Raw genomic sequence first — 55,377 nt, forward strand, 5'->3', positions numbered from 1 at the left:
TCATCAAGCTGTTTTGCCGGCCGGCCAGCGGGCAGGTGGTCGGCGGTGTCGTGGTGGCGCCGAAGGCCAGCGAGCTGATCCTGCCGATCACGATGGCGGTGGAGAATAATCTCACCGTCGACCAGTTGGCGATGACCTTCACCATCTATCCCTCGCTGTCCGGTTCGATCACCGAGGCGGCGCGGCAGTTGATGCTGCACGGGCTGGAGTAGCGGCTCCGGCGGCTCTTCGGGGGGGCTCCGGGCGGGTGGTACGGATAGCTTCGCGGGGCGGTGGTGGCGCGGCCGGCGGCGTACCGTTGTCGGCGCGCGAGCCGTATCCCGTCGGGTCCCCCGTTCCCGGTGGTCGAAGCGGTTCGCCACCGGGCCGCCGGCGGGTCCCGCGCCGGCGGCCCTCCTAATCGGCGAGCCCGCCACCGGTGATCAAGGCACCGAGCAGAAGCTACGAACTTCTTCGTGGCCGAGGTCAACCGCAGCACCTGACCGGCCAGATTCCGGCCCGGGTCTCTGTCGATCCGGGCCGGTGGTCGCGCTTACGTGCCGTAGGGCTCCATCGCGACCGAGACCTACGTGCCGTGGGTGATGTCGCTGGCTGCCCGGACGATCAGGCGGCGCGCGTCCTCGCCGACCGCCGCCTGCTCCCACAGCCGATCAACCACCCTGGCGTGCGCGTCGGCGTCATCGCCGCGATAGGTGATCTCACCGAGGAAGGTGTCGACGATCGCCAGGTCGTCATACAGCTGGACGGCATGCTGGGGTGCGGTGGTTAGCGGCACACCCATCGGGACGATGCCGAACCGGATGTTGGGCAACCCGACGATCGTTTGAAGCCGGTCGAGCTGTCCGCGCATGACGTCCGGCGGGCAGAGCAACCACCGAAGCACGGGCTCGGCCAGCAGGAACTCGAACTGCTTCGTGGTGTCGTACAGATATGCCTGGCGCTGCATCCTGGCGGCCACGGCCTCATCGACGTCGGCGACGGTGAGATCGTGCAGGTCGACCATCTCGCTGAGCACGCGACGGGCGTACTCGGCGGTCTGGAGCAGCCCTGGCATGTAGACGGTCTCGAAGTGCCTGACCAGCCGGGCGTTCCGGACGAGTTCGTTGTAGCTGGCCTGCACGGCGACCTGACCGCGCCGCATCCGACGCTTCCAGTCGTGGCGGGCGGTTTGCGCTTCGCCGAGCAGGCGGATGAGGTCATCCGCTTCGGCCTCGGCGTTGCAGGCCGAAGCCCAGGCAGCGAGGTCCACCGCCGTCGGCATCTGCTTGCCGTTCTCGATGCGGGACACCTTCGACGGCTGCCACCCGGCACGCTCCGCCAGATCCTTGCCGGACAGGCCCGCCCGCGTACGCAGGGAACGCAGGCGGGCCGCCAGTCCGTCAGGCTGGGCCAGCCACTCTTCGATCGGGTTCACCTGGCTCCTCAAGCAGCGGCGCTAGGGGCTGGGTCCGGGGTGCTGTGCCGAACCGCCAGATCCCACCATGCCTGCGCCTGCGCCACGATCAGAGGATCGGCAACCAACTCGTTGCGGGTCCGATGGCCGTCACCGTCGAACATCATCATGATCAGCAGTTCGGAGTCCAGAAGCCACCAGTCGACGTCCCCGGCGGCTGGAAGCAGGCCGATGGCGTGCGCCTGAGTCCGAGTCATGTACCGGATCGTCTCACCGGCCGCTGTGTTCCACTGGCCGGCCCACCGCTCCCACCGCTGGTAGTCGGTGGGCAGGTCCTCATGGACACGCACCCGCTCGACGTGCTTGCCGGCCACAGTCAGCTCGGCGATCTGCTCGAACCACGAGCGCAGCCCTGGCACCTCGGTTGGAGGTTCGGGCTGCCCGGCGACGAACTTTGCCACCGTCGCCTCCTCCTCCGGCTCAAGGTAGACCGGCTGTAGCTCCAACCTGCGGGCGGTACGTGTGAAGGTCCGCAGGTGCTCGGCGAACTCGACATCAGTGAGCAGGGTGGGCATGCTCAGTCCAGCTTCCGGAGCCGATCGAGGACGGCCGCAGGCACGAACACGCCATCCTCGTTTTCGGCGAGGTTGCGGAGCTGGGCGCGGGTGGCGTCATCGAGTTTGATCCCCTGAACTACGTAGCCGCCGTCGGTGCGGTACAGCGCCGGGCATCCGCCACCCCCTGACCCGGGGTCCTTCCACATGAACTCCAACTCGCGCATCGTGATCCTCCTCGCGGTCACTCTCGTGCAGGGCGACACCGATGCTTCCACCTCGCGCACGTGCCCGCAATTGCCACATCGGGACCGGGACAATGTGCCAATGATTGCACGGCGCCGTCATCTGAATCCAACAATTGCGCGCAATTGCTTGACAGTCAACCTAGGCAAGGCGGAGCATCGGTCCAGGGCACGGCGTGACAACCCCGCGGCAACCGGCACCCGAGTCACGTCCGCCCGGCCGGCCCGGCCTTCCTGTGTCCCAACCCGAGCATCCCGGGATGGCGCCGGCTCAGGTTGAGAGTGGCGCTCCGCGACTGGTTTCCGGGGCGCCACGACCCGACGGGAAGGGTGCGACGTGGACAAGGTCATGGCCCGGTTGCGGGCCGACCTCCAGATCGAACGCCAGCACCGGGGCGGTGGCCGGTGCACCGAGTGCGCGCCCCGGGGCGGATGCATGCGGCTGCTCGGCGCGGTTCGCCGCCGCGTCGACCGGGCGGAGAGCACCGGCGGAATCAGGCACGGCCTCGGGAGGCTGGTGTGATCCGGATGGTGCGGCGCTGGCTGACCATGGAGTGGCCGGTGCCGGTCGAGTGCGCGTTCGCGCGCCTCGTGCTCGGCGCGCACGCGCTGCGGGAGTGTGGCCGGTGCGGGCCGGATGGCTGCCCGCTCTGGTCGTGGGCGGCCGAGGTCCACCGCCGGGAGCACGCGGTACGGGTGCTGCTCGGCGGGACGCTGCCGGCGGCCGTGACGGCCCGGGACGTACGCGCGGCCCTGGACCGGATCCGGTGAGCGTGCCCGAGTCGGCGCCGGGCCTGGCCATCGACTGGGCGTGGGCGACCATCACCAACCACGCCGAGGGACGCGAGTGCGGCGGCTGCCGGGGCACCTGGTGCCCGACCGCCGAGTGGGCGCTGTGGGTCGTCATCACCGACCGGGTCGTGCCGGCCGCCCGCCGCCGGCTCGTCACGGTGGTGGCGCGGCAGGTGATGACGGCGCACTGGCCGCGCGGGGTCGACGGCTGCCGGCCGTGCGGCCTGCCGGACTGCGGGCGGATGGCGCTGGCGGCGACGTGGTTGGAGTGGTCCGGGACGACTACCTGCCGCCGTCGGTCCAGGCGCGGCGGCCGACGGCGGTCCCGACGGATGAGGACCTGCGCCGGATCACCGGCATGGACTGAGATCACTTTAGGCGACAAGGTTCGCGAACATACTTCCCCTCTCTGAACGGAGTGCCGAGTGCGTAATCCATCGGGTTATCAGGCTGCGTCGAGGGCCGCAAGACGAACGGCGACAGCCGGTGTCATGGCTGCGGTAATGGTGGCCGTCCTCCTACAGATCGTGTCGCCGGCTCAGGCGACGAACTTCGGTGCGACCACCTGCGGAGGCGATCCGCGAAACTGTGTCAGCTTGGGCAACAACGCGTACCACGTCGTCAGGTGGGAGGGTGACCAGGACATTGCCGGAATCGGTCCGTCGCTGTGGTGGTCGGTGAACAATGTCTACAACCCGACAGGCATGGTGGTCTACGAGGACAACGCCGATCCTCTACCGGACGTCAGAGTATGGGATGAGCCATACGGGCCAAACGAAATCCTCGGATGGGTGGAGTGCCCGACGGACAACACCGGAACAGGCGGCAGCGGAGCTGCTCGCTGGTGCCGGGGTCAGATCCTGCGCCTCAACTCCACATACGCGGCCGACTTTGACACCGAGGCCGAGCGTCGGCGGATCACCTGCCACGAGCTGGGACACACGGTCGGCCTACGACACTCGGCGTCGACCGCGACCTGCATGTACACCTACCCGACTGCGGCGACCACGACCGGGCTGGACGCGCACGACCTTGGCCACATCAACAGTCAATACTGAGAGGGCACACGAAAGATGAACCAGTCACGGATTATCCGGCTCGCGATAGGAGCCGTGTGCGCTGCGCTGCTCACAATTACCACTGCGGCATGCGCAAGGCAGTCGGGTCCGCAAAGCACGCCGGCCGGAGCCGTAGCGACGACGACGCCTGTCACGGCCAGCCTGGATGTACACCGCCCTGACGCCGTCGCCGCCCTCAAGACTTTCGCGCTCGGGGAGGCAGCGCTCCCGGCGTCGTACTACAAAAGCGTTTCCGAGGGCGTCCAAGCGTCGGGGGCCGTCGTGGTGGCCGAGGTTGCTGACGTGAAGATAACTCGCATATTCCGGGGTGAGCATCCGGAGGACGTCTTTCAGATGATCGGCGTGGTACTCAACGTCCACGACGTCGTACATGGTCGGCTGCCGGCGGAATTTGCCGATCAACTAATCATTGAGTTCATGGGACGCGCCACCGACGAGCGAGTCGACTCGCTGAAGTCGCGGTTGTCGGGGTCACAGGGGCTGTGGGCCATTCGGCGTAAGGGTGACCCTCGGCCGGGGGGCGCGCCGATCCCGGTCACGCCCGAGGAACGGCAGTACTTCCTCACCATCTCCCCGCAGGGCCTGTTCGTCCAGGGCGCAACCGCCGTCGAGACGCCGCTCGCGGAATCCGTCAGCGGTGACATGGCTGCGGAAGGTCGCCGGTACGCACGGTTGAGCGAGCTGGTCGGCGCCGTGCGCAACCTGGCGTAGACGGGGCTGCCCCACCACACCCACGGCACGATCAGGCGGCCGTCCACAGGCGCCCCAGATATCCACAGCTCGGCAGCCACCGTGGTACCCGGTCGCGGCAACGGTCGGGCAGGCTGCTGGTGTCGTCGTAGCCACCCTCCGGCCGCCGGCCACAGCCCGATGCAGGTGGGGCAGGCCGGATCGGAAGGCACCGACCAGCAAGAAGCGGGCCCCGACCTCGGGAATGAGGTCGGGCCCGCAACGTACGGAACGGAGGTCAGGCGTCGGTGTCCTGCCGGTTCGGGACCACGTACACCCCGAGCGCGCCGGGCACGGCCAGGGCCAGGGTGACCGCCTCGGTGGAGGTGATCACGTCGTCGCCGCTTCGCCGCCGGGTCGAACAGCAGCAGCGGGTAGAGCAGGAGCGAAACAGGCCGGAGGAACCGGCAGCAGTGTATGCGGAGAACGAACCCGGCCCTGCCCGGCCGCCGGTCCGTTCTCCGGCCAGGCATGGCAGATTTGCGCGTGCCGCCGGCTACCTGGCGCTGCTCCTGGCCATCTTCCTGTTCGCCGAGCTGAGCATGACAGCGGCGATGTTCACTGGTACCGACTTCGACGATGCCGAGCGGACCGGTCAGGCGACCGTGCGCTCCTGTGAGCGGTACGGGCCGGTCGGCCACGGGTTCGGTTACTGGGCCGAGTGCCGTGCCGAAGTCGTCTGGAGCGACGGGGACCGTGAGGTGCTAACCCCCGGCAAGCGGGGCTTCTTCAGCGTGGACGAGGTGGGTACCACGGTCACCATCGGTGATCTCGGCTACAGCCGGGGTGGGCGGTCGCTCGCCCGGGAGGAGCGCCCACCCCGCCCGCTCGCCACGGTGGTGGCCGCCGCCTTCGCGATGATCGCCGTGTTGCTCGCCCTGGCGATGCTGTGGGTGCTCTGGGACAGCCTGCGGACGGGCGTACGCAGGCTCGTGCGAGTCAGGCCGACAGATCCCGGGGGCCCGCACCGGCCAGCCCCCGTCAGCCGTGACAGAGATCGACGAGTTTGACAGCCGGCGGACTCGCCGAGGCAACTGAAAGGCTTGCTGACCTGGAGTCCGATCGGGAATTGGCGATCATGCGTCGTCGCCGTGTTACGCGGGCGCAACGAGATCGGCGTAACGTCAGGTCATGGCGGACTTGTTCGAGGACTACCGCCTCGGGCCCGGCTGGGACGAGATGTTCGACGCGCCCGGGATGCCTCGGGACGCGTACGAGGCGCTGCATGCCACCCTGCAACCGCTGTCCAGCGTCGAGCTGCGGGTCCGGGCCGACGTGCTCGCCCGGGCCTTCCTCGACCAGGGGATCACCTTTGCGCTCAAGGGCGTCGAGCGGCCGTTCCCGCTGGACATCGTGCCCCGGATCATCGCCGCCGGCGAGTGGCGGGTGGTCGAGGCCGGAGTCGCCCAGCGGGTACGGGCCCTGGAGGCGTTCCTTGCCGACATCTACGGCGCCGGCCAGGTGCTGGCCGACGGGGTGGTGCCGCGCCGGGTGGTGGTGACCAGCGCGCACTTCCACCGGGAGGCGGCCGGGATCGTCCCGCACAACGGGGTACGCATCCACGTCGCCGGAGTCGACCTGGTCCGCGACGAGCGGGGCGACTTCCGGGTGCTGGAGGACAACGTCCGGGTCCCGTCCGGGGTCAGCTACGTGATGGAGAACCGCCGGGCGATGGCGCACGTACTGCCCGAGGTCTTCGCCGCGACCCGGATCCAGCCGGTCGAGTCGTACCCGGGGCAGTTGTTGCGGGCGCTGCGCGCGGCGGCGCCGGTCGGGATCACCGACCCCACGGTGGTGGTGTTGACCCCCGGCGTGCACAACTCGGCCTACTTCGAGCACGCCCTGCTGGCCCGCGAGATGGGCGTCGAGCTGGTCGAGGGTCGAGACCTGGTCTGCGTGGGTAACGAGGTCGCCATGCGGACCACCGCGGGCGAGCAGCGGGTCGACGTCATCTACCGGCGGATCGACGACGAGTTCCTCGACCCGGTGCACTTCCGGGCCGACTCGGTGCTCGGGGTGGCCGGGCTGCTCAACGCGGCCCGGGCCGGCCGGGTCACCATCGCCAACGCGGTCGGCAACGGGGTCGCGGACGACAAGCTGCTCTACTCGTACGTCCCGGAGCTGATCCGCTACTACCTGGCCGAGCAGCCGATCCTGTCCAACGTGGAGACGTACCGGCTGGAGGACCCGGAGGTGCGCGAGCACGTCCTCGGCCGGCTCGACGAACTCGTGCTCAAGCCGGTTGACGGCTCCGGCGGCTCCGGCATCGTGATTGGCTCGCAGGCGACCGACGAGGAACTGGCCGAGCTGCGGCACCGGATCGCCGTCGACCCGCGCGGCTGGATCGCCCAGCGCGAGGTGGCGCTCTCCATGGTGCCGACCCTGGTCGGCAACCGGCTGCGGGCCCGGCACGTCGACCTGCGGCCGTTCGCGGTGAACGATGGGCAGCGGGTCACGGTGCTGCCGGGCGGGCTGACCCGGGTGGCGCTGCCGGAGGGCGCTCTGGTGGTCAACTCCAGCCAAGGCGGCGGCTCCAAGGACACCTGGATACTCGCCGAGCCGGCCTCCGGGCTGAGCCCGGTGGACCTCACCTCGGGAATCGAGACCTCGGGAATCGAGCCGGCCGACCCGGACGGGTCGCCGCCGGCATCGGTGCCGGCGCCGCGCAGCCCGGACCCGGGCCCGGACGCCGGCCTGGTCGGCGTGCAGCAGCAGCAACAGCAGCAGTCCGCCCGGGACGGCAGCGGGTCGGAGCGGTCGCGGTGCTGAGCCGGATCGCCGAGTCGCTCTACTGGATCGGCCGGTACGTCGAGCGGGCCGAGGACACCGCCCGGATCCTCGACGTGCACCTGCACCGGATGCTCGCCGACCCCTGGGTGGACGAGGCGACCGCCTGCCGCTCCCTGCTCACCGTGATGGGGGTCGGGCCGCTGGAGCAGCCGGCCACCGCCAACCGGGTGGTCGGGGTGCTCGGCCTCGACGAGGAGAACCCCAGTTCCGTGGTCGGTGCCCTGGCGGCGGCCCGGGAGAACGCCCGAGGCGCCCGGGAGACCATCTCGGCCGACATGTGGGAGTGCCTCAACTCGACCTGGCACGGCCTGCCGGCCGTCCGGCGCCGGGCCGAGCAGCAGGGCGTACACGCGTTCTTCCGGTGGGTCCGGGAACGCTGCGCGGTGATGGCCGGGCTGACCGACGCCACCATGAGCCGGGACGAGGGCTGGCTCTTCCTGGTACTCGGCCGCAGCGTCGAACGGGTCGACATGACCGCCCGGCTGCTCTCCACCCACGTACGCGCCGGCGGCAGCATCCCGTCCTGGCTGACCCTGCTGCGCTCCTGCGGCGCCTGGGAGACGTTCCTGCGCACCTACCGCGGCTCGCTCGACGACCGGTACGCCGCCGAGTTCCTGCTGCTCGACCGGCTCTTCCCGCGCTCGGTCTTCGCCGCGCTCTCCCGGGCCGAGGCGTGCCTGCGCGAGCTGGAACCGACCGGCGGCCCGGGCCGGCCCGGCCGGACCGGGGTCTCCACCGACGCGCAGCGGATCATCGGCCGGGCCCGGACCGGCCTGGAGTTCCGGGCCGCCGACGAGCTGATCGGCGACCTCGCCGCGGTGCTGGCCGGGCTGGAACGCACCTGCTCACAGGTGAACGACGCGGTCTCCCGTCGCTACTTCCGGCAGACGTCGGCGGTGGCCTGGCTGCCGGAGGCGGTGGCGTGACCGGGACCGGGTGCGACGGCGGAGTAGTGCGGCGGGCGAGGAAGGGGACGCGATGACGGTGGGCAGTTGGCGGTTGAAGATCCGGCACCAGACCGGCTTCAGCTACGCCGGTGCGGTGGCCTCCTCCTACAACGAGGCGCGGATGTCGCCGCGCAACGAGGCCCGCCAGGCGGTGCTGGAGGCGCGGGTGGAGGTGTGGCCGTCGGCCCGGACCTACCGGTACGAGGACTACTGGGGGACCGTGGTGACCGCCTTCGACGTGCACAGCGCGCACGAATCGTTGCAGGTCACCGCCATCTCCACCGTGGAGACACAGGGTCCGGGCGACCAGTTGGCGGCGACCGACGGGGTGGGCTGGGCCGACCTGCGCGGGGCGGAGAGCACGGACCGCTGGTACGAGCTGCTGCTGCCCACCCCGCGTACCGCGCTGGACGAGGAGCTGACCGGGCTGGCCGAGTCCGTCCGGGCCGCCCAGCCGACCCCGCACGCCGCCGCGATGGCGCTCTGCGAGCAGGTCAGGGACGAGGTCGCATACACCTCCGGCGCCACCGGCGTGCAGACCGACGCCGTACAGGCCTGGCGGCAGCGCAAGGGGGTCTGCCAGGACATCAGCCACCTGGTGGTGGGGCTGCTGCGCACCATCGGCATCCCGGCCCGGTACGTCTCCGGCTACCTGCACCCGGCACCCGACGCCGCGATCGGGGACGGCGTGGTGGGGCAGAGCCACGCCTGGGTGGAGTGGTGGGTCGGCCGGTGGACGGCCTTCGACCCGACCAACGGGGTACCGGTCGGCGAGCGGCACGTGGTGGTCGGCCGGGGCCGGGAGTACGGCGACGTACCGCCGCTCAAGGGCGTCTACGCCGGCCCGGCCAACACCGGGCAGGGCGTCGAGGTGACCGTCACCCGACTGCGCTGAGCCGGGGCCGGCCTGCGGTAGGTGCCGCTGCCCTGCGGTAGGCGGCCCGGGCGCTGCGGCAAGTGCCGCTGTGCTGCGCTTGGTCCCGCCGTCCGGCGCTGGTGGCCGGGCGGAAATGGGCTGCGGCGAGGCGGCCGGCCGGAGTACCGTGGCCGCCATGCGCAGCGCGATGAGCGAGACGACGACGCCGGGACACCCCGGCGTGCCGCGCTGACGCAGACCAACTCGTCGACTGGCCCCGGGGCGATCCGCTCCGGGGCTTCGTCGTGTGCACCAGATCGGCGCGGTCCCAGGGCGGAGCAGCCGCCGGGCCGTACCAGATCTGGGAGCTGACATGCACGACCACCGCAGGCTCGGCCGCGAGCTGGAGCTGTTCCACGCCGATCCGCTCTCCGGGGCCGGGCTGCCGGTCTGGCTGCCGGCCGGCGCCGCCGCCCGGCACAGCGTCGAGGAGTACGTCCGCGAGCTGGAACGCCGGGCCGGCTACCAGCACGTCTACTCGCCCCCGCTCGGCAAGCGGGAGCTGTTCGAGCTGTCCGGGCATCTCGGCTACTTCGCCGGCGACATGTTCCCGGTGCTGCGGCTCTCCGACGACGACGAGTTCGTACTCCGTCCGGCCCTCTGCCCGCACCACGCCCTGGTCTACCGGGCCAGGGGCCGGTCCTACCGGGAGCTGCCGCTGCGCATCGCCGAGCTGGGCGGGATGTACCGGCCGGAGCGGTCCGGAGTGCTCGGCGGGCTCAGCCGGGTGCGGGCGATCTCGCTCAACGACGCGCACAACTTCTGCCCGCCGGAGCAGGTCGGCGCCGAGGTCGCCGAGGTGCTGGAGCTGATCCGGGTGGCGCACGCCGCGCTCGGGGTACGCCCGGCGGGGTTCCGGCTGTCGCTGCGCGGACCGGGCGAGAAGTACGTCGGCGACGACGAGGAGTGGCGGCACGCCGAGGACCTGCTCCGGGCGGCACTGTCCGGACTGCCGTACGTCGAGGCGCCCGGGGAGGCGGCGTTCTACGGACCGAAGATCGACATCCAGGTGCGGGACGCGGCCGGCCGGGAGTCGACCCTCTCCACCATCCAGCTCGACTTCGACAAGCCGGCCCGGTTCGACCTCTGCTACGCCGACGCCCGGGGAGGGCGGGCGCGACCGGTGATGGTGCACCGGAGCCTGGTCGGCAGCATGGAGCGGCTCTTCGCGTACCTGATCGAGGTGCACGCCGGAGCCTTCCCGGCCTGGTACGCCCCGGTCCAGGTGCGGGTGCTGCCGGTCGGGCCGGATCAGGTGGCGGCGGCGGAGGCGTTCCGCCGGCACTGCGTACTGGCCGGGCTGCGGGCGGAGCTGGTCGTCGACGGGTCGCTCGGTGCCCGGATCCGGGACGCTGCCCAGCGCCGGGTCCCGTACGCGGCGGTGCTCGGCGCCCGGGAGGTGGCGGCCGGGCAGGTGGCGCTGCGACTGCGGGACGGCCGGGGTGTTGACCCGATGGCGGCGCCGGACGCGTTGGGCCTGATCGCCGGGGTGGTTGCCGGCCGGTCGGCGGAACTCCTACCCTGAGCCGGGCCGGCTGGTGCGGCCAGCATATCTTGTCGATGCCAAGATATGCTGGCCGCCATGAGCGAGGACAGCGCCGCCGGGCGCCCGTACCATCACGGAGACCTGCGGAGGGCGTTGCTCTCCGCTGCCGCGACCGCGATCGAGGAGTCCGGTCCGGCCGGGCTCAGCCTGCGCGACCTGGCCCGCCGGGCCGGCGTCTCGCACGCCGCCCCGGCGCACCACTTCGGCGACAAGGCCGGGCTGCTCACCGCGTTCGCCACCGAGGGCTTCGAGATGCTGGCCGACACGCTGGCCCAGATCCGCCAGGAGTCCGGCGGCAGCCTGCGGGAACTCGGTGTCGGCTATGTCACGTTCGCGGTGCACCACCGGGCCCACTTCGAGGTGATGTTCCGGCCGGACCTCTTCCACCGCGACGACGCCGCACTCACCGCCGCCCAGCAGCGGGCCCGGGCGGCACTCCGGGCCGGTGTGTCCGGTCTGCCGGCGGCACCGGTCGGCCCGGAGGCGGCGCAGACCGAGCTGGCCGCCTGGTCGATCGTGCACGGCTTCGCCACCCTGTGGCTCGGCGGGGCGCTCCGGGGCGACCAGGTCGGCGACGATCCGGAGGCCGCCGCCAGGCTGGTGATCAGCCGGCTCTTCACGACACCCGGTTGAGCCGTCCCCGCCGCTCAGCAGTTGCGGGCGTTCCGCACAGCTCACCTGTTGGCGGTGTTCCCGGCAACTCACCTGTTGGCGGTGTTCCCGGCAGCTCACCAGTTGGTGGGCAGCGGCATCCCCTCGGTGTAGCCGGCGGCGCTCTGCACCCCGACCACCGCGTTGGCGTGGAACTCGGCGAGATCGGCGGCGCCGGCGTACGTGCACGCGCTGCGTACCCCGGCGACGATCTCGTCGATCAGGTCCTCCACCCCCGGCCGGTTCGGATCGAGGTACATCCGCGCGCTGGAGATCCCCTCCTCGAAGACCGCCTTCCGGGCCTGGTCGTACGGGCTGTCCTCGGCGGTACGCGCACTGACCGCCCGCGCCGAGGCCATGCCGAAGCTCTCCTTGTAGCGCCGGCCGTCGGCGTCGGTGTAGAGATCGCCGGGCGACTCGTAGGTGCCGGCGAACCAGGTGCCGATCATCACGTTCGACGCCCCGGCGGCCAGGGCCAGGGCGACGTCGCGCGGATGGCGTACCCCGCCGTCGGCCCAGACGTGCCGGCCCAGTTCGCGGGCGGCGGCCGCGCAGTCGAGTACCGCGGAGAACTGTGGCCGGCCCACCCCGGTCATCATCCGGGTGGTGCACATCGCCCCCGGCCCCACGCCGACCTTGACGATGTCCGCACCCGCCTCGACCAGATCCCGTACCCCTTCCGGGGTGACCACGTTGCCGGCGGCCACCGGTACCGGCGGGTCCAGGCTGCGTACCGCCCGCAGTGCCCGGAGCATCCGCTCCTGGTGGCCGTGCGCGGTGTCCACCACCAGGGTGTCCACCCCGGCCTCGAAGAGCGCGGCGGCCTTGCCGGCGACGTCGCCGTTGATGCCGATCGCGGCGGCGATGCGCAGCCGGTCCTTGCCGTCCAGCGCCGGCCGGTACAGCGTGGCCCGCAGCGCACCCCGGCGAGTCAGCACCCCGACCAGCCGGCCCTCGACGTCGACCACCGGGGCGAGTCGGCGGCGGCCCCGGGACAGCCGGTCGAACCCGGTCCGGGGATCGGCCTCGGCGGGCACGGTGTGCAGTTCCGTGGACATCACATGCCGCAACTGCGCGAACCGGTCCACCCCGACCGTGTCAGCCTCGGTCACCACCCCGACCGGCCGCCCGTCCGGGTCGATCACGATCACCGCACCGTGCGACCGCTTGGGCAACAGGTGGATGGCGTCTCCGACGGTGTCGGTCGGGCCGAGCGTGATCGCGGTGTCGTGCACCAGATGCCGCTGCTTGACCCAGCCGATCACCTCGGCGACCACCTCGATCGGGATGTCCTGTGGCAGTACGGCGAGACCTCCGCGCCGGGCCACCGTCTCGGCCATCCGCCGACCGGCCACCGCCGTCATGTTGGACACCACGATCGGGATCGTGGTGCCGGTCCCGTCGCTGCTGGCCAGGTCGACGTCGAGCCGGGACTCCACGGCCGACCGGACCGGGGCCAGGAAGACGTCGTTGTAGGTCAGATCCTGCGTGGGCTTTCCGCCGGTGATGAACCGCACCTGGCCATCATGCCGGAGGACGATCCACCCGGCCCGGCAGTCCCGCTGGTCACGTGACCGGCCTCTCCGGTTCTCGAAGGTGTCGCCGGGCCCCGGCGGCACCGGTGTCCCCGCTCTCGTCGTCTCCTGGCCGCTTGACCGTCTGGGCTCGCCGTGGGCCGGTGGCGGGGACTCCCGGCCGAGGGTGGACGACGTGTGCCGGACGGGTCAGCTGATGACGCCGTGGGCCGGTGGTGGGGACTCCCGGCCGAGGGTCGACGATGTGTGCCGGCCGGGTCAGCTGATGACGCAGATGACGGCGCCGGCGGTGAGGACTCCGCCGACCTCGGCGGCGAGTTCGCTCACCACGCCGGCCTTGTGCGCGTACAGCGGCTGCTCCATCTTCATCGCCTCCATGACGACGATCAGGTCACCCTCGGCGACCGTGTCGCCGTCGGCAACCGCGATCTTGACGATGGTGCCCTGCATCGGGGAGGTCAGCGCGTCTCCACCGGCGGCGGCCCCGCCCGCCGTAGCGGACCGGCCAGCGCGCCGGGCCGGCCGTCGGGCGGCGGCGCCGGAGGCAACCGGGCCGGCGGCCAGGGCCGTACCCGCGCCGTAGCCGGCGGGGAGGCTGACCTCCAGCCGCTTGCCGCCGACCTCGACCACGACGGTCTCCCGGGCGCCGGCCGGCTCGTCGGCCGGCGTGGCGCCGGTGAACGCCGGCACGGTGTTGTCGAACTCGGTCTCGATCCACCTGGTGTGCACGGTGAACGGCGCGGCGGTGAACGCCGGGTCCCGGACGACGAGCCGGTGGAACGGCAGCGCGGTGGCCATCCCGTCCACCACCATCTCGTCGAGGGCCCGGCGGGCGCGCTCCAGCGCCTCGGCACGGGTCTCGCCGGTGACGATCACCTTGGCGAGCAGGGAGTCGAAGTTGCCGCCGATCACGTCGCCCGCGGCGATCCCGGCATCCACCCGTACGCCGGGCCCGGCGGGAAGCCGCAGCGCGGTCACCGTGCCCGGTGCCGGCAGGAAGTTCCGGCCCGGGTCCTCGCCGTTGATCCGGAACTCGATCGAGTGCCCGCGCGGCACGGGATCGGCGTCGAACCGGAGCTTCTCGCCGGACGCGATCCGGAACTGCTCCCGGACCAGGTCGATGCCGGCGGTCTCCTCGGTCACCGGGTGTTCCACCTGCAGCCGCGTGTTCACCTCCAGGAAGGAGATGGTGCCGTCCGTGCCGACCAGGTATTCCACGGTGCCGGCGCCGTGGTAGGCGGCTTCCCGGCAGATCGCCTTCGCGCTGGCGTGGATCGCCGCCCGCTGCTCGTCGGTCAGGAACGGGGCCGGCGCCTCCTCGACGAGCTTCTGGTGGCGGCGTTGCAGCGAGCAGTCCCGGGTCCCGACCACCACGACGTTGCCATGCTGGTCGGCGAGGACCTGCGCCTCGACGTGCCGGGGCCGGTCCAGGTAGCGCTCGACGAAACATTCGCCCCGGCCGAACGCGGCCAGCGCCTCCCGGGTGGCCGACTCGAAGAGCGCCGGGATCTCCGCCATGGTCCGGGCCACCTTGAGACCCCGGCCGCCGCCGCCGAACGCCGCCTTGATCGCCACCGGCAGACCGTGCTCGGCAGCGAAGGCCAGCACCTCGTCCGGCCCGCCCACCGGCTCGGAGGTGCCGGGCACCAGCGGAGCGCCGGCCCGCTGCGCGAGATGCCGGGCGGTGACCTTGTCGCCCAGGTCGCGGATCGCCTGCGGGCTCGGCCCGATCCAGGTCAGGCCGGCGTTGATCACCGCCGCGGCGAAGTCCGCGTTCTCCGAGAGAAACCCGTAACCCGGGTGTACGGCGTCAGCGCCCGACCGGGCGGCCACGTCGAGCAGCTTGTCGATCCGCAGGTACGTCTCGGTCGCGGTCTCGCCGCCGAGCGCGTACGCCTCGTCGGCGAGGGTGGCGTGCAGCGCGTCCCGGTCCGAGTCGGCGTAGACGGCGACGCTGGCCAGTCCGGCGTCCCGGCAGGCGCGGACGACCCGTACCGCGATCTCGCCCCGGTTGGCGATCAGTACCTTGCGCACGCGGCTGCTCCTCCTCGAATCGCTCCCCACCGTCGCCGGTCGCCAGGGTGGCTGCCAGGGACGTTGCCAGGGGCCATTGTCAACGACCCGGGCCGCCCGCCCGACGGGCGGGGGCGGTGAACCCGGCCGGCCGACCCGCGTCCGGCGCCGCTCCCGACCCGCTCGATACTCGCCTCCCGCCGCCGCCGAGGAGGCGGTGTCGCTGTTGGTCACGACACCAACTACACGCCGTTACCTGGCCGGTCGGCCCATGCCACGGGACGGCGTTGGTAGCTAGTCAATTTTGGTTATTACGCTTCTGGGTGTGTCGGCTACCCGAATGATGATTCTCGGCCTGGTCCGGTGGATGCAACCGGTACACGGCTATGACGTACGTCGCGAACTGCTGAGCTGGAGCGCGGACAAGTGGGCGAACGTCCAGCCCGGCTCGATCTACCACGCGCTGCGCAAGCTGACCGAGGAGGGATTGTTACGGGAGGTGGCCACTGAGCAGGTCGGCGCCCGTCCGGCCCGGGTCACGTACGGCATCACCTCGAAGGGCGAGGACGAGTTCCAGGGCCTGCTCAGGGGCAACTGGTGGAATCTCGGCGACGTCGTCGACCCGTTCTTCGCGGCCTTCTCCTTCCTGCCCGCACTGCCCCGGGAAGAGGCGTCGGCGGCACTGCGTAACCGGGCCCGACTGCTGCGGGCGGTCAACGACAGCCTGCGGGCGGCGATGGAGTCCGGCTGGATGAAGAACGACAAGCCGGTGCATGTCGCCTGGATGTGGCAGCTGTCGATCGCCCGGGCGGAGGGGGAGATCGGCTGGTGTGAGCGGATTGCCGACCTGATCGACGCCGGGGTGCCGTACCTGCCGGAGGACTACGCCGAAAACCAGGATTGGGCGCAGTTCGCCTCGATGGCCGTCGACGCGAGCTGGGGCGGGGGGCGTACGCCCGCCGAACCGGTTCCCCCCGAGTCGCCGTCGGCGGGGCCGGAGTCGCCGTCGGTGGGGCCGGAGTCGTCGTCGGAGTCGTCGCCCGAGTCGTCGTCTCGACCGGCGGGGGACGGCAGGGCGACGCGTAATAATCAACGTTGACTAGATGCGCTATATCGCGTTAGCCTCCCGGAAGCGTTGCGGTGGGCGCCTTCTGGCGTGCCCCGGGGGATGGGGCCGGTGGGGATGCCGGTCCGGCTGACCAGGAGCAGGCATGATCGAGACAAAGGGGTTGCGGAAGTCGTTCCGCTCCCGACAGGGCAGGGAGAAGAAGTCCGTCGACGCGGTCCGCGGTGTCGACCTCGTGGTGGCCGAGGGGGAGATCTTCGGCTTCCTCGGCCCGAACGGCGCGGGCAAGACCACCACGCTGCGGATGCTCGCCACGCTCATCGAACCGGACGGCGGCGAGGCCAACATCGCCGGCGTCGACCTGCGGACCAACCCGGCTGAGGTGCGGCGGCGGATCGGTTACGTGGCCCAGGGCGGCAGCACCTGGGACGAGTCGACCGCCCGCGAGGAGCTGGTCCTGCACGCCCGGATGTACGGGCTCAGCAAGGCCGAGGCGCAGCGGCGGGCGGTACGCGCCCTGGAGGCGTTCCAGCTCACCGAGTACGCCGACCGCAAGTGCAAGACGTACTCCGGTGGCCAGCGCCGGCGGGTCGACATCGCGCTCGGCATCATCCACGAACCGAAGATCGTCTTCCTGGACGAGCCGACCACCGGCCTCGACCCGCAGAGCCGGGCGCACATGTGGGACGAGATCCGCCGGCTGCGCGCCGAGGGCATGACGGTCTTCATCACCACGCACTACCTGGACGAGGCGGACGCGCTCTGCGACCGGATCGCCATCATGGACCACGGCGAGGTGGTCGCCGAGGGGACACCGGCGGAGCTGAAGCGGGAGATCTCCGGCGACGTGGTGCTCGTCGCCATCGAGGGGTCGGCCCAGGAGGCCGGCAAGGTGCTGGAGACCGAGCCGTACGTCACCAGGTTGGAGACCTCGGACGAGGGCGCGCTCCGGCTCTACGTCAACGACGGGGCCCGGGACATGCCCCAGATCCTCCGCGCGCTCGACGCTGCGGGCATCGCGCTCAGCTCGATCGAGCTGCACCGGCCCAGCCTCGACGACGTGTTCCTCACCAAGACCGGCCGCTCGCTGCGCGAGTCCTGACCGCTCGCCGCGCGAGACCTGCGCCTTCGCCGCGCACCGCCGAACAGGAGACTTATGATGAAATTCGCCCGTGACACATGGTTGATCTTCCAGCGGCAGTTCCTGCTGCTGGTCCGCCAGCCCGTCTGGCTCTTCGTCGGCATCTTCCAGCCGGTGATGTACCTGCTGCTCTTCGCCCCGCTGCTCAAGCCCGCGTTGCAGGCGTCGAGCAACGCGGAGGCGTACCGGATCTTCGTGCCCGGCCTGCTGGTCCTGCTCGCCATCTTTGGCGGGCTGTTCCAGGGCTTCGGTCTGATCGCCGAACTGCGCGCCGGGGTGATCGAACGATCCCGGGTCACCCCGGTCAGCCGACTCGCCCTGCTGCTCGGCCGGTCGCTGCGCGACGTGGTGTCGCTGATCGCCCAGGCGATCATCATCACCCTGCTGGCGCTGGCCTTCGGGCTCTCGGTCTTCATCGGGGACCTGCTGCTGGCGTACCTGATGCTGGCGCTGATCGCACTGATGACGTCGGCCCTGTCCTACGGGATCGCGCTGGTGGTGAAGAGCGAGGATGCGCTGGCGCCGCTGATGAACACGATCGCCCAACCGGTCCTGCTGCTCTCCGGGATCCTGTTGCCGCTGAACTTCGCGCCGGGCTGGTTGCAGGGGATCGCCGACTGGAACCCGTTCTCCTGGGCGGTTGACGGCGCCCGGGCACTATTCGCCGGCGATCTCGGCAACGACGCCGTCTGGCAGGGACTCTCGGTGATGGCGGTGATCACGGCGCTCGCCGTGGTCTGGGCCGCGCGCGAGTTCGCGCGCAGCGTCCGCTAGCTCCCCATCGGGTACGGGTGGAGCCGGCCCCGGCGCCGGTTCCGCCCGTCCTCGGCCGGTGCCGGCGTCGGTGCTGGTGAGGGTCAGCGGCGGCGGGCCAGGGTGAGGCCGTCGGCGATCGGCAGCATTACGAGCTCGACCCGCTCGTCGGCGAGTACCGCCTCGTTGAACTCGGCGATCGCCCGGTCAGCCACGGTCTGTGGGGTCAGGACCCGACCGCCCCGCAGCACGTTGTCCACCACGATCAGTCCACCGGTACGCATCCTCGGCACCAACTCGGCCCAGTAGGTCAGATAGCCCGGCTTGTCGGCGTCGACGAAGGCGAGGTCGAGGTGCGGCTCCACGGGGAGGGAGCGCAGGTTCTCAGCGGCCGGGCCGATCCGCAGCTCGATCCGGTCGTCGACCCCGGCCCGCGCCCAGTAGCGGCGGGCGACCGCCGTGTACTCCTCGGAGATGTCGAAGCAGGTCAACCGGCCGTCGGCGGGCAGGCCACGGGCGATCGCCAGCGAGGAGAGCCCGGTGAAGGTGCCGACCTCGACCGCCTGCCGGGCGTTCACCAGCCGGGTCAGGAAGGTGAGCAGCCCCGCCTGCTCCGGAGCGATCTGCATCCCGGCGTCGGCCGGCAGTAGCGAAACCGTCTCGTCGATCAGCTCCCGGGCCAGGGCGTCCGGCGGGGAGCCGTGCGCCAGGACGTACGCGTGCAGGTCTTCGGTGAGCGGGATCGACTTCGTCGGCACTGCTCGACGCTATGCCAGGTTGCCGGCCGACGGTAGTGGTTCGTCAGTGCGGGTCGGTTGCCGCCGACGTGGCCGCCGTCCCGGCGCCGGCGCCGAACGGGGTCATTCGGGCAGCCCAGAGGTCCGTGATCAGCAGGTCGAGTTCGCCGAGCATGTGGCGGAACAGCGGCAGGGAGAGGCCGATCACCGCGCCGGGATCGCCGTCCACCCGGTCGACGAACGGGCCACCCAGCCCGTCGATGGTGAACGCGCCCGCCACCTGCAACGGCTCACCCGTCGCGACGTACGCGGCGATCTCGTCGTCGGTGATCTCCGCGAAGTAGACGGCGGTGCCGGCGACCCGGGCAACCTCGCGCCCGCTCGACAGGTCGATCAGGCAGTGCCCGGTGTGCAGCACGCCGCTCTTGCCCCGCATCGCCTGCCAGCGGCGGGTCGCCTCGTCCGCGTCGGCCGGCTTGCCGAGGATCTCGCCGTCGAAGGCCAGCACCGAGTCACAGCCGAGCACGAGCGTACGGGGCTCGGCCGCGTTGTTTCCGATCTCGTCGGTGGCACCGGCACCTTTGGCAGCCGATGCGATCCGCTCGGCTACCGCTCGTGCCTTCAGTTGAGCCAGTGTGCGGCTCAGCGCTTCCGGGGTCGAGGGGTCCACCTGCGATTCGTCGACCCCGCTGATCAGTACGTCCGGCTCGATGCCGGCGGCCTGCAGGAGCTTGCGTCGGGCCGGACTCGCTGAGGCGAGCACCAGGCGTAGCCGATCTGTCGTGTGCACGACGGCCAACGTACCCGGCCCGACGAGGGCTGTCCGCGATCGGGCCGGGTATTCGGGTGGCTCGATTCAGAAGCGGCGCGGCTGCTGTCGCCGTCGCATCAGGAGCACCACCAGCAGGGTCACCAACAGGCCCAGTACGACGAGCGCCACCAGGACACCGATCAGGATCGTCGAGCCGACGTTCGACCTGTTCTCCGGTTCGGGAGCCGCGTTGCCGGCGGGCTGGGTCTGACTGGGGCTGGGTGCGGCACTAGCGCTCGGATCGGCGCTTCCCTCCAGGGGCGGTACGTCCGCCGTCAGCGCCTTGACCAGGTTGAGTACCCCGTACCCGTACTCCTCGTCCCGACCCGGCGCCCCCTTGTCATCAGCGGTCGCGGTCAGCCGATGTACGACTTCCTCCGCCGACAGATCCGGAAACTTGCTCCGTACGAGCGCAGCCGCCCCAGCCACGATCGCTGTCGAGGGCGAGGTTCCAGTACCGGTTCGATAGCGCCCGTTAACCGAGGTGCTGACAATTCCGACCCCAGGTGCGCTGAGGGCAAGCCTACTGCCTGTTACAGAGATGTCGGCGTGCTCTCCTCGCTGGTCAGTCGCGCCAACTGCAACGACTCCCTCTGCTGCGGCGGGAAATTGGATTAGAAAATCTCCCGGCCTGTTGCCGGCTGCTGCAACAATTACTATGTCCGCCTCAAGTGCCGCTCGTAGTGCTGCGTTCAGGCGGGATGTGGATCCTCCTCCTGAGGATAAACTAATAACATCAACACGTTTCGATACAGCCCATTCAATAGCCTTGGCGGTATCGTCCGTGTCATGACTCTTGTTTCCGTTCCTTATTGGAATAATCTTGGCTTTTGGTGCGATTCCGAGGGCGCCGTTGCTTCCACGGCCGTGTGCGGCTATCAGGCCGGCCATCCCGGTCCCATGGCCGCTGGGGTCGCTATCCTGACGGCCGTTGCCGGAACCGCCGCCTTCCGTGACGGTGCCTGATAGGAGATTATTGCGAAGGTCAGGGTGCGGGTCGACGCCGGTGTCGATGACGGCGACAGCGACTCCTTCTCCTTGGCTAATCCTGTGCGCTTCGGCAACCTTCAAATACCTGAGGTGCCATTGATTGTTACGCACCTGGTCGGCCTTGGCGGCCGTCGCTGGAAAAACAGCGACGGCCGTGGCACAAAGAAGTGCCACGGCCGTGCGGGTCGTGCGGAAGATCACCGCTTGTGACCGATCGCCGGGCCAGGATCGATCCTGCCCTTATCGCGACTGGGCATCATGACCGGCGCTACTCCCTCGTCTGTCTCCCACGGATTATCGGGGTCCCAGTGCTGGCTGTTCTGCTCTTCTCTATCCCGACTCATGCCGACGCCCGGCCGCTGCCCGGCGCCACCAATGGGAGTCGCACCTCCGCCGCCACCGCCAATCACACCGCCAATGGGGTTGATACGGCGCGCTGCTGATCCCGCTCCTGCGGCTGGTTGCGACAGACCGGCTCCAGGTGTTCCGCCGATCATCCCTCCAGGAGGCATGGCTCGAGGCGGCAGCCCAGCGTTTGGGCCGAATCCTGACTTGTTCAGACCACTAGGGGGCGTCGCTAACGTCGTGGGATGGTTAGGAGGCAGCCCCGGTGGCTTGGCTCCGGGTGGCAGCCCTGGCGGCTTTGTTCCGGGCGGCAATCCAGGGGGAATCGGAGGCGGGGGAAGGCCGGGGCCCACGGTGGGTGGCGGTGGCGGAATAACGCTCGGCGGGGTGGGCGGCACGGCCGGAGGAGCTATCGGTCCTGTACCACCAAGGATTGGACCTGTAACAGGCGCAGGTGGTGTCGGAACGACTGTGTGAACGGCTGGGGTCGGAGGAGGACTGTAGCTCGCGCCTCCGCCCGCTGGCATCGGCACAACGGGCGGAAGAACCGGTGGGCCCGAACCGCCCATCGCGCTACTGCCACCCGACCCGCTTCCGCTACCAGTCTCATCTCTCCCATCGCCTGGAGTTTTGTATACCGGCGGCTTGCGAAGCTGTACCTGGGCGGTGGCGAGTTCGCTGCTTAGCCCGTACATGATGTGGCGAGCGCGCCAGTTCAGGTCTTCCAGGTCGGATTGGGTCGTCGGCTGCTGTCCGGCAGGCGGCCGGCCGTTGTTCGCCTTAACCGCCGCGTCGTACTGCTGCTTGGCCTGCTCCTTCGCGAGGTATTCCTTGTGGATCTCCTCAAGGTCCCTACGCGACTCCCAGATCGCCTGAGTCACGCCCGTGAGGGCCTGCTGGTTGGCAGCGGCCGTGTCGTAGACGCCCTGCACCGTCTCGATGAGGTAGTCGAGCCGTGCGACGTACGCCTTCGAGGCCTCGCTCTTCTCCGGCGGCCAAGCTTCGATCAGGTTGTCGCGGTACTGCTTCAACCTCGACAGATGGAGCAAGCTGAGTTCGGAGGTCTTCCGCCAACCGCTGACATGCTGCCAGTGCGTGTCCGTCTGCTGGTTGGCCAACAGACTCCACATCTGTCGGACATCGTGCGAGGTCCAGTTGGTCGTGCCGGCGATCTGGCCGCTCCCCCCGCCTCCGCCATCAAGCATTGGGGCTCCCCGTGTTCTCTGTGCCACCCTGCGGCGCTGTCACGTTCTGCGACCTGGGTGGCGGCGGTGCCGCTGCACCAGTCTCATCAAGCGCCTTCTCGACATCGCGGACCCGGGCCTGCGAGAACGCGTCGGCGTTGCCGTAGTTCTTGCTGACCTTCTCGGCGGCGGTGGCGAGGCCGCCGGTGCCGTCGCCGACGTCCCAGACCCGTGTCGAGGTGTCCTGTTGGACGTTCCGATGCGCCTCGAAGAACGACACCAGCTCGGCGAAGCCTGCATTCGGCGCGGGCAGGTTAGGCAGCATGTCCGACTGGACTTCTTCCATGTGTGGTACGTAATTCTTCTGGACCTCGGCCAGGAGCTGCTGGGCGAACTCTTCCATCCGCTGGATGTCAGCCTCTATGGCACCGCCGTAGTCGCGCAGCCACGCAGGGCCGCGGTCTTCCTCAGGTATCACGTCTTCTCCCCAGGTGCTACGTACTGCCCCACGCCAAGGTTAGTGGGTACGGGCCGGCGTGGGCAGCCCCGTCGGGTCGCCCGGAGCAGGTCAGTGAGGAAGGCCGGAGACCCGCCAGGCGTCACGGCCGGCGTGGGCCGGCATGCCGGACGGGGACACCGTACCGGGACGACCCGTTCGTGCCCAGGTCGACACGGCGGCGGGTCGGACCGATGTGGCCGGTCGGGGACGGAGGAAGATCGCCCCGACCAGGGCGGCCAACTCTTCCGGTGTGGGGGTACCCCGCACCACCCGGAGCAGTGGTTCTTCGTCAGCCATGGCATTGAGGGTACGTCCCTGTCGATTGGTGCGCGTCTCAGATAGGCGTGCCGAGGGTGTGACTCTTGTTGCCGTTGGGTACCGTCCACGGGTGTCTAGTGCGCCTCCACAACTCATCGCTGACCGGTACCGACTTGTCGAGCCGCTCGGCCAGGGCGGGATGGGTCGGGTCTGGAAGGCGCGTGACGAGGTGCTGCACCGGGACGTCGCGATCAAGGAGTTGGTCCCGCCGCCCGGGCTGACCGAGGACGAGCGTCGGGAGATGCGCGAGCGCTCGCTCCGTGAGGCGCGGGCGATCGCCCGGCTCAACCACGCGAACGTGGTCCGGGTCTTCGACGTACTGCGTACCGACGGTGATCCGTGGATCGTCATGGAGTACGTCCCGTCGCGGTCGTTGCAGGACACGCTGGCCAGCGACGGGCCGGTGTCGCCGACCCGGGCCGCCGAGATCGGTCTCGGGGTGCTCGGCGCGTTGAAGTCCGCGCACCGGGCCGGGGTGATGCACCGGGACGTGAAGCCCGGAAACGTGCTGCTCGGCGATGACGGCCGGGTGGTGCTGACCGACTTCGGACTCGCCACCGTGCCGGGGGACCCGAACGTGACCCGTACCGGGTTGGTGTTGGGGTCGCCCGCGTACATCGCGCCGGAGCGAGCGCGGGACGGCACTGCCGGGCCGGAGGGCGACCTCTGGTCGCTGGGCGCGACGCTCTACGCCGCCGTCGAGGGCCAGTCGCCGTTCGCCCGACCGTCCGCGATCGCGACGTTGGCGGCGCTGGCCACCGAGCCACCGCCGGCGTCGCGCCGGGCCGGCCCGCTCAAGGCCGTGCTCGCCGGGCTGTTGCGCAAGGACCCGACGACCCGGATCAACGCCGAGGTGGCGGAGCGGTTGCTCCGTCGCGCGGCAGGCCGGCGCAGGAACCCCGGGATGTCATTGCTGGACGGGGTACGACGGCCGGGGCCGCAGGGCCCGCGCGGACCGGGCGAGCCGCGTACCCGGATCGTGCCGTTGCCGTCGCCCCGACCGGCTCCCGCCGCGCCGCCGATCGCACCGGCCGCTGCCCCGGCGGTGCCGCCGGCTGCCGAGACGACCAAGTTGCCGGCCGCTCCACCGGCTGCCGAGACGACCAAGTTGCCGGCCGCCGAGACCACGAAGCTGCCGGCCGCTCCACCGGCCGCCAAGACGACCAAGCTGCCCGCCCCGGCCGAGAAGGAGCCGGCGGCGGAGCCACCCGCAGCCGAGGTACCGGAGGAAGTCGCCAGCTCGGACAGTGCCCGGCCACCTGCCGAGCCGACGGTCGTCGTCGTGCCCGGCGAGTCGGCCGACGGGGCCGAGGTGAAGGCCGACGGGGCCGAGGTGAAGTCGGAGCCGGCGCCCACCGCGGTCCAGCCGAAGGTGGAGGCGCCCCCGGACCAGTCGCCGGCAGCGCAGCCGGCGGGCCGGGCGGCGGTCCCGGCCAGCGGCGACGACGAGGACGGCGACGGGGAGGGCGGCCGGCGTGGCCCGCTGGCCGCCGTCGCGGCCGGCAACCGCCGGATGTGGCTGCTCGGCGGGCTGGTCGTGCTGCTCCTGCTCGCCCTCGTCGTGGTCGTGCCACTGGCCCGCGACGGCGGGTCGGGTGACCAGGACAAGGACCCGACCTCCGGCTCCGCGCCGACGAGTCAGCCCGCCGGTACGCCGTCCGCCCCCACCACCAGCACGTCGCCGACCCCGACACCGGCCGCGACCACCGCTCAGCCGGCCCAGCCGCCGGTGACGCCGACGGGGCAGTCTGCTCCGCAGCTCCCGGCGGGGTGGCGGCTGCATCGGGACTCGACCGGGTTCTCCGTGCCGGTGCCGAACGGTTGGACGGTCAGCCGGGACGGCCCGCGGGTCAAGTTCAACGATCCCAACAGCCGCCGCTTCCTCATGATCGACCAGACGAACAATCCTCGGCCCGATCCCGTGGCCGACTGGAGGGAGCAGGAGCGCGCTCGCCGGGGCAACTACCGGAACTACGATCTGGTGACGATCCAGGCCGTCGACTACTGGCTGAGGGCCGCCGACTGGGAGTGGTTGCACGACGAGGACGGGGTACGGATGCACGTCCGTAACCGGGGCTTCGTCACCAGCAGCAAGAAGGCGTACGCGATCCGTTGGGACACCGAGGCGGCCGACTGGAACCGGGAACTCGCCACCTTCAAGATCATCGCGGACGGATTCCGACCCGCGAAGAGTTGACAGGCATGACCTCACTTCTGCCGGGGTAGTGGTGATCTCGACGGAAGGAGGTACGACTGATGCGTTCCCGACATCATGCGACGAAGCCGAGCATCGCCCTGTGGATGCTGGTCGCGATCGGCGATCTCGCCCTGCTGGTGGCGAGCGTCGGAATGGTCGCGATGATCGCGCTCGCCAGCGTCGTGACCGTGGCCGTCGGTACGGTCGGTGGTTGGTGGTTGCTGCGACGCGGCGTGCCGAACCGGACTGCGGTGCCGGCCCGGGTGGCCGTACCGACGACAGGCCGGACCCGGGCTGGCTCTGCCGGTCAGCTTCGTTGAGATCGGGCTACGACGTTAGCGGCGGCCGGATCAGTTATCGACCGCACAGGTGATGACAGGTCCCGCTGCCGCTAAGTCGTGTCAGGGGCGGGGCCAGCGGCTGTTCAGCCGTCGGGCCACCTTCGTGACATCGTGTCGGTCGTGGGCGAGCAGGCTGCTGCGGGCGTCGCGGTAGCGGGGGCAGGGCCAGCGACGCCGGCAGGCAGCACAGCGCCACATGCCGAGTAGTCGCCACAGCGGTGCCGGCCGGTGTCGTTCGACGATTGCCATGGAGCGGTCGCGTTCCATTGCGGACCTCCGGCGGTTGCGGGACGCGCGGCGGCTCGCCGGACTGTCGGGGGAGACGAGCCGCCGCGCGGGAGACCGACCCCCGCCAGGCTGCGGACCAGGGAGAATCGGCTCCCAGCAACCTAATGCATAAGGTAGAGCAAGGCAAGACCATATGCCTCTTGATGCCTCGTGGTGCTTGTGGTCCTCCGGTCCGCCGTGATCAAATGGCGCTGCGGACCAGGGAGTGCATCGTGCCCACCTCGAAGACACAAAAGATCATCAATGACCTCACCGAGCAGATCGAATCGGGGGAGCTGGCGCCGGGCGACCAGTTGCCGAGCACCGCAGAGCTGCGTGCGCAGTACGGCGTCTCCATCACGGTGGTGCGTGGTGCGGTCAACTGGCTCAAGGCCAAGGGTCTGGTGGAGGGGCACCCGGGACTGGGCGTCTTCGTCGCCGAGGACAAGGAGTAGGCAGCCCCGCTGAGCGGTAGCGGACGTGAGCTAGGCTCGCTCGGATGTCAGTGGACGGCTTGACAGACCTCTGGGACAAGCTCTTCGGGGCGCAACCGGACCCACCCCCGCTACTGGTCCTGATCACCGGGCTGGTCGCGCTCACCGTGGTGGTCACCCGGCTGCCCTGGCGGGTCGGACGCAACGCCATCACCATCGCGCACGAGGGCGGGCACGCGCTCGCGGCGGTACTCACCGGACGCCGTCTCCAGGGCATCCGGCTGCACTCGGACACCTCCGGGCTGACCCTGTCGGCGGGTCGGCCGACCGGTCCCGGGATGGTCTTCACCCTGCTGGCCGGCTATCTGGCACCCTCGCTGATCGGGCTGGCCGGTGCCTGGGTACTCGGCGGGAACCGGATCACCCTGCTGCTCTGGGTGGCGGTCGCACTGCTGCTCGCCATGCTGGTGATGATCCGCAACGTCTTCGGCATCATCTCGATCGTGGTCACCACCGGGGTCGTACTCGGGGTCTCCTGGATGGCCTCGCCGGAGGTGCAGGCCGCGTTCGCGTACACCGGGGTGTGGTTCCTGCTGCTCGGTGGCGTACGGCCGGTGGGTGAACTCCAGACGCTGCGTCGGCGGGGTCAACTGCCGCAGTCGGACGCGGACCAGCTCGCCTGGCTGACCCGGGTGCCGGGGCTGGTCTGGGTCGGGGTCTTCGGCGCGGTCAACCTGATCGCCCTGCTGGCCGGAGCCGCCCTGCTCACCGGCCCGATACTGAATTCCACGAGCCTGCCGGGCTGACCGGCGCGACCAGGCGCCGACTGCGGTGAGCGGCCGAGGAAACAGGGGACGGGATGCGGTACGTGATCATCGGTGCCGGCGCGGTCGGCGGCACCATCGGGGTACGGCTGGGCGAGGCTGGCCGGGACGTGACCCTGGTGGCCCGGGGTGCGCACCTGGCCGCGATCCGGACGCACGGGTTGACCCTGAGCACCCCGGACAGCGAGTACGTCGGACGACTCCCCGCGATCGGCGACCCCGCATCCGCCGGCTCCGGCCTCGCCGACGAGCCGCTGCCTGCGGACACCGTGCTGGTGTTGACGGTGAAGTCGCAGGACACCGAGGCCGCGCTGCGGAGCTGGGCCGACCTGCCGGTCCAGGGTGGCGGTACGGCGGCGCAGCGGCTCCCGCTGCTGACCGCGCAGAACGGGGTGGCGAACGAACGCGCCGCCGCCCGGCTCTTCGACCGGGTGTACCCGGTCTGCGTCTGGCTTCCGGCGACCCACCTGGAGCCGGGCCGGGTGGTGGCCAGCGGGCACCCGTACTCGGGCATGCTGCACCTCGGCGCTTTCCCGCACGGTTCCGACGACCTCGCGCACCGGATCAGCGCGGACCTGGCGGCGGCCCGGCTCCTCGCCCCGGTCCGCGACGACGTGATGCGCTGGAAGTACGGCAAGCTGCTGCGCAACCTCGGCAACGCCGTGCAGGCGCTCTTCGGCCCGTCGGCCGGCGCGGCACCTGGAGTCGACGACCGGCGGGCGGCCCGGGTGGCCGAGCTACTCACGGCGGTGGTGGCCGAGGGGGAGGCGGCGCTCACCGCTGCCGGGATCGCGTACACCTCGCGGGCGGAGGAGGCCGCCGAGCGGGGCGACCGGGTGGAGGTGGTACCGGTGGCCGGGCAGCCCCGGCAGGGCGGCTCGACCTGGCAGAGCCTCGCCCGGGACGCCGGATCGGCCGAGACGGACTTCCTCAACGGCGAGATCGTGCTGCTGGGCCGGCTGCACGGGGTGCCGACCCCGGCCAACGCGGCGGTGCAGCGGGCGATGCGCCGGGCGGTACGCGAACACCTCCCGGCCGGCGAGTTCCCGATCGCGGAGCTGACCGAACCGCTGAGGTGAGGACGAGGGACGCGTTCGCAAACGTTTCGGCTTGCATGGCAACCGCAGCACCGGGCCCAGGCGTATTGGCTATGTCCGCCAGGGGAGGTCGCAGGTGCCCGACGTCGAGGACTTCGACGAGTTCTACCGAGGGAGCCGGCAACGGCTGCTCGGGTACGTCTATCTGTTGACCGGTGACCTCTCCGAAGCCCAGGACGCGGTGCAGGAGGCGTACATCCGGGCGTGGCAGCGTTGGTCGCGGGTGCGCGGGTACGCCGACCCGGAGGCGTGGGTGCGGGTGGTGGCCGCTCGGGTGGCGATCAGCCGCTGGCGCAGCCTGCGCAGCCGGAGCCGGGCCTACCTGCGGCACGGCGTACCGGCCGACACCCCGGCGCCGGGTATCGAGACCGTCGAGGTGGTCGCCGCGCTCCGCCGGCTGCCGGAGGAGCAACGTACCGCGATCGCCCTGTACTACCTGCTGGGTCTGCCGGTGGCCGAGGTGGCCCGGGAGACCGGCGCACCCGTCGGCACGGTGAAGGCCCGGCTGGCCCGGGGCCGGGCCGCGCTGGCCGGCCTGCTGACGGTCGTGGATCTGGAGGAGGCCGCCGATGCCTGAGTCGATGTCCACCCGGACCCCCGAGCCGGGGCACCGTTCCGACCCGTCGGCGGGCTGGTCGTCGGGGCCGGGGACGAGTCTCGTCGACCAGGTCGCCCAGGAGATCGCCGCGGTGCGCTGGCTCGCGCCCGAGGAGATCCGGGCCCGGGCCCGGCGGCGTAACCGGATCCGGTCGCTGGTCGGGACGGTCGCGGTGCTGGCCGTGGTCGTGGCGGGCTCGGTCGCGGCCGTCGAGCGGTACGGGCCACGACCGCTGCCGGCCGGGCAGCCGCTGCTCGCCGAACCGTCGCCCCCGGTACCGTCGCCGGATCCGGTCGCCATCCCGGCGTCGGCGCTGCTGCAACCCGAGGACGTCGGGCCGGGGCTGGTGGTGGACCGGGTCGACGTGCAGGCGGACGCGCCGGTGGAGGTGGTCGATCCGACCGTGCCGCTCGGCTGTCCCGGGTACGCGGCACGGGACCGCTACGACGGGCTGGCCCGGATGGCCCGCCGACACACCGTGCAGCAGCCGCCGACGGTACCCGGTGATCCGTACAGCGGGGCGGCAGTCGTACACGAGCGGGTTTTCCGGCTTGTACCCGGCGCGGCCCGGCGGGTCTTCGCGGACGCCCGTGCCGTGCCCGATCTCTGCACCGAATACCGCACACCCGGCGCGATCGAGGTCGACGGTCGCCGGCTCCCCGTCGATGCGGAGCACCGCTGGCGGGTCGTCGCCGAGGGCTTCGCCGGGGACGAGTCGGTGCTGCTGGACTGGCAGACCACCGTCCGCCGGCAGGACAGTTCGGCGGTGGTGGACGGTCCGGCCAGCCGGCTGGTCGGAGTCGTCCGGGTCGGCGACCTGGTCGCGACGGTGGACCGGGTCGACGAGGCGCCGGACCCGGAGCGGGCCCGGGCGGTGACGCTGGGCGCCGCCGTCCGGCTCTGCGAGGCCGCCACTCCGCCCTGCTGAACCTGACCCACTCCGCCCTGCTGAACCTGACGAGGGCTCGGGAAGCGGGAGCGGCAGGAGCCCCGGATCAGAGCGGGATGTTGCCGTGCTTCTTGGCCGGCAGCGTCTCCCGCTTGGTGCGGAGGATCCGGAGCGCCCGGACGATCTGGCTGCGGGTCTCTGCCGGCCGGATCACCGAGTCGACGTAGCCGCGTTCGGCCGCCACGTAGGGGTTGGCGAGGGTGTCCTCGTACTCCCGGATCTTCTCGGCCCGGACGGCGGCCGGATCGTCGGCGGCGGCCAGTTCGCCCCGGTAGAGGATGTTCACCGCGCCCTGCGCGCCCATCACCGCGATCTGCGCGGTCGGCCAGGCGAAGTTGAGGTCCGCGCCGAGGTGCTTGGAGCCCATCACGTCGTACGCCCCGCCGTACGCCTTCCGGGTGATCACGGTGACCTTCGGGACGGTCGCCTCGGCGTACGCGTAGATCAGCTTGGCGCCCCGCCGGATGATGCCGTCCCACTCCTGGCCGGTACCGGGCAGGAACCCGGGTACGTCCACAAAGGTCAGCACCGGGATGTTGAACGCGTCGCAGGTGCGGACGAATCGGGCCGCCTTCTCCGAGGCGGCGATGTCCAGGCAACCGGCGAAGTGCATCGGCTGGTTCGCCACCACCCCGACCGGCCGCCCCTCGACCCGACCGAAGCCGACCACGATGTTCTGCGCGTAGAGGGGCTGGACCTCCAGGAACTCCCCGTCGTCGAGGACGTGCTCGATCACCTGGTGGATGTCGTACGGCTGGTTCGCCGAGTCCGGGATCAGGGTGTCCAGCTCCCGGTCGGCGTCGGTGACCTCCAGGTCCGCCGGGGCGTCGAAGGCCGGCGACTCGTCGAGGTTGTTGCTCGGCAGGTACGACAGCAGCGCCTTGACGTAGTCGATCGCGTCGTCCTCGTCGGCGGCCAGGTAGTGCGCGTTGCCACTCTTGGTGTTGTGGGTACGCGCCCCGCCCAGCTCCTCCATTTCGACGTCCTCGCCGGTCACCGTCTTGATCACGTCTGGTCCGGTGATGAACATGTGCGAGGTCTGGTCGACCATCACGGTGAAGTCGGTGACCGCCGGGGAGTAGACGGCGCCGCCCGCGCATGGCCCCATCACCAGCGAGATCTGCGGGATCACCCCCGAGGCGCGGACGTTGCGGAAGAAGATCTCGCCGTAGAGGCCGAGGCTGACGACCCCCTCCTGGATCCGGGCGCCGCCGGAGTCGTTGATGCCGACCACCGGGCAGCCGATCTTCATCGCCAGGTCCATCACCTTGACGATCTTCTCTCCGAACACCTCCCCGAGGGAGCCGCCGAAGACCGTGAAGTCCTGGGCGAAGACGCAGACCTGCCGGCCGTCGACGGTGCCGTACCCGGTCACCACGCCGTCACCGTACGGGCGGGTGCGTTCCAGCCCGAAGTTGGTCGACCGGTGCCGGGCCAGCTCGTCCAGCTCGACGAAGGAACCCGGGTCGAGAAGCAGTTCGATCCGCTCCCGGGCGGTCTTCTTGCCCCGGGCGTGCTGTTTCTCCACCGCCCGGGCCGACCCGGCGTGCACCGCCTCGTCCACCCGTCGGTCCAGGTCCGCCAGGCGACCGGCGGTGCTGTGGGGGTCGATGTCGGCGGTGCTCGGCTGCCCAGTCACGTCCGCGATCGTAACGACGGTCCGTGCCCAGGCCACCGCCCGGTGCCGGGCCGTGTGCCGCACCACCCGACGGCGATCGGGGCAAGACCTCGGCCGCGACGGTCGGACCCGCCCCCGGGCGTCGGACCCGTACGCTGGGCTGATGCCGGGATCGCCGTACACCGACCTGGACCGTCCGCCGCTCGACGCGCGGCGGCTCCGGCGGGCCCTGATCACGCCGGAGAGCCTCTGGACCCGGCTGGTGCTGCACGGCGAGACGGGGTCGACGAACGCCGACGCGGCCGAGGCCGCCCGGGCCGGCGAGCCGGAGGGGCTGGTGGTGGTCGCCGAGCGGCAGACCGCGGGGCGGGGGCGACGCGGACGTACCTGGGAATCGCCGGCCCGGGCCGGGCTCGCGGTCAGCGTGCTGCTCCGCCCGGGGGTGGCCGTGCCCGACCGGGACTGGCCGGTGGTGCCGCCACCCCGGTACGGCTGGCTGCCGCTGCTCGCCGGGGTCGCGCTGGTGGAGGCGGTGGACCTGCTGGCCGAGCTGGACTCCGCGCTGAAGTGGCCCAATGACCTGCTGGTCTGGCCCGACCCCCGCACCGGCCACCCCTCCGAGAGCCCTCCCACCGGGCAGCCGGATGGCGATGCTGCCGGGCGGCCGGATGGCGATGCTGCCGGGCGGCCGGATGGCGATGCTGCCGGGCGGCCGGATGGTGAGGCGAAAGCTGCCGGGATCCTGGCCGAAGGAGTTTCCGGAGCCGGTGGAGCGGATCAGGCGGTGGTGCTCGGCCTGGGCGTGAACGTGACGCTGCGCGCGACCGAGCTGCCGGTCAACCCGACCGGGCTGCCCGCCACCTCGCTGCGGCTGGCTGGTGCGGCGGCCACCGACCGCGACCCGTTGCTGCGGGCTCTGCTGCGCGGCATCGACCGCTGGTACGACCGCTGGCGTACCGCCGGTGGCGATGCCCTCGCCTGCGGCCTGCACGAGGCGTACGTGCGCAACTGCGCGACCCTCGGCCGCGAGGTACGGGTGCTGCTGCCGGCCGGCGACGAGCTGGTCGGTACCGCCAGCACCGTCGACCCGGACGGGCAACTGGTGCTCACCACCGCCGACGGCGAACGCCGGATCGCCGCCGGTGACGTCCTGCACCTGCGCTGACCAGCACCTCTGCCGCCCCGGCCGCCACCGGGTGTGTTCGGCTCCGACCCCACGGCCGCGGCCGTGACGTGTCGTCGGCCCGGGTAACGGCGTGGAGATCCGCCACCGTGTCGGTCTGGAGCCGACGGTGATCCGCCCGACTGTCGGTAAAGAGTCGATACCGGATACCACGGTGGTCGCGTGGAACCGTTACGGTCACCGCGGACATTCGGTTATGGACGAGGAGGATGGGGTGGCTTTCCCTGAGGACGTGCTCACCCAGGACGAGCATGTCGTAGCGCACCTGCACCCACACTGGAAGGCGTTGATCCGACCGGTCGTGGTGCTGGTCCTGGCCGTCGCCGCGGTGGTCGCCGGCCTCGTTCTGCTGCCGTCGGGCGGTGCGGGCACCGTCGGAGGCTACGTGATCGCGGCGGTCGCGCTGGTGCTGGTCGTCTGGCTGAGCATCTGGCCGTACCTGGTCTGGCGGACCACGCACTACCTGTTCACCAACGAGCGGGTGCTGCTGCAGAAGGGTGTCTTCTCCCGGGACCGCCGGGACATCCCGCTGGGCCGGATCAACGACCACTCGATGAACCAGAAGTTTCTCGAACGGCTGCTCGGCTGCGGCACGCTGACCATCGAGTCGGCCGGCGAACGGGGCCAGTCGGTGCTGGAGGACATCCCGGGCGTGGAGAAGGTGCAGACCATGCTCTACGAGATCGTGGAAGCAAACCATGACAAGCACTCGCTCGGTGACGGCGAGATGCGCGAAATCATGGCAGACATGACCGAGGGCAAGCCGCTGCGCGAAGAGTCGAAGTAGCTGCTGTGCCGGCAGCCGAAAGCAGGCTGCGCGAAGAGTCGAAGCAATACGCCGAAGGGCCCCTGAAACCCGCCGCTCGCGGCCGGTCAGGGGCCCTTCGGGGCAGATCAGGCCGGCAGCACCGGTTCCCGCATCAGGAACCAGCCGCGGAAGCGGGTGCGCAGCACCTCGCGTTCCGGCTGGCCCTGGCCGTCCAGCCGATCCATGCTGGCGGTCAGGGTGACGGTGCCGAAGCCGGGCCGCGCCACCGACGGCTTGCTGCCGAGTACGGTCAGCCGGGTCGCCAGCCGGTCACCGGCGCGTACCGGGGCCAACCAGCGCAGCTCCTCCAGCCCGGGTGAGGCGTCTCCGGCGGCCCGGGCCAGCACGTGGTCGACGTACGCCCGCATGAAGAGGCTGACCGTGAAGAAGCCGCTGGCGATCAGCCCACCGTGATGGCTGCGGCGGGCCAGTTCCTCGTCGATGTGGTACCACTGCGGGTCGAAGCGCCGGGCGAAGTCGACCATCTCCCGCCCGTCGACGACGGTGACCCCGAGGTCGAAGGAGCGGCCGGGCGTCAGGTCCTCGAAGAACAGTTCGGCGGGCGCGCCGGTACCGGATCGGCTCACCGCGTCGCTCAGCGGGCTGACGAACGCCGGGGCGCGGCGTTCAGCTCGGCGGCGAGTTCGGTCTCCAGCGCGGCGTCGATGGTCTCGGCGAACTGGACCTCGAGCGGCTGGGCGGAGCCGACCGGCGACCCGGTGTCGGCTCGTGTCCCGTTCGTGGCGGGTGCGGGTGCGGTCGTGCCCACCCGGTACGCGGTGTCCGAGCCCGCAGCCTCGTCGCCGCCCGCAGCCTCGTCGCTGCCCGCAGCCTGATCGCCCCGGACAGCGGCCCGGGCGCCGGCGGTCTCGGGCTCGGTCAGCTCGCTGACCGCCTCGGCGAATTCGGCGACCGGGTCGAGCTCGGCCAGGAATTCGCCGTCCGGCTCGCTCGCCGGGCCGGATCCGGTGCTCTTGCCCACCGCACCGGGCTCGGTCGGGACGAACGGCGTGCTCGGGGACTTCCGGAAGACGAAGGTGCGGTAGGACCAGAACCGGAAGACCGTGGCCAGCCCGACGCCGACCGTCTTGGCGACGTTGAGCGCCAGCAGGCCGCTGATGCCGAACCCGTACTTGGCCAGCGCCAGTACGCCGAGTTCGATGACCAGGCCGGCGCCGTTGAACAGGAAGAACAGGGCGTATTCGCGGCGCATCGCCGATTTCGGCCGGTCCCGGTAGGTCCAGTGCCGATTCATCAGATAGGACGAGATGGTGGCGACGACCGTGGCGACCACGTTCGCCTTGAGTTGCCCGTCGGCGAACACGGTGAGCGCCAGCGCGTTGAACACCGCGTAGTTGATGGCGGCGTTCACACCTCCCACGGCACCGAATTTCAGCACCTCACGCAGGAACTTCTGCCAGCGCTCGGGCAACAGACGGGCGAAACGCATTCGACCACCTTAGGGCAGATGTGGGCGCCGAGTGCGCCGACCGGGCCCGGTGGGTCGCCGGTCACTGCCTCTTGTGACTCTGTGTGATCACTTCTGGTGCGTCGGAGGCCGCCGGGCCGACGAAGACGAACCGGCGGTACGACCAGAACCGGAAGAAGGTGCCCAGCGCGGCGCCGATGAAGTTTGCCGCGATGTTGTCCGCGATCAGCGACTTGAACACGCCCGGCCAGATGCTGCCCAGCCCGTAGTGGCTGATGGCCAGGCAGGCGAGGCCGATGCCCAGGCCGACGGCGTTGAAGAAGAAGTAGAGCGAGTATTCCCGGGCCATGCCGGAGCGCTCCCGGTGTCGCCAGGTCCAGAACCGGTTGCCGACGAAGGCGACGGTGGCGGCGATGACCGTGGAGAACGTCTTCGCCGTGAGGGTCTCCCAGCCGAGACTCGCGTTGGCGTAGTTGAACAGCACGAAGTCGACCGCGAAGGCCACCGCACCAACCGTGCCGAACTTGCCCAACTCATGAATGAGATGACCGAACCGGTCCAGAAGGGTCCGAATCAAACCGCGGCGGGCGCCCGGCGGTGAGGGCTGTTCGCCGGTGGCGGTCGAAGACACGGCTTGAGCGTACCGGTTGCCGGTCGTCCCCACGCCCCGCAACGGGCGACTCGCGGGACCGGACCGCGGCAGACGCCCGGCGGCGACCGGACCGTTTCGCGGAAGGAGTGTCGGGTGTGACATCCGGGTCAGCTGGCGTCAATGACTGCTGTGAGGACGCCGTGACGCAATGCTGTTGCCCTGAAGGATTTGCGTGAAACTGCGCGTGGGAGCGAGGAAAGAATCGCCTTACGGCAGCCCGTCCGCATCTTGTGCAGTTCTTCACAACCAGTCTCGCTGCCCCGAACGCCGGCTCGGTTTACGCTGACGGAAATCCCAGGCTTTCACAAGGCGACGCGGTCGCCGCTGGCGTCGGCACCGCGCGCGCTGCAATCGGTCAGCGTCGACCAAAGGAGAACTGTCATGGCCGCTCCGGCTACTATCCGGGGTCTCGATCAAGCTCCGACAAGCCATCCGAAACTACTCGCCTGGGTCAAAGAGGTAGCCGAACTCACCAGCCCGGACCAGGTCGTCTGGGCAGACGGCTCGGACGAGGAATGGCAGCGCCTCACCGACGAACTGGTCGACGCCGGCACGCTCGTGCGCCTCGATCCGGCCCGCAAGCCGAACTCGTTCTGGGGGCGTACCGATCCCTCCGATGTGGCCCGGGCCGAGGACCGTACCTTCATCTGCTCGGTCGACGAGGCCGACGCCGGGCCCACCAACAACTGGATGGCCCCGGCCGAGATGAAGCGCATCATGACCGACCTCTACCGAGGTTCGATGCGCGGTCGGACCATGTACGTCATTCCGTTCTGCATGGGCCCGCTCGAGGCGGAACAGCCGATGTTCGGTGTCGAGATCACCGACAGCCCGTACGTCGTCGCGTCCATGCGCATCATGACCCGGATGGGCACGAAGGTGCTGGCCGGGATGGGGGAGAACGCCGACTTCGTGCACGCGTTGCACTCGATCGGCGCGCCGCTGGAGCCGGGCCAGCCGGACGTCGCGTGGCCGTGCAACGACACCAAGTACATCTCGCACTTCCCGGAAACCCGGGAGATCTGGTCCTTCGGCTCCGGCTACGGCGGCAACTCGCTGCTCGGCAAGAAGTGCTACTCGCTGCGGATCGCCAGCGTGATGGCCCGGGACGAGGGCTGGCTCGCCGAGCACATGCTCATCATGAAGCTGACCTCGCCGGAGGGGTCGGTGCACTACATCGCCGGCGCCTTCCCGTCCGCCTGCGGCAAGACCAACCTCGCCATGTTGGAACCGACCATTCCGGGCTGGAAGGTCGAGACCATCGGCGACGACATCGCCTGGATGAAGTTCGGCCCCGACGGCCGGCTCTACGCGGTCAACCCCGAGTACGGCCTCTTCGGCGTCGCGCCCGGCACCGGCTGGAAGACCAACGCCAACGCGATGCGCACCATCGACCTGGGGAACTCCATCTTCACCAACGTCGGACTGACCGACGACGGCGACATCTGGTGGGAGGGGATGAGCGAGCCGCCGGCCCACCTCATCGACTGGAAGGGTCGGGACTGGACGCCGGAGAGCGGGGAACTCTCCTCGCACGCCAACAGCCGGTTCTGCACCCCGCTGCTCCAGTGCCCGATCGTGGCCGACGAGTTCAACGACCCGAACGGCGTACCGATCGACGCGATCCTGTTCGGTGGGCGGCGCAAGGACACCATCCCGCTGATCACCGAGGCCCGGGACTGGGTGCACGGCGTCTACATGGGAGCGACCCTCTCCTCGGAGACCACCGCCGCCGCCTCCGGCGAGGTCGGCGTGGTCCGCCGGGACCCGATGGCCATGCTGCCGTTCATCGGCTACCACGGCGGGGACTACTTCCGGCACTGGATCGAGATGGGCAAGGGCACCGACGGCGACGAGTCGAAGCTGCCGAAGATCTACTACGTCAACTGGTTCCGGAAGAACGCCGACGGCGACTTCATCTGGCCCGGCTTCGGCGAGAACTCCCGGGTGCTCAAGTGGATCGTCGAGCGCCTGGAGGGCCGGGCCGAGGCGGTCGAGACGCCGATCGGCTTCGTACCGGCACCCGGCGCGCTCGACGTCGACGGGCTCGACATGAGCGCGGAGGATCTCCGCATCGCCACCCGGGTCGACGTCGAGGAGTGGCGCGACGAACTGCCGATGGTCACCGAGTGGTTCGAGAAGTTCGGTGACAAGCTGCCGGGCGTGCTCTGGGCCGAGCTGGACGCGCTGCGGGCCCGGCTCGACGACGAGGCGGCCCGGGTCGGGGTGGACCAGCCCCGCTCGGGCCGGTAGCGGCCCGGCAGGGACACGCCCGGGCGGGTGTGCGGGTAGCCCGTACCGGGCATCATCGACGGCATGACGACGGCCGCCGCGACCGAGGTCCGGCGGCCGTCCGCCGTCCGTGCGCTGACCTGGCTGCTCGCCGCGACCGCGGCGGCCACCGTCGCGGTCGACGTGCTCAACTGGTGGTACGCCGCCGACCGCGGTTTCGGGCTGGCGGTACGCAGCGGCTGGGCGCTGCTGCGTACCCTCGGGTTCCTGATCCTGATCCGGCACGTCCGGCGGGGCCGGGCCGGCGCCCGCCCGCTCGGGCTGATCCTCGCGGTGACCACGGTCTTCGCGGTCGGCCGGCTGATCGTGCCCCGGGCCGGCGTACCGGCGCTGCCCGGAGTACTCGGCTTCGCCGTGCTGGCCGCACTCTGCGCCGCCGTCGTCTGGCTGCTGTACCGGTCGCCGCCGCTGCGGGACTACCTGGTCCGGCACCCGAGCCGGCTGGTCGTCGACCGGCGGGGCGTCTCTTGGCGGGAGGTCGCCCCGCGTCGGCCGCCGGTCGCCGGCTGGCTGCTCACCGCCCGGGTCGCCGCCTTCACGTACGGGCCGTTGACCCTGGTGCCCTGCCTGGTGGCAATCGGCACGATTCTCGACGGCCGCCTGCTCGCGGTGCCTACCGTGGTGCTGTGGTTCGGCATCGGCATCGGGGTCAACTACGCGGTGCTGTTCAGTACCTTCTTCCTGCTCCGGGACAAGACCTGGGCCGGTGGGCTGCTGGTGCTGATCAGCGTGCTGGTGGTCGCGGTCGACCTGGCGTTCTGCTGGCTGCTGCTCGGGGTCGACGGCCTGGTCCGGGACGGTGCGCCGCTGGTGGTGGCCGCCGGGCTGACCCTCTACGCGCTGCGCCGGGCCGCCCGAGCCGCCCGGGCGGAACCCTCGGCCCGGGTCCCCGCCGCCGCCCGGTCGGGCTGAGCTGATCCGCGGTGGAGACCGTCGACGTCGCGGTGGTGGGTGCCGGTCCGGCCGGGGCCAGCGCCGCGCTGGCGGCCCGCCGGGCGGGAGCGCGGGTGCTGCTGCTGGACCGGGCCGACTTTCCCCGGGACAAGGCCTGCGGGGACGGGATCGCCGCGCACGCGCTCGACGTACTCGCCGAACTGGGCGTTTCCGACCCGGTGTCCGGTTACCGGCCGGTGCCGGCGCTGCGGCTGGTGGCCCCCGGCGGCGGGAACGTGGCGCGGCGGCTGCCGCGGCCGGCGTACACGGTGCCCCGCCGGGTCTTCGACGCCCGGCTGGTGGCGGCGGCGCTCGCGGCCGGCGCGGAACTGCGCCGGCACGCGGTGCGGCGGATCGAGTGCTCCGACGGCCTGGTACTGCTCGACGGTACGGTGGCCGCCCGCGCCGTGGTCGGTGCCGACGGCGCCGGTTCGGTGGTCCGGCGGGCGCTCGGGCACGGCGCCAATCCCGACGGCCACCTGGCGCTGGCCATCCGGGGGTACGCCCCGGACGCCGCCGGCCCGGCCGAGCAGCGGATCGTCACCTCGGCGGCGCACTGGCCCGGCTACGCCTGGTCGTTCCCGATCGGCGACGGCCGGGCGAACGTCGGGTACGGCGAGGTGCTGGCCGGCCGCCCGCTGCGCCGGACGGAACTGCTGGACCGGTTGGCGGCGCTGCTTCCCGAGATCGACCCGGCGGCCGTCACCGGGCTGCGGGCGCACCACCTGCCGCTCTCCACCCGCCGTCCGGCGCCGGGGCGGGGCCGGATCGTGCTGGCCGGGGACGCGCTGTCGCTGGTCAACCCGTTCACCGGCGAGGGGATCTTCTACGCTGTCCTCTCCGGGGCGCTGGCCGGGGCGGCCGCCGCCACGGCGCCGTACGCCGCCGCCGACCGGTACGCCGCCGCGCTGCGGGCCCGGCTCGGCGCTCACCTGCGGGACAGCTCTGCGGTGGCCTGGCTGGCCCGCCGGGCACCGGTGGTGGACGGGGTGGTCCGGGCCGCCGACCGGGACGCCCGGGTCTTCCGGGCCCTGGTCGAACTGGGCCTGGGTGACGGCCGGCTGGATGCCCGGACATTGACCAGGGTCGCCGGCGCGGTGGCCGGCTCGGCCAGCCGGCACTTCCGTAGTCGACTCTGATCGGTACGCTGCAAGGGATGAGTCTGCGCGACCTGATCTACTCGGTGTATGAGCGACGGCTGACGGCGAAGCTCGCCGGCAAACCCGTGCCGAAGCACGTCGGGGTGATGTGCGACGGCAATCGGCGCTGGGCCAGGGAGATGGGGTATGTCGACCCCAACGACGGGCACCGGGTCGGCGCCGCCAAGATCAAAGATGTGCTGGGCTGGTGCGACCAGGCCGGGATCGGGCACGTCACGCTCTATCTGCTGGCCACCGACAACCTGCGCCGGCCGGCCAGCGAGCTGGATCCGCTGGTGCAGATCATCGAGGACCTGGTGGTCGAGCTGGCCGAGGAGGGCAATCCCTGGCGGCTGCGGATGGTCGGCGCGCTCGACCTGCTGCCGGCGCAGACCGCCATCACGCTCAAGTCGGCGCAGGAGCGTACCCAGGACCGGGTCGGCGGGGCGCAGGTCAACATCGCGGTCGGCTACGGCGGCCGGCGGGAGATCGCCGACGCGGTCCGGTCCCTGCTCTACGAGCACGCGGCGTCCGGCGGCACCATCGAGGAACTCGCCGAGGTGCTCGACGTGGACCACATCGCGGAGCACCTCTACACCCGGGGGCAGCCCGATCCCGACCTGGTCATCCGGACCAGTGGCGAGCAGCGGCTCTCCGGGTTCCTGCTCTGGCAGTCGGCGCACTCCGAGTTCTACTTCTGCGAACTGAACTGGCCGGATTTCCGGCGCGTCGACTTCCTGCGCGCCCTGCGCTCGTACGCCAACCGGCAACGCCGGTACGGCGCATAGCCAGCCCGCCGGGTGACCGGGGTGGCGTGCCGGCCGCCGGCCGCCGGCCGCCTGGCGCGGCGCCGGTCAGGTCAGCCGGTGCAGGGCCTCGGTGAGGAAGTCGCCGAGCGCCTCCGGGGACTCGATGTTCAGGTCGGCGGCGGTCGAGACCTCGTCGCCGGTCTCCGGGTTGGCCACCGCGACACATACGCCGAAGAAGTCCGGGCCGACCGCCTCGCGAGCGCGCAGGGCGGCGAACGCCTTGAGGTCCGAGACGTCGTCACCGAAATACCAGGCGCAGCCGGCGTCCCGGACCGCCTCGTCGATCACCATCCCCTTGTCCCGGTCGACGGGCGGCTTGAGCTCCAGCACCATCCGGCCGACCTGCACCCGCAGGCCCAGCCGGTCGGCCTGGTCCCGACCCCACCGTTCGACCTGCTCGGCCAGGTGTGGGGCGGTGCGGTAGTGCAGGGCGACGGAGAGCCGCTTGTATTCCACCAGCGTGCCCGCGGGCAACTCGGCCCGGGCGCGGTCGGCGAGTTCGGCCATGGTGGGTACGAACGGCAGCGCGGCCTCCTCGGTGATGGTCTCGCCCGAGGCGTGCAGGTGCTCCAGCCCGTAGAGGCCGTAGAGGTCCACGCCGGGCGCGCCGGCGAACCGGTCGCGGAGGAACTCCACCGGTCGGGCCGAAACGATGGCCACCCGCTGCACCACCTCGGTGAGCGCGGTGATCGCGGCCAGCGCCTTGGGGGCCGGCTCGACGGTCGTCGGATCGTCCCGGACCGGGGCGAGTGTGCCGTCGAAGTCGAAGAACAGGACACAGCGCCCGGCCCGCTCGGCGGTCGCCCGCCATGCCTGCTCGGCAGTCAGTGGACGGGTCGGGGGCTCGCCCCCCGCGTTGATCGGCCGCACGGGCGTCAGCGTACCCCGGCGGGTTGCCGCCGCAGACGTCGAAGCGAAAACGTCTCACTCGTCGAGGCGGCAACCTCGATCGTCGCGGTGGCGACCCGCCGGTGGTACGGGTGGGTGTCTGCCGGGCGGCTGGCACGGCAACCGGCCGGCGGAGCTGCTGACGGCGATCTCCCCTTCTCGCCGTGGTCGGCTCGGAGGTGGGAAGCTCAGTCGTCGCCGCCGAGCATCGCCCGGCGGCCGTGCAGTCGGGGCCCGATCGGCACCACCGAGTCCTGGTTGCGGCTCAGCAGGTAGCCCTCGACGAAACCGGTGTTGTGGTCTCCGGTGTTGCGGTCGAGCTCGTTCAGTCGGGCGATCAGGAACTCGGTGAGTGCGGTGATCCGGGCATTGAGCCGCTCGTGGAGATCGGCGACGACGGCCAGGACGATGGCGGTACCGGTGGCGGTAATGGCGAGCACGTTCACGAGGAACGGCACCGGGTCGCCGCCGCGCACCGTCCCGACCACGACGTTCGCGGTCACGCACAAGGTCAGGGACACCGCCGCGACAACGACAGCCATCCACTTCAGGGTCATGGCTGACCCCTCCTTCTGTCCCGCAGGGCTGAATTCGGCCTTGTCCCGTCCCCCCGCCGACGACGAGCCCAAGCAGTACGCAGGGACGTTAGCGCGACTGATTGATTCCTGGAGCTGATTGGTTGGGACTCATGCGCGAAGTTGCGCCATCTGAGTAACTACCCGGCTTGCTTTCGGCCTTTTCGGACGTCCAGCGGCAGAGGAGGACGATATGCCAGATAACGGATGGTCTCTCGAATGTGGAACTTCTCCGCGTCCGAGACGTTAGGGTCGACCAGCCGGCGCAGCAGCGCCTCGACGTCCGGATCCATCGGCGGGGCGCTCGGGGCCGGCCGGGACGGGGTGGCCCGGTCCCAGCCGAGGACTCCGAACGCGACACTCGGATCCAGCCCCAGGCCCTCGCAGAACGCGACCACCCGGGCGGCCTCGGGATCGCTGGCCCACTCGCCGCGTACCCAACGGTTGATGGTCTGGCGGGACACACCGGTACGCCGGGAGACCTCCGTGCCGGTCCAGGCGCGGGTCGTGCGGGCGTCGTCGAGTGCCTTGCGTACGAAGGCAGCGAACGCGATCTTCCGTCCGTGGGCGCGGTCCGGCACCCGGTGACGGTACGGCCAGGTGCCCGGTTCCGGGGGGACTGCGGTCAGCCTGTACTGCGTGCGTGACAACGGCTCACTTTTCCGGCGCGCGGTGCTCTTGCTTGTGCTGAGGGGTATCACGTGGCAACAATAGGTGTACGTAGGTGTGGGGGTAATCAGACGAAAAGCTGATACTGTCACGCGTACGTTACGCCCTACCGTGTGTCTCGTGCATGAGACGTTTCGTGCTCGCAGGGGTGACACCCTCGCGACTGGAGGAGTCCGGTGACCGAACTAGCAACCCGGGCCCAGGCATTCGGTCTGATCGCCGACGGCGTCGCCGCCGGTCTCAGTGCGCCATGGCGGCTCTACCTGGCGCGCGGCTGCCGCTACCTCTCGCTCAACGTCGGCGACCGTGCGGAGTGGAACTCCTGGCGGACCCACCTCGGCTGCCCGGAGTTGAGCGTCCGGGTCTACGACGCCGGCGGCGAGATCCGGCGGGCCTCGGTTGCCGAGGTCGTGCTGGACGGCTGCCGGATCAGTGTCGAACTGGTCGAGGAGGTGAGCACGGAAGATCTCGACCGGCTGCTCATCACCGATCCCACCTCCTTCGACCCGACCTCCGTCGACCCGGAGGAGAAGTGACCCGGCCGACGACCGGTCGGCCGGGTGTGGAACCCAGGACAGCGACGAGCGGAGCGAGGAGATTGCGTGAGCGAGAGTTACCAGCGAACCGGCCGGCTCAGTGCGAATGTGTCTCATGGCGGCGCGGAGCGCAGGGGAGTGCCGGCATGAGCGGGCGTTCTGGACGGACCGGCCGGCTCAGGTCTCGAACTCGTGGCGTCGGTGGGCGACGCGGCATCGGCGAGCGGCGCGAGGAGACGCGGTGAGTCCGTTCTTCATGGTCTTCGGCCTGCTGCTGCTCGTCTCGGCCAGCTATGCGGCCGGACGGCTGCACGGCCAGCTCAGCTACCGGCTCGGTTACCGGTTCGGCTACCGCCAGGGATATTTCGACGGGGACCGGGGGGCCTGGAACCGTCGGCGTAGAGAGGCGCAGGCGGCCATCGCCTCGGTGTTGGCGGTGCCATCACCCAGCACATCGCACATCGCCCACACCGTCGTAGGTCAGGGAACGACGTATACGGGCGCCTCTTTCGCGGGGACCGCGACCAACGGCGGACGGCACTCCACCGACGCCCTCGCCGTCAGGAATGCCTGACCGGCGGCGCGGTTGGGGTGAGTGGTCACCCGCGAGCACGGTGCGCCGGTCCGTGAGGACCCGCACCGTCGGGATCACGTCAGACCGGTGACGGTGATCCCACCGGCCGGGATGCGCGCAGGGGGCATGCATCCCGGCCGGTCCGCCGCCCGGCGTCGTGCGAAGTCGCACAGTTGTGCGCCCTAGCCCAAGCTGGCATCTCCCGGTTAGCGTCTACGCATGGCACGGGGTCGTCCCGGGCCAGCCGGCCGGCCCGGACTCTGCGACTGCACGTGCCACGGGGCCTGCATCCGACCCCGTGTCTCCGGGCACCGGACGAGGCGGAACGCGGGTGGACGGGTGCACGCCCGCCGGAGCAGGCCTGTGACGAATCGCCGTACCACCCCTCGGGCCGACGACCAGAACCCGGCCGCCACCAAGACCCCGGGGCGAGCCAGGAGCGGACGCCGCACCCGGACGTCCGAGCCGGCCGCCAGTGCGGAGCCCGCACCAGAACGCCGGGCGTACGTCCTGGACACCTCGGTGCTGCTCTCCGACCCCGGCGCCTTCCACCGGTTCGCCGAGCACGAGGTGGTGGTGCCACTGGTGGTGATCTCGGAGCTGGAGGGGAAGCGCCACCATCCGGAACTGGGCTGGTTCGCCCGCCAGTCGCTGCGGATGCTCGACGAGCTGCGGGTCAAGCACGGCCGGCTGGACCAGCCGGTACCGGCGAACGACGCGGGCGGGACGCTGCGGGTGGAGCTGAACCACGCCGACGACGGCGTACTGCCGCCGGGGTTCCGTACCGAGTCCAACGACACCCGGATCCTGTCGGTCGCGCTCAACCTGGCGGCCGAGGGCCGGACGGTCACGCTGGTCAGCAAGGACATGCCGCTGCGGGTCAAGGCGGCGTCGGTGGGGCTGACCGCCGACGAGTACCGGCACGGCCAGGCCAGCGATCCGACCTGGACCGGCATGGCCGAGCTTGAGTTGGGCGAGGAGCAGGTCAACCAGCTCTACGACGGCGCGGCGCTGGATCTGGACGACGCCGCCGGACTGCCCACGCACACCGGCCTGGTGCTGCACTCGCCGCGCGGCTCCGCGCTGGGCCGGGTGCTGCCGGACAAGACCGTACGCCTGGTCCGCGGTGACCGGGAGGCGTTCGGCCTGCGTGGCCGTTCGGCCGAGCAGCGGGTCGCGCTCGACCTGCTGCTGGACGAGTCGATCGGCATCGTCTCGCTCGGCGGCCGGGCCGGCACCGGGAAGTCCGCGCTGGCGCTCTGCGCCGGTCTGGAGGCGGTGATGGAGCGGCGCCGGCACAAGAAGGTCATCGTCTTCCGCCCGCTGTACGCCGTCGGCGGCCAGGAACTCGGCTACCTGCCCGGCTCGGAGGCGGAGAAGATGTCGCCCTGGGCGCAGGCGGTCTTCGACACCCTCGGCGCGGTGGTGCACGAGAACGTGATGGAGGAGGTACTGGCCCGGGGGATGCTGGAGGTCCTGCCGCTGACCCACATCCGGGGGCGGAGCCTGCACGACGCCTTCGTCATCGTCGACGAGGCCCAGTCGCTGGAACGCGGGGTGCTGCTCACCGTGCTGTCCCGGGTGGGGCAGGGCTCCCGGGTGGTGCTCACCCACGACGTCGCCCAGCGGGACAACCTGCGGGTCGGCCGGCACGACGGTGTGACGGCGGTGATCGAGGCGCTGAAGGGACACCCGATCTTCGCCCATGTCACCCTGACCCGGTCCGAGCGGTCCCCGATCGCGGAGGTGGTCACGGATCTGCTGGAGGACATCCCGTTGTAGCGGGTGACCGCTCCGGCAGGCGGAGTAGCAGTCCCCTTTGTCCTATCTCGTGCCGATAAATGGTGTGACCCAATTCACAAATTGTGCCTCTCGTTTCCCAACCGCCTCACCTTGCGCAATCGTGTCCTTCGAGCGCCCACGTCCCAGGGGCATAGCTGGAGATCAGTTCTCCTCACGGGCGGAGGCACCGACGGGCAGCGGTCGGTCGGGGTCGCGGCCCGCCGGGTCGGGGCGCTCGCGGCGTGACCAGCGGGCGTTCCCGCTTCCGGCGCGCCGCGTCCTTGCCCCCGACGAGAGGACCACTTTGTGAGTCGGCTGTGGAGCCGGTTCGGTGTCCGGGGAATCGCCGTCGCCCTGCTCCTGGGGGGCGTCGGCGGTGGTTACTACCTCGGCGAGGACCGGGAAGCGCAGCAACACAGCATCGAGGCCGAGTCGGCGTTCGACGCGCAGCAGGCGGAGTGGGACCTGCTCCGCGAGCGGCACGCGGCGCACATCCGCGCCACCGCCGCGCAGCGGGCCGCCGAGGCGGAAGCCGCCCGCAAGGCGGCCGAGGTCGCCAAGGCGGCGGCGGAGCGGGCCAAGAAGGCCGAGCAGGCCGCGAGCCGTAAGCGCGAACGCGAGAAGCAGGAGAAGGAGGAGGCGGAGGGGGCCACCAAGCCGTACACCGGGCCGATCCCCGCCTCGTGCAACGAATACAGCGGTAACCGCAAGATCGGCTGTGCCCTGCTGCTCGACGCGGGCTTCAAGATCGCTGAGATGCCCTGCCTGGACAAGCTCTGGACCAAGGAGAGCGGCTGGAACCACAAGGCCGAGAACAGGTCGTCCGGGGCGTACGGCATCCCGCAGGCTCTGCCGGGCAGCAAGATGGGCTCGGTCGGCAGCGACTGGCGGACCAGCCCGGCGACCCAGATCAAGTGGGGGCTGGGTTACGTCAAGGGCCGGTACGACACGCCGTGCGGCGCCTGGGAGTTCTTCCAAAACGAGGGCTACTACTGAGCACAGGAGAGCGGGGGCCCGGACCGGACGGTCCGAGTCCCCGCTCTTTCCGTCGGGTGCGGCCCTGTCGGCGGGCTCCGGTGGCGGTTGGCCCGGGAAGCTGATAGCAACGTGAGGGTGACGTTCGACCCGATGTCCCGCGGCAACGACCCCAACCGGTTCGGCACCGAAGCCTTCTACGCGGCGCTCGGTCGGGCCTTCGTCGCGATGTGCGCCGTGGTGCCGGTGCTCTTCGTGATCGAGGCGCTCGACGTCTGGCTGAACGCCGGATTCGACACCACCGCCGGGATCATGCCCCGGAGCGTCGCCGGGCTCGACGGCATCTTTTTCGGGCCGTTCCTGCACCACGGCTTCGACCACCTCTACAGCAACAGCATCCCGCTGATCCTGCTCGGCACCTTCGTACTCGCCACCGGGGCGCGGCGGTTCCTCTACTCCACACTCCTGATCATGTTCGTTAGCGGGCTCGGCGTGTGGATCACCGGATCGCCCCAGTCGATCGTGGTCGGGGCCAGCGGGGTGGTCTTCGGCTACCTCGGCCTGCTCTTCATGCGCGGGATCGTGGAACGGAGCTGGTGGAACTTCGGGGTCGTGCTGCTGGTCGGGCTGCTCTACGGCTGGCAACTGCTCGGGGTGCTACCCACCGACGAACCGATCTCCTGGCAGGGGCACCTCTTCGGGCTGCTCGGCGGTCTGGTGGCCGCGGTGGTCTTCCGGCGACGCCGGCCCCGCGACGACGACCCGTACCGGTCGGAGTCCACGATGACCCTGCCCTGACCCCCCGTACACCCGCCGGTGGGACGGCTATTGCTTCGATGCCTGTTGTCCGCCTACGGTCGGATCAGCACAGCTGTTGATCAGTCCGTGGTCGGAGAGCGACGGTGAGCACATGCGTGAGGTCGATGTCGCGATAATCGGGGCCGGCCCCACCGGGCTCTTCGCCGCCTACTACGCCGGGTTCCGGGGGTTGTCGGTCGCGGTCATCGACGTGCTGCCCGAACCGGGCGGACAGGTCACCGCCATGTACCCGGAGAAGGTCATCTACGACGTCGCCGGGTTCCCTTCGATCAAGGGCCGCGATCTGGTCGCCAACCTGGTCACCCAGGCCGCGTCGTTCAACCCCGAATACCTGCTCGGAGTACGCGCGGAGAAGTTGTCGTACCTGGACGGCAAGCCGGTGCTCAGCCTGGCCAACGGCGACATCCTGCGGTGCGGCGCGATCATCGTCACCGCCGGGCTGGGCAGCTTCACCCCCCGCCCGCTGCCCGCCGCCGAGAACTTCGTCGGCAGCGGCATCGTCTTCTTCGTACCGCACCTCGCCGACCTCGCCGGGCAGGACGTGCTGATCGTCGGCGGCGGCGACTCGGCGTTCGACTGGGCGCTGGCGCTGCAACCCCTGGCCCGGTCGGTCACCCTGGTGCACCGCCGGGAGAAGTTCCGGGCCCACGCCGCCACCGTCGACCGGGTACGCGAACTGCCGGTACGCATCGTGGTCAACGCCGAGGTGACGACGCTGCACGGCGAGGGCGCGGTGACCGGGGCGGACATCGCGGTCAAGGGCGGTGGGACCGAGACGATCCCGGTCGATACCGTGGTCGCCGCGCTGGGCTTCACCGCCGATCTCGGCCCGCTCACCGAGTGGGGACTGGCGCTCGACAAGCGGCACATCCTGGTCGACAGCACCATGGTGACCAATCTGCCCCGGGTCTTCTCCGCCGGTGACATCACCGAATATCCGGGCAAGGTCCGGCTGATCGCCACCGGTTTCGGCGAGGCCGCGACGGCGGTGAACAACGCGGCCGTGGTGATCAACCCGGCCGCGCACCTCTTCCCCGGTCACTCCTCCGACGCGGGCTGACCCGGCTGGTCGGGCTGACCCGGCTAGTCGGGTAGGCCGGCGAGGTCGGCCATCAGCCGCATCTGGTAGTCGAAGTACGCCTCGCAGTCCTCGACCACCCCCTGGGCGAACCGGCCGAACACCTCGAAGCTGACCAGGCCGAAGAGTTGGCTCCAAGCGGCCATGCAGCGGGCGAGCTGCTCCTCGGTGAGCGCGCCGGGGCGCTGCTCCAGCAGCCGGGCCAGCTCGACGCGGACCGGGGGCGGCACGGGAGTGCCGTCGGGTGGGGCGAGCCGGCCGGCGGCGGCCCCGTCGACCATGATCTCGACCAGCGCGAAGGCCACCCGCTGGGCCGGGACGACGGTCTCGGACGGGGCGGCGTAGCCGGGTACCGGGCTGCCGTACAGCAGCGCGTACTCGGCGGGATGCGCCAGGGACCAGGCCCGTACGGCGTGGCTCACGCCCAGCCAGCGCCCCCGCAGGTCGTCCCGGGCGGCTGCCGCGTCACCCGCCTCGGCCGCGTCACCGAGCGACTGGTACGCCTCGATGATCAGCGCGGTGAGCAGCGCGTCCCGGCTCGGGAAGTACCGGTAGATGGCCGACGAGACCATGCCGAGGTCCCGGGCGACGGCCCGGAGGGAGAGGTTGCCGCCTTCGGTCGCGAGGTGCCGCCGGGCGACCGCCTTGATCTCCTCGATCATCTCGGCACGGACCCGGGCCCGGATCGATGGTGCGGACATGCCGCCACCCTGCCACACCCGGACGTGCTTCGAGAGCACCCGGCGCTCTTAGTGGCACTGATCATAAATCAGAGCAGTGCTCTTGACGCCGGCCTCGCCACGGGACACAGTGGGGAGGCAAACAGAGAGCGGTGCTCTCAGTTCAGAGAGTTGATCTGAAAGGTGGGGTCGATGGCACTCCAGGTGATCGTCGGTGCCGGTCCGGTCGGCCAGGGCGTGGCCCGGCTGCTCGCCGACCGGGGTGAGCGGGTGCGGCTGGTCAGCCGTCGGGGCACCGGGCCGGAGCACCCCGGGATCGAGCGGGTCGCCGCCGACGCGGCCGACCTGGATCGGCTGGCGGAGGTGGCGAAGGACGCGGCGGCGCTCTACAACTGCGCCAACCCGGCGTACCACCGCTGGGCGACGGACTGGCCGCCGATCGCCGCCGTACTGCTGGCCGTGGCGGAGCGCACCGGGGCGGTGCTGGCGACCACCGGCAACCTGTACGGCTACGGGCCGGTGGACGGGCCGATCACCGAGAGCGCGCCGCTGCGCCCGAACGGCGTGAAGGGCCAGGTCCGGGTGCGGATGTGGCAGGACGCGCTGGCCGCGCACCAGGCCGGACGGGCCCGGGTGACCGAGGTACGCGGCTCCGACTACCTCGGCGCGGGCGCGCAGACCCTGTTCACCCTCCTCGCGGTGCCGAAGGTGCTGGCCGGGAAGCGGGCGTCCGTGCCGGCCGACCTGAACGCCCCGCACAGTTGGACGTACGTCGGCGACGTGGCCCGTACCCTGGTCGCCGCTGCCGCGGACGAGCGGGGCTGGGGGCGGCCCTGGCACGTACCCAGTCAGCCGCCGGTGTCGATCCGGGCGCTGGCGGCCCGGCTCGCCGAGCTGGCCGGTGCCCCGGCCCCGCGGCTGGCCTCGATGCCGCCTGCGGTGCTCTGGCTCGGCGGGCTCTTCGACCCGACGGCCCGCGAGCTGCGGGAGACGGCGTACCAGTTCCGCCGGCCGTTCGTGCTGGACTCCTCGGCGGCGACCGCGACGTTCGGCATCGAGCCGACCGGGCTGGACACCGCGCTGCGGGAGACCGCCGGGCTCACCCCGGCGGCGTCCCGCTGATCCAGGTCCGGCCGACGGCCTCCCGGCCCGGGCTACTCCTGCTCGGCCAGGGGCCGGCCGTCGAAGTCGATCGCCGAATAGAGCGCCAGCTTCTCCAGCCGGTGGTATGAGTCGATCACCCGGATGGTGCCGCTCTTGGAACGCATCACGATCGACTGGGTGTACGCGCCACCGGCCCGGTAGCGGACCCCGCGCAGCAGGTCGCCGGAGGTGATCCCGGTGGCCACGAAGAAGGCGTTGTCGCCGGTCACCAGGTCGTCGGTGGTGAGTACCCGGTCAAGGTCGTGCCCGGCGGCGAGCGCCTTCTCCCGCTCCTCGTCGTTCTGGGGCCAGAGCTTGGCCTGCATCGCCCCGCCCATGCACTTCAGCGCACAGGCCGCGGTGATGCCCTCCGGGGTGCCGCCGATTCCCATCAGTACGTCGACGCCGGACTCGCCCCGGGCGGCGGCGATGGCCCCGGCGATGTCGCCGTCGGAGATGAACTGGATGCCGGCGCCGGCCCGGCGGATCTGCTGCACCAGGTCCTTGTGCCGGGGCCGGTCGAGTACGCAGACCGTGACGTCGGAGACCTCGGTGCCCTTGACCTTGGCGATCCGGCGCAGGTTCTCCGCGACTCCGGCGTTGATGTCCACGGCGTCCGCATAGACCGGGCCGACCGCGAGCTTCTCCATGTAGAAGACGGCGCTCGGGTCGAACATCGCGCCGCGTTCGGCCACCGCGAGCACGGCCAGGGCGTTCGGCATGCCCTTGCTCATCAGCGTGGTGCCGTCGATCGGGTCGACCGCGACGTCGACCTCCGGCCCGGTGCCGTCACCGACCTGCTCACCGTTGAACAGCATCGGGGCGTTGTCCTTCTCGCCCTCGCCGATCACCACGACGCCGCGCATCGGGATCGAGTTGATCAGCTTGCGCATGGCGTCGACGGCCGCGCCGTCGCCACCCTCCTTGTCGCCCCGGCCGACCCACCGGCCAGCGGCCATCGCCGCCGCCTCGGTCACCCGGACGAGGTCGAGGGCCAGGTTGCGGTCCAGGTTCTGTGGCACCCGGGTACGGGTGTTGGTCATGTCGGCTCCTCCTCGCGGCACTGCGGGGTGGCCCGGCACAGCGCGGCGCGCCGCCGCCGGCCTTGTCAGGAATCCTGACACGCTGGTCAACTTAACGCCGGTTCGGGGGGCCGGTGTCCGGATCCCGGTAACCGGTGGGCCGAAGGCCCTGCCGGCGAGGCTGTCAAGATAGAGGGGTGAACTCCACCCAGCCTGCCGACCGTAGCCCGGACGACCAGCTCCCGGGCGAACCCGACGCGGCCCTCGCCGACCGGTCGGAGGGCGCCGGGCCGGGCGACGAGCGGGTCGTACCGACCGCGATCAGGTCACAGCGGTCGACCAAGGACATGGTGATCTCGCTGCTGGTCCTGCTGGTGCCGATCGCCGTCGTGATCGGCTTCGGCCGGATCGTCCTCGACGCGGACCAGCCGGTGGTGGTCGATCCGGCCCCCGCGTTCCAGGAGGCCCGGGCCGCCAACGCCTTCCCGGTCGGTGAGCCGACCGGCCTGGCCGACGGCTGGCGCACCGTGCTGGCCGAGTTCCGTCGGGAAGCCGGCGGTGCGACCCTCCGGATCGGCTACCTCAGCCCGGACGGCGACGGGGTGCAGCTCGTGCAGAGCAGCCTGCCGGCCGACGGGCTGCTGCGGGCCGAGCTGACCCGCGACGGGCGGCCGCAGGGCACGGTCGAGGTGGGTGGCCGCAGTTGGCAGCGTTACACGGCCCGCCCCGACGAGTCGGCCCTGGTGCTGCTGGAGCCCGGCCGGACGGTACTGGTCGTTGGTCGGGCGTCCGAGGGTGAGCTGCGGCAGATAGTCGCTTCCCTGCGGTAGTTGTCCGGTATCGGTACGCTTCGTGTCTGCCATCACGGTGGGCACACGCCTGCCGGGCAACCTTCTGGGGAGGGATCGACAGTGACATTCCGACGTTGGGGCGTCGCCACGATCGCCACGTTGGCCCTGTTCGCGCCGGCTCTGACGGCCTGCGCGGGCGCGGGCACCGAGCCGAGCGCCTCCGGCTCCGACTCGCCGGCGATTCCGACGGATGCCAAGGAGGCACTGCTCGCGTCGACCAAGGAGATCACCAAGGGTAACTTCAGGTTCAGCATGACGGGCAGTGACCTCGACGGTCAGGGCGTCGTGCACCTGCCGAGCAAGAGCGCCCAGATGACCATGAAGGCCGGCAGCGACGGGTTCTCGATGGACATGGAGATCGTCTACATCGAGCCGGAGAGCTGGGTGAAGTTGACGATCACCGGTGCCGAGGGCGTACCGGGGCTGGAGAAGCTGAACTCCGGCAAGTACCAGCACCTGGACCAGTCCAAGATCACGGGTACCCGGGGGCTGGGCTTCGACTTCAAGGACGTCGACCCGGCCGGCAGCGAGGCGCTGACCAAGGCCGTCGTCGACGTGCAGAAGACCGGCGAGGGCGCGTACACCGGCACCATCGACCTGACCAAGGCCACCGACGCCGGCATGGTCGACGAGGACGCGGTCAAGCTGCTCGGCGCCGAGGCGACCAAGCTGCCGTTCGAGGCCAAGCTCGACGCGCAGGGCCGGCTCACCTCGCTGACCATCCAGTTGCCGGCGGTCGGCGGTGGCAAGGCGCAGCAACTGACGGTCAGCTACTCCGACTACGGGGCGGCGAGCCCGGCCAAGGCGCCACCGGCGGCCGAGGTCGTGGAGGCGTCGCCCGAGACGTACGAGCTGTTCAACAAGTGAGTACCGGTGCCGGGTGGGTGGCGCTGCCGCTCCGCCCGGTGCTCCCGGTGCCGGCGGTCAGCTCTGGGTGGTCTCCCGGGCCTGCCGGACGGCGTCGATCCGTTGCCGGGCACCGTCCAGCCAGCCCTGGCAGATCTCGGCCAGCCGCTCGCCCCGCTCCCACAGCGCCAGCGACTCCTCCAGCGAGGTGCCGCCGGCCTCCAGCCGTTCGACCACCGTGGCCAGCTCGGCCCGGGCCTGCTCGTAACTGAGTCCGTCGCCCGGCCCGCTCGCGCGTTCTTCCGTGTCAGTCATGGTGGGTCCCATCTCAGCACACCGGCGCCGGACGCCGGTCCGCACACACCCGTGCGACGGCTACGGCTCGACGACCGCGCCCAGCTCGCCCTCGGCGAGGCGTACCCGCAGCGGGTCACCGGCGGCGACGTCATCCGGTGCCCGTACGACGTGCCCGTCGGCGCGTTGCACGATGGCGTACCCCCGGTGCAGGGTGGCGGCGGGGGAGAGGGCCCGGAGCCGCGCCACGGTGTGCCGGAGTTCCCCGGTCGCGGTGCCGAGCCGGTGCTGCACGCAGCGGACGGCCCGGTCCCGCAGCGCGGTCACGTCGGCGGCCCGCTGGTCGAGCAGTACCTCCGGCCGGGCGAGCGAGGGCCGGGACCGCCAGGCGTCGAGGCGGTGCGCCTCCCGGTCGACAAGTCCGATCATCGCCCGGTCGAGCCGGTCCCGGGCCATCCGGATCAGCCGGGTCTCCTCGCCGAGGTCCGGCACGATCCGCTTGGCGGCGTCGGTCGGCGTCGAGGCGCGCAGGTCGGCCACGTAGTCGACCAGCGGCGCGTCGGTCTCGTGGCCGATCGCGCTGACCACCGGCGTACGGCAGCCGAAGACCGCCCGGCACAGCGCCTCGTCGGAGAAGGGGAGCAGGTCCTCGACGCTGCCACCGCCCCGGGCCAGCACGATCACGTCGATGCTCGGGTCGGCGTCGAGCACCTTGAGCGCGTCGACGATCTGCGGTACGGCGGTCGGGCCCTGCACCGCCACGTTGACCGTACGGAACTGCACCGCCGGCCAGCGGCGCTGGGCGTTCGTCAGCACGTCCCGTTCGGCTGCCGAGGCGCGGCCGGTGATCAGGCCGATCCGGCTCGGCAGGAAGGGCGGCCGGCGCTTGCGGGCCCGGTCGAAGAGCCCCTCGGCGGCGAGCAGCTTCTTCAGCTTCTCCAGCCGGGCCAGCAGCTCGCCGAGCCCGACCTGCCGGATCTCGTCGGCCCGCAGGCTGAGCGTGCCCCGGGCGGCGTAGAACTCGGGCTTGGCGTGCAGTAGTACCCGGGCGCCCTCGGCCAGCTCCGGCGCACCGGCGTCCAGTACGTCCCGGTTGGTGGTGACGGTGAGGCTGAGGTCGGCCGACGGGTCGCGCAGGGTGAGGAAGACCGTCGCCGCGCCGGGGCGCCGGCTGAGCTGCGCCACCTGGCCGTCCACCCAGACCCAGCCGAGCTTGCCGATCCAGGCGCTCAGCTTCTGGCTGACCACCCGGACCGGCCAGGGCTCGTCGGGGGTACTGCGCGGGATGCCGGCCTCGGTCATCCGGTCAGCCTACGGCGGCCACCGCCCGCCCCGCGCCATGCCGGCCGCCCGGCGGGACGGCGGCCCGCGGGCGGGACCACGGGCGGAACGTAGACTGGGCGGGTGACCGAGGCTCAGGCGACACCCCAGACCGGCAAGCGTGTCCTGTTGGCCAAGCCCCGCGGCTACTGTGCCGGCGTCGACCGTGCCGTGCAGACCGTGCAGGAGGCCCTCAAGCTCTACGGGGCGCCGATCTACGTGCGCAAGCAGATCGTGCACAACAAGCACGTCGTCTCCACCCTGGAGCGGCAGGGCGCCATCTTCGTGGAGGAGAACGAGGAGGTGCCGGAGGGCTCGACGGTGATCTTCTCGGCGCACGGCGTGGCGCCGGAGGTCTACGAGCAGGCGAAGGCCCGCTCGCTGAAGGCGATCGACGCCACCTGCCCGCTGGTCACCAAGGTGCACCACGAGGCCCGGCGGTTCGCGGCGGACGATTACGACATTCTGCTCATCGGTCACGAGGGGCACGAAGAGGTGATCGGCACCTCAGGTGAGGCACCCGCGCACATCCAGCTCGTGGACGGTCCGGACGACGCCGACAAGGTGACCGTACGGGACCCGTCGAAGGTGGTCTGGCTCTCCCAGACGACCCTGTCGGTGGACGAGACGATGGAGACCGTCGCCCGGCTCAAGCGCCGGCTGCCGCTGCTCCAGTCGCCGCCCAGCGACGACATCTGCTACGCCACCCAGAACCGCCAGC

General features: G+C 71.0%; 58 protein-coding genes and 3 pseudogenes (2 of these 61 running past the window's edge). 40 read left to right on the forward strand and 21 right to left on the reverse strand.

All coding sequences use genetic code 11. The features are described from left to right. A protein-coding gene (locus tag ACSMXO_RS04630; RefSeq protein WP_346260341.1) for an NAD(P)H-quinone dehydrogenase crosses the window boundary here: on the forward strand, positions 1 to 212 show its final stretch. 1,192 nt of this gene lie to the left of the window's left edge; 212 of the gene's 1,404 nt are visible here — the last part of the coding sequence; its start codon lies off the left edge, out of view; the stop codon is at positions 210 to 212. A 353-nt stretch (positions 213 to 565) separates the two neighbouring features. On the opposite strand, the gene ACSMXO_RS04635 is transcribed toward ACSMXO_RS04630, so the two are convergent. From ACSMXO_RS04635 to ACSMXO_RS04645, 3 genes are read right to left on the reverse strand one after another with little or no spacing between them, the layout of a single operon-like run. Continuing rightward, positions 566 to 1,414: a helix-turn-helix domain-containing protein gene (locus tag ACSMXO_RS04635; RefSeq protein WP_455416807.1), complete on the reverse strand. Its 849-nt coding sequence runs from the start codon at positions 1,412 to 1,414 to the stop codon at positions 566 to 568. An 8-nt stretch (positions 1,415 to 1,422) separates the two neighbouring features. Beyond that, positions 1,423 to 1,968, reverse strand: coding sequence for a DUF6879 family protein (locus ACSMXO_RS04640; RefSeq protein ID WP_455416808.1), 546 nt, complete (start codon positions 1,966 to 1,968; stop codon positions 1,423 to 1,425). A 2-nt stretch (positions 1,969 to 1,970) separates the two neighbouring features. Further along, entirely contained in the window at positions 1,971 to 2,174 is a 204-nt protein-coding gene (locus tag ACSMXO_RS04645) for a lipid A biosynthesis lauroyl acyltransferase (RefSeq protein ID WP_455416809.1), read from the reverse strand. 355 nt (positions 2,175 to 2,529) lie between these two features. On the opposite strand from ACSMXO_RS04645, the gene ACSMXO_RS04650 reads away from it, so the two are divergent. The 11 genes from ACSMXO_RS04650 to ACSMXO_RS04700 all read left to right on the forward strand — a co-directional run bounded on the left by ACSMXO_RS04650 (position 2,530) and on the right by ACSMXO_RS04700 (position 11,624). Then, positions 2,530 to 2,715 carry a hypothetical protein gene (locus ACSMXO_RS04650; RefSeq protein ID WP_455416810.1) on the forward strand — a complete coding sequence of 62 codons (186 nt, stop codon included), beginning with the start codon at positions 2,530 to 2,532 and terminating at the stop codon, positions 2,713 to 2,715. Next, on the forward strand, positions 2,712 to 2,963 hold the full coding sequence (locus tag ACSMXO_RS04655) for a hypothetical protein (protein ID WP_455416811.1): 252 nt from the start codon (positions 2,712 to 2,714) through the stop codon (positions 2,961 to 2,963). The genes ACSMXO_RS04650 and ACSMXO_RS04655 overlap by 4 nt, the downstream gene beginning before the upstream one ends. Before the next feature lie 238 nt (positions 2,964 to 3,201). After that, positions 3,202 to 3,351 (forward strand): hypothetical protein, encoded by a 150-nt coding sequence (locus ACSMXO_RS04660; protein ID WP_455416812.1) that lies wholly within the window; start codon positions 3,202 to 3,204, stop codon positions 3,349 to 3,351. A 58-nt stretch (positions 3,352 to 3,409) separates the two neighbouring features. Then, on the forward strand, positions 3,410 to 4,042 hold the full coding sequence (locus ACSMXO_RS04665; RefSeq protein WP_455416813.1) for a matrixin family metalloprotease: 633 nt from the start codon (positions 3,410 to 3,412) through the stop codon (positions 4,040 to 4,042). A gap of 303 nt (positions 4,043 to 4,345) precedes the next feature. After that, positions 4,346 to 4,774 (forward strand): hypothetical protein, encoded by a 429-nt coding sequence (locus ACSMXO_RS04670; protein WP_455416814.1) that lies wholly within the window; start codon positions 4,346 to 4,348, stop codon positions 4,772 to 4,774. Positions 4,775 to 5,205: 431 nt separating this feature from the next. Continuing rightward, the gene (locus tag ACSMXO_RS04675; protein WP_346260344.1) at positions 5,206 to 5,802 is read left to right on the forward strand and encodes a DUF6346 domain-containing protein; all 597 of its coding nucleotides are present in this window, start codon (positions 5,206 to 5,208) and stop codon (positions 5,800 to 5,802) included. 121 nt (positions 5,803 to 5,923) lie between these two features. Next, complete coding sequence (locus ACSMXO_RS04680; protein ID WP_455416815.1) at positions 5,924 to 7,561, forward strand: circularly permuted type 2 ATP-grasp protein; 1,638 nt, start codon at positions 5,924 to 5,926, stop codon at positions 7,559 to 7,561. Beyond that, the gene (locus ACSMXO_RS04685) at positions 7,555 to 8,508 is read left to right on the forward strand and encodes an alpha-E domain-containing protein (protein ID WP_455416816.1); all 954 of its coding nucleotides are present in this window, start codon (positions 7,555 to 7,557) and stop codon (positions 8,506 to 8,508) included. The genes ACSMXO_RS04680 and ACSMXO_RS04685 overlap by 7 nt, the downstream gene beginning before the upstream one ends. A 52-nt stretch (positions 8,509 to 8,560) precedes the next feature. Further along, positions 8,561 to 9,424, forward strand: a complete 864-nt coding sequence (locus ACSMXO_RS04690; protein ID WP_346260347.1) for a transglutaminase family protein — start codon at positions 8,561 to 8,563, stop codon at positions 9,422 to 9,424. Between the two features lie 334 nt (positions 9,425 to 9,758). After that, the gene (thrS, locus tag ACSMXO_RS04695; protein WP_455416817.1) at positions 9,759 to 10,970 is read left to right on the forward strand and encodes a threonine--tRNA ligase; all 1,212 of its coding nucleotides are present in this window, start codon (positions 9,759 to 9,761) and stop codon (positions 10,968 to 10,970) included. A 57-nt stretch (positions 10,971 to 11,027) separates the two neighbouring features. After that, positions 11,028 to 11,624: a TetR/AcrR family transcriptional regulator gene (locus tag ACSMXO_RS04700; RefSeq protein ID WP_346260349.1), complete on the forward strand. Its 597-nt coding sequence runs from the start codon at positions 11,028 to 11,030 to the stop codon at positions 11,622 to 11,624. 95 nt (positions 11,625 to 11,719) lie between these two features. Here the strand turns inward: ACSMXO_RS04700 and ACSMXO_RS04705 are convergent, their stop codons facing one another. Further along, entirely contained in the window at positions 11,720 to 13,159 is a 1,440-nt protein-coding gene (locus ACSMXO_RS04705; RefSeq protein WP_346260350.1) for a GuaB1 family IMP dehydrogenase-related protein, read from the reverse strand. A gap of 276 nt (positions 13,160 to 13,435) precedes the next feature. Next, complete coding sequence (locus ACSMXO_RS04710; protein WP_455416818.1) at positions 13,436 to 15,211, reverse strand: acetyl/propionyl/methylcrotonyl-CoA carboxylase subunit alpha; 1,776 nt, start codon at positions 15,209 to 15,211, stop codon at positions 13,436 to 13,438. Positions 15,212 to 15,515: 304 nt separating this feature from the next. On the opposite strand from ACSMXO_RS04710, the gene ACSMXO_RS04715 reads away from it, so the two are divergent. From ACSMXO_RS04715 to ACSMXO_RS04725, 3 genes are all read left to right on the forward strand, one after another. Further along, positions 15,516 to 16,289, forward strand: a complete 774-nt coding sequence (locus tag ACSMXO_RS04715; RefSeq protein WP_455416819.1) for a PadR family transcriptional regulator — start codon at positions 15,516 to 15,518, stop codon at positions 16,287 to 16,289. Between the two features lie 112 nt (positions 16,290 to 16,401). Then, positions 16,402 to 17,358 carry an ATP-binding cassette domain-containing protein gene (locus tag ACSMXO_RS04720; RefSeq protein ID WP_455416820.1) on the forward strand — a complete coding sequence of 319 codons (957 nt, stop codon included), beginning with the start codon at positions 16,402 to 16,404 and terminating at the stop codon, positions 17,356 to 17,358. 57 nt (positions 17,359 to 17,415) lie between these two features. After that, on the forward strand, positions 17,416 to 18,171 hold the full coding sequence (locus ACSMXO_RS04725; protein WP_203864409.1) for an ABC transporter permease: 756 nt from the start codon (positions 17,416 to 17,418) through the stop codon (positions 18,169 to 18,171). Positions 18,172 to 18,254: 83 nt separating this feature from the next. On the opposite strand, the gene ACSMXO_RS04730 is transcribed toward ACSMXO_RS04725, so the two are convergent. The 3 genes from ACSMXO_RS04730 to mycP all read right to left on the reverse strand — a co-directional run bounded on the left by ACSMXO_RS04730 (position 18,255) and on the right by mycP (position 20,769). Further along, complete coding sequence (locus ACSMXO_RS04730) at positions 18,255 to 18,908, reverse strand: O-methyltransferase (protein ID WP_455416821.1); 654 nt, start codon at positions 18,906 to 18,908, stop codon at positions 18,255 to 18,257. Positions 18,909 to 18,951: 43 nt separating this feature from the next. Next, complete coding sequence (locus ACSMXO_RS04735) at positions 18,952 to 19,677, reverse strand: Maf family protein (RefSeq protein ID WP_455416822.1); 726 nt, start codon at positions 19,675 to 19,677, stop codon at positions 18,952 to 18,954. A 66-nt stretch (positions 19,678 to 19,743) separates the two neighbouring features. Beyond that, positions 19,744 to 20,769 carry a type VII secretion-associated serine protease mycosin gene (gene mycP / locus ACSMXO_RS04740; protein ID WP_455419169.1) on the reverse strand — a complete coding sequence of 342 codons (1,026 nt, stop codon included), beginning with the start codon at positions 20,767 to 20,769 and terminating at the stop codon, positions 19,744 to 19,746. On the opposite strand from mycP, the gene ACSMXO_RS04745 reads away from it, so the two are divergent. Next, entirely contained in the window at positions 20,689 to 20,898 is a 210-nt protein-coding gene (locus tag ACSMXO_RS04745) for a hypothetical protein (protein ID WP_455419459.1), read from the forward strand. The two genes, mycP and ACSMXO_RS04745, sit on opposite strands and share 81 nt — an antisense overlap. 1,332 nt (positions 20,899 to 22,230) lie before the next feature. Here the strand turns inward: ACSMXO_RS04745 and ACSMXO_RS04750 are convergent. After that, positions 22,231 to 22,695, reverse strand: coding sequence for a hypothetical protein (locus ACSMXO_RS04750; RefSeq protein ID WP_346260357.1), 465 nt, complete (start codon positions 22,693 to 22,695; stop codon positions 22,231 to 22,233). 90 nt (positions 22,696 to 22,785) lie between these two features. Beyond that, the gene (locus tag ACSMXO_RS04755; protein WP_346260358.1) at positions 22,786 to 23,013 is read right to left on the reverse strand and encodes an acyl-CoA carboxylase subunit epsilon; all 228 of its coding nucleotides are present in this window, start codon (positions 23,011 to 23,013) and stop codon (positions 22,786 to 22,788) included. Between the two features lie 91 nt (positions 23,014 to 23,104). Here ACSMXO_RS04755 and ACSMXO_RS04760 point away from each other — a divergent pair, with 91 nt between their 5' ends. The 7 genes from ACSMXO_RS04760 (at position 23,105) to ACSMXO_RS04790 (ending at position 29,720) form a co-directional block, all read left to right on the forward strand. Beyond that, on the forward strand, positions 23,105 to 25,231 hold the full coding sequence (locus tag ACSMXO_RS04760) for a protein kinase domain-containing protein (RefSeq protein WP_455416823.1): 2,127 nt from the start codon (positions 23,105 to 23,107) through the stop codon (positions 25,229 to 25,231). A gap of 59 nt (positions 25,232 to 25,290) precedes the next feature. Further along, positions 25,291 to 25,551 (forward strand): hypothetical protein, encoded by a 261-nt coding sequence (locus tag ACSMXO_RS04765; protein WP_455416824.1) that lies wholly within the window; start codon positions 25,291 to 25,293, stop codon positions 25,549 to 25,551. A 521-nt stretch (positions 25,552 to 26,072) separates the two neighbouring features. Further along, entirely contained in the window at positions 26,073 to 26,294 is a 222-nt protein-coding gene (locus ACSMXO_RS04770) for a winged helix-turn-helix domain-containing protein (RefSeq protein WP_455416825.1), read from the forward strand. Positions 26,295 to 26,338: 44 nt separating this feature from the next. Further along, on the forward strand, positions 26,339 to 27,079 hold the full coding sequence (locus ACSMXO_RS04775; RefSeq protein WP_455416826.1) for a M50 family metallopeptidase: 741 nt from the start codon (positions 26,339 to 26,341) through the stop codon (positions 27,077 to 27,079). A gap of 53 nt (positions 27,080 to 27,132) precedes the next feature. Next, positions 27,133 to 28,176: a ketopantoate reductase family protein gene (locus ACSMXO_RS04780; RefSeq protein WP_455416827.1), complete on the forward strand. Its 1,044-nt coding sequence runs from the start codon at positions 27,133 to 27,135 to the stop codon at positions 28,174 to 28,176. Between the two features lie 94 nt (positions 28,177 to 28,270). After that, on the forward strand, positions 28,271 to 28,771 hold the full coding sequence (locus ACSMXO_RS04785) for a SigE family RNA polymerase sigma factor (RefSeq protein ID WP_455416828.1): 501 nt from the start codon (positions 28,271 to 28,273) through the stop codon (positions 28,769 to 28,771). After that, positions 28,764 to 29,720, forward strand: a complete 957-nt coding sequence (locus ACSMXO_RS04790) for a hypothetical protein (RefSeq protein ID WP_455416829.1) — start codon at positions 28,764 to 28,766, stop codon at positions 29,718 to 29,720. Before ACSMXO_RS04785 ends, ACSMXO_RS04790 begins: the two co-directional genes overlap by 8 nt. Positions 29,721 to 29,787: 67 nt before the next feature. On the opposite strand, the gene ACSMXO_RS04795 is transcribed toward ACSMXO_RS04790, so the two are convergent. Beyond that, entirely contained in the window at positions 29,788 to 31,380 is a 1,593-nt protein-coding gene (locus ACSMXO_RS04795) for an acyl-CoA carboxylase subunit beta (RefSeq protein WP_455416830.1), read from the reverse strand. A 142-nt stretch (positions 31,381 to 31,522) separates the two neighbouring features. Here ACSMXO_RS04795 and ACSMXO_RS04800 point away from each other — a divergent pair. The 3 genes and pseudogenes from ACSMXO_RS04800 to ACSMXO_RS04810 all read left to right on the forward strand — a co-directional run. Then, positions 31,523 to 32,098, forward strand: a pseudogene (locus tag ACSMXO_RS04800) (biotin--[acetyl-CoA-carboxylase] ligase); the annotation flags it as partial. Beyond that, positions 32,078 to 32,524 (forward strand): annotated as a pseudogene (locus ACSMXO_RS04805) (biotin--[acetyl-CoA-carboxylase] ligase); the annotation flags it as partial. The pseudogenes ACSMXO_RS04800 and ACSMXO_RS04805, both read left to right, overlap by 21 nt. A gap of 232 nt (positions 32,525 to 32,756) precedes the next feature. After that, entirely contained in the window at positions 32,757 to 33,329 is a 573-nt protein-coding gene (locus ACSMXO_RS04810) for a PH domain-containing protein (RefSeq protein WP_346260367.1), read from the forward strand. Positions 33,330 to 33,436: 107 nt separating this feature from the next. Here ACSMXO_RS04810 and ACSMXO_RS04815 read toward each other — a convergent pair whose 3' ends face one another. The 3 genes and pseudogenes from ACSMXO_RS04815 to ACSMXO_RS04825 form a co-directional block, all read right to left on the reverse strand. Then, entirely contained in the window at positions 33,437 to 33,937 is a 501-nt protein-coding gene (locus ACSMXO_RS04815) for a MaoC/PaaZ C-terminal domain-containing protein (protein ID WP_346260368.1), read from the reverse strand. Positions 33,938 to 34,362: 425 nt separating this feature from the next. Beyond that, positions 34,363 to 34,800 (reverse strand): annotated as a pseudogene (locus ACSMXO_RS04820) (GtrA family protein); the annotation flags it as partial. Between the two features lie 61 nt (positions 34,801 to 34,861). Next, positions 34,862 to 35,533, reverse strand: coding sequence for a GtrA family protein (locus ACSMXO_RS04825; protein WP_455416831.1), 672 nt, complete (start codon positions 35,531 to 35,533; stop codon positions 34,862 to 34,864). A 279-nt stretch (positions 35,534 to 35,812) separates the two neighbouring features. On the opposite strand from ACSMXO_RS04825, the gene ACSMXO_RS04830 reads away from it, so the two are divergent. The 4 genes from ACSMXO_RS04830 (at position 35,813) to ACSMXO_RS04845 (ending at position 40,583) form a co-directional block, all read left to right on the forward strand. Continuing rightward, positions 35,813 to 37,684 carry a phosphoenolpyruvate carboxykinase (GTP) gene (locus ACSMXO_RS04830; protein ID WP_455416832.1) on the forward strand — a complete coding sequence of 624 codons (1,872 nt, stop codon included), beginning with the start codon at positions 35,813 to 35,815 and terminating at the stop codon, positions 37,682 to 37,684. A 63-nt stretch (positions 37,685 to 37,747) separates the two neighbouring features. After that, on the forward strand, positions 37,748 to 38,635 hold the full coding sequence (locus ACSMXO_RS04835; protein ID WP_455416833.1) for a hypothetical protein: 888 nt from the start codon (positions 37,748 to 37,750) through the stop codon (positions 38,633 to 38,635). An 11-nt stretch (positions 38,636 to 38,646) separates the two neighbouring features. Continuing rightward, positions 38,647 to 39,795, forward strand: coding sequence for a geranylgeranyl reductase family protein (locus tag ACSMXO_RS04840; RefSeq protein WP_455416834.1), 1,149 nt, complete (start codon positions 38,647 to 38,649; stop codon positions 39,793 to 39,795). Positions 39,796 to 39,812: 17 nt separating this feature from the next. Continuing rightward, positions 39,813 to 40,583, forward strand: a complete 771-nt coding sequence (locus tag ACSMXO_RS04845) for an isoprenyl transferase (RefSeq protein ID WP_318397611.1) — start codon at positions 39,813 to 39,815, stop codon at positions 40,581 to 40,583. A 66-nt stretch (positions 40,584 to 40,649) separates the two neighbouring features. On the opposite strand, the gene otsB is transcribed toward ACSMXO_RS04845, so the two are convergent. The 3 genes from otsB to ACSMXO_RS04860 form a co-directional block, all read right to left on the reverse strand. Further along, positions 40,650 to 41,474 carry a trehalose-phosphatase gene (gene otsB / locus ACSMXO_RS04850; protein ID WP_346260373.1) on the reverse strand — a complete coding sequence of 275 codons (825 nt, stop codon included), beginning with the start codon at positions 41,472 to 41,474 and terminating at the stop codon, positions 40,650 to 40,652. Positions 41,475 to 41,680: 206 nt separating this feature from the next. Further along, positions 41,681 to 42,049, reverse strand: coding sequence for a hypothetical protein (locus ACSMXO_RS04855; RefSeq protein WP_346260374.1), 369 nt, complete (start codon positions 42,047 to 42,049; stop codon positions 41,681 to 41,683). A gap of 158 nt (positions 42,050 to 42,207) precedes the next feature. Continuing rightward, a complete protein-coding gene (locus ACSMXO_RS04860; RefSeq protein WP_346260375.1) occupies positions 42,208 to 42,648 on the reverse strand; it encodes a helix-turn-helix domain-containing protein in 441 nt (146 codons plus the stop codon). A 264-nt stretch (positions 42,649 to 42,912) separates the two neighbouring features. Here ACSMXO_RS04860 and ACSMXO_RS04865 point away from each other — a divergent pair, with 264 nt between their 5' ends. From ACSMXO_RS04865 to ACSMXO_RS04890, 6 genes are all read left to right on the forward strand, one after another. Beyond that, positions 42,913 to 43,272: a hypothetical protein gene (locus tag ACSMXO_RS04865; protein WP_455416835.1), complete on the forward strand. Its 360-nt coding sequence runs from the start codon at positions 42,913 to 42,915 to the stop codon at positions 43,270 to 43,272. Positions 43,273 to 43,513: 241 nt separating this feature from the next. Next, positions 43,514 to 43,846, forward strand: coding sequence for a hypothetical protein (locus tag ACSMXO_RS04870; protein ID WP_455416836.1), 333 nt, complete (start codon positions 43,514 to 43,516; stop codon positions 43,844 to 43,846). Between the two features lie 363 nt (positions 43,847 to 44,209). Continuing rightward, positions 44,210 to 45,628 carry a PhoH family protein gene (locus tag ACSMXO_RS04875; protein WP_455416837.1) on the forward strand — a complete coding sequence of 473 codons (1,419 nt, stop codon included), beginning with the start codon at positions 44,210 to 44,212 and terminating at the stop codon, positions 45,626 to 45,628. Between the two features lie 306 nt (positions 45,629 to 45,934). After that, entirely contained in the window at positions 45,935 to 46,624 is a 690-nt protein-coding gene (locus ACSMXO_RS04880; protein ID WP_455416838.1) for an aggregation-promoting factor C-terminal-like domain-containing protein, read from the forward strand. 132 nt (positions 46,625 to 46,756) lie between these two features. Continuing rightward, on the forward strand, positions 46,757 to 47,401 hold the full coding sequence (locus ACSMXO_RS04885; RefSeq protein WP_346260428.1) for a rhomboid family intramembrane serine protease: 645 nt from the start codon (positions 46,757 to 46,759) through the stop codon (positions 47,399 to 47,401). 112 nt (positions 47,402 to 47,513) lie between these two features. Then, positions 47,514 to 48,482, forward strand: coding sequence for an NAD(P)/FAD-dependent oxidoreductase (locus ACSMXO_RS04890; RefSeq protein ID WP_455416839.1), 969 nt, complete (start codon positions 47,514 to 47,516; stop codon positions 48,480 to 48,482). A gap of 23 nt (positions 48,483 to 48,505) precedes the next feature. Here ACSMXO_RS04890 and ACSMXO_RS04895 read toward each other — a convergent pair whose 3' ends face one another. Beyond that, positions 48,506 to 49,201 carry a TetR/AcrR family transcriptional regulator gene (locus ACSMXO_RS04895; protein ID WP_455416840.1) on the reverse strand — a complete coding sequence of 232 codons (696 nt, stop codon included), beginning with the start codon at positions 49,199 to 49,201 and terminating at the stop codon, positions 48,506 to 48,508. A gap of 171 nt (positions 49,202 to 49,372) precedes the next feature. On the opposite strand from ACSMXO_RS04895, the gene ACSMXO_RS04900 reads away from it, so the two are divergent. Beyond that, positions 49,373 to 50,302: an NAD-dependent epimerase/dehydratase family protein gene (locus ACSMXO_RS04900; protein ID WP_455416841.1), complete on the forward strand. Its 930-nt coding sequence runs from the start codon at positions 49,373 to 49,375 to the stop codon at positions 50,300 to 50,302. 32 nt (positions 50,303 to 50,334) lie between these two features. Here ACSMXO_RS04900 and glpX read toward each other — a convergent pair whose 3' ends face one another. Further along, complete coding sequence (gene glpX, locus ACSMXO_RS04905) at positions 50,335 to 51,366, reverse strand: class II fructose-bisphosphatase (RefSeq protein WP_455416842.1); 1,032 nt, start codon at positions 51,364 to 51,366, stop codon at positions 50,335 to 50,337. A 176-nt stretch (positions 51,367 to 51,542) separates the two neighbouring features. Here glpX and ACSMXO_RS04910 point away from each other — a divergent pair, with 176 nt between their 5' ends. Beyond that, a complete protein-coding gene (locus ACSMXO_RS04910; protein WP_455416843.1) occupies positions 51,543 to 52,175 on the forward strand; it encodes a DUF4245 domain-containing protein in 633 nt (210 codons plus the stop codon). 81 nt (positions 52,176 to 52,256) lie between these two features. Further along, the gene (locus ACSMXO_RS04915) at positions 52,257 to 53,063 is read left to right on the forward strand and encodes a hypothetical protein (protein WP_346260384.1); all 807 of its coding nucleotides are present in this window, start codon (positions 52,257 to 52,259) and stop codon (positions 53,061 to 53,063) included. A 57-nt stretch (positions 53,064 to 53,120) separates the two neighbouring features. On the opposite strand, the gene ACSMXO_RS04920 is transcribed toward ACSMXO_RS04915, so the two are convergent. Together ACSMXO_RS04920 and xseA are read right to left on the reverse strand one after the other, a co-directional pair. Beyond that, positions 53,121 to 53,357 carry an exodeoxyribonuclease VII small subunit gene (locus ACSMXO_RS04920; RefSeq protein WP_346260385.1) on the reverse strand — a complete coding sequence of 79 codons (237 nt, stop codon included), beginning with the start codon at positions 53,355 to 53,357 and terminating at the stop codon, positions 53,121 to 53,123. Positions 53,358 to 53,417: 60 nt separating this feature from the next. Then, complete coding sequence (gene xseA / locus ACSMXO_RS04925) at positions 53,418 to 54,638, reverse strand: exodeoxyribonuclease VII large subunit (RefSeq protein WP_455416844.1); 1,221 nt, start codon at positions 54,636 to 54,638, stop codon at positions 53,418 to 53,420. Positions 54,639 to 54,740: 102 nt separating this feature from the next. On the opposite strand from xseA, the gene ACSMXO_RS04930 reads away from it, so the two are divergent. Next, positions 54,741 to 55,377: the 5' portion of a 4-hydroxy-3-methylbut-2-enyl diphosphate reductase gene (locus ACSMXO_RS04930; RefSeq protein ID WP_346260387.1), read on the forward strand. It continues 395 nt past the right edge of the window; the window shows 637 of its 1,032 coding nt (coding positions 1–637); its start codon is at positions 54,741 to 54,743; the stop codon falls past the right edge of the window.

It is taken from the genome of Plantactinospora sp. DSM 117369, from assembly GCF_053764795.1.

Excerpts from the sequence above, each read along its gene's own strand:
- ACSMXO_RS04725 (WP_203864409.1), top strand. The coding sequence starts at position 17,416 with ATGAAATTCGCCCGTGACACATGGTTGATCTTCCAGCGGCAGTTCCTG.
- ACSMXO_RS04900 (WP_455416841.1), top strand. The coding sequence starts at position 49,373 with ATGGCACTCCAGGTGATCGTCGGTGCCGGTCCGGTCGGCCAGGGCGTG.
- ACSMXO_RS04640 (WP_455416808.1), bottom strand. The coding sequence starts at position 1,968 with ATGCCCACCCTGCTCACTGATGTCGAGTTCGCCGAGCACCTGCGGACC.
- ACSMXO_RS04885 (WP_346260428.1), top strand. The coding sequence starts at position 46,757 with ATGTCCCGCGGCAACGACCCCAACCGGTTCGGCACCGAAGCCTTCTAC.
- glpX (WP_455416842.1), bottom strand. The coding sequence starts at position 51,366 with ATGACCAACACCCGTACCCGGGTGCCACAGAACCTGGACCGCAACCTG.
- thrS (WP_455416817.1), top strand. The coding sequence starts at position 9,759 with ATGCACGACCACCGCAGGCTCGGCCGCGAGCTGGAGCTGTTCCACGCC.
- ACSMXO_RS04680 (WP_455416815.1), top strand. The coding sequence starts at position 5,924 with ATGGCGGACTTGTTCGAGGACTACCGCCTCGGGCCCGGCTGGGACGAG.
- ACSMXO_RS04835 (WP_455416833.1), top strand. The coding sequence starts at position 37,748 with ATGACGACGGCCGCCGCGACCGAGGTCCGGCGGCCGTCCGCCGTCCGT.
- ACSMXO_RS04775 (WP_455416826.1), top strand. The coding sequence starts at position 26,339 with ATGTCAGTGGACGGCTTGACAGACCTCTGGGACAAGCTCTTCGGGGCG.
- ACSMXO_RS04755 (WP_346260358.1), bottom strand. The coding sequence starts at position 23,013 with ATGGCTGACGAAGAACCACTGCTCCGGGTGGTGCGGGGTACCCCCACA.
- ACSMXO_RS04920 (WP_346260385.1), bottom strand. The coding sequence starts at position 53,357 with ATGACTGACACGGAAGAACGCGCGAGCGGGCCGGGCGACGGACTCAGT.
- ACSMXO_RS04895 (WP_455416840.1), bottom strand. The coding sequence starts at position 49,201 with ATGTCCGCACCATCGATCCGGGCCCGGGTCCGTGCCGAGATGATCGAG.
- ACSMXO_RS04890 (WP_455416839.1), top strand. The coding sequence starts at position 47,514 with ATGCGTGAGGTCGATGTCGCGATAATCGGGGCCGGCCCCACCGGGCTC.
- ACSMXO_RS04700 (WP_346260349.1), top strand. The coding sequence starts at position 11,028 with ATGAGCGAGGACAGCGCCGCCGGGCGCCCGTACCATCACGGAGACCTG.
- ACSMXO_RS04855 (WP_346260374.1), bottom strand. The coding sequence starts at position 42,049 with ATGACCCTGAAGTGGATGGCTGTCGTTGTCGCGGCGGTGTCCCTGACC.
- ACSMXO_RS04690 (WP_346260347.1), top strand. The coding sequence starts at position 8,561 with ATGACGGTGGGCAGTTGGCGGTTGAAGATCCGGCACCAGACCGGCTTC.
- ACSMXO_RS04825 (WP_455416831.1), bottom strand. The coding sequence starts at position 35,533 with ATGTCACACCCGACACTCCTTCCGCGAAACGGTCCGGTCGCCGCCGGG.
- ACSMXO_RS04830 (WP_455416832.1), top strand. The coding sequence starts at position 35,813 with ATGGCCGCTCCGGCTACTATCCGGGGTCTCGATCAAGCTCCGACAAGC.
- ACSMXO_RS04790 (WP_455416829.1), top strand. The coding sequence starts at position 28,764 with ATGCCTGAGTCGATGTCCACCCGGACCCCCGAGCCGGGGCACCGTTCC.
- xseA (WP_455416844.1), bottom strand. The coding sequence starts at position 54,638 with ATGACCGAGGCCGGCATCCCGCGCAGTACCCCCGACGAGCCCTGGCCG.
- ACSMXO_RS04645 (WP_455416809.1), bottom strand. The coding sequence starts at position 2,174 with ATGCGCGAGTTGGAGTTCATGTGGAAGGACCCCGGGTCAGGGGGTGGC.
- ACSMXO_RS04765 (WP_455416824.1), top strand. The coding sequence starts at position 25,291 with ATGCGTTCCCGACATCATGCGACGAAGCCGAGCATCGCCCTGTGGATG.
- ACSMXO_RS04845 (WP_318397611.1), top strand. The coding sequence starts at position 39,813 with ATGAGTCTGCGCGACCTGATCTACTCGGTGTATGAGCGACGGCTGACG.
- ACSMXO_RS04780 (WP_455416827.1), top strand. The coding sequence starts at position 27,133 with ATGCGGTACGTGATCATCGGTGCCGGCGCGGTCGGCGGCACCATCGGG.
- ACSMXO_RS04720 (WP_455416820.1), top strand. The coding sequence starts at position 16,402 with ATGATCGAGACAAAGGGGTTGCGGAAGTCGTTCCGCTCCCGACAGGGC.